We start from the raw sequence: 56,272 nt of genomic DNA, 5'->3' as shown, positions 1-56,272 counted from the left end.
AGCCGCAGCGCCTGCCATCACGGCTCCAGGACCACAGCGAACTGCTCGGCGCTGTGGCGTATCCGCTGATCGGTCTTGGGCTGGCATGGCTGGTCTTGCTGGTGTGGTTGCGCCGGGCCGATCTGTTCGTTCGACTCGCGGCCAGCAACCTGGCGGTCTGGCTGTTTGTCTCCCTGCTGGTCTGGCCATTGGCGGACCCGTACCGCACACCGCAACGCCAGATGGAGGAAGTTGAGCAGCGGTTGCCCGGCAGTGCCGAATTGGGCCTGCTCTATTTCAAGGAGCAGTTTCTGCTCTTTGCCCAAAGGCCACTGACCCATTTCAGCTATCTGGCACCATTGGCCGAGCAGGAGAAAAACGCCTGGATCTGGATGCGAGAGGCGCCCCGACGATTCCTGCTCGTGCCCACAGGCGCTGAGTTGAGCTGTTTCGACGTCTCCCGCGCCGTCTCGCTGGGCAGGGCACATCGCCGTGAATGGGTACTGCTGGGGTCCGAAACCCTCACGCCAGTGTGCGGCAGCCCCATCAAGGCCGAGCGTTTTGTTTACCGCCCGGTGACGCACGGGGTCCTGCCATGAACACTTTGATCTCCCAAGCCGCAGGACCTGTGCTCGTTACCGGCGCAGCCGGTTTCATCGGTTTTCACCTGAGCCAGCGCCTGCTGGGTCTGGGGCTGCAGGTGCACGGCCTGGACAATCTGAACGCCTACTACGAACCCAGCCTCAAGCAGGCCCGCCTGCGGCAGTTGCAGGCCCAGTCGGGCTTCGTGTTCCATGCGCTGGACATTGCCGACCGCGACGCCATTGCCCGACTGTTTGCCATGCACCGTTTCGAGCGCGTCGTGCATCTGGCGGGCCAGGCCGGTGTGCGTCACTCGGTGGACCACCCCATGGCCTACCTGGACAGCAACCTGGCTGGGATGCTCACCGTGCTCGAAGGCTGCCGTCACAGCGCCGTGCCGCATCTGGTCTACGCCTCGTCGAGCTCAATCTATGGCGCATCGAACCAGATGCCACTGCGCGAAGACCAGGTCACCGATCGCCCGATCTCCCTGTATGCCGCGAGCAAGAAGGCCAACGAGCTGATGGCCTACAGCTACAGCCACCTCTATCAGATCCCGGCCACGGCATTGCGGCTGTTCACGGTGTACGGCCCCTGGGGCCGACCCGACATGGCGATTTTCAAGTTCGTGCGTGCCATCCTGGCGCACCAGCCGATCGATGTCTACAACAACGGCCAGATGCGCCGCGACTTCACGTATGTGGACGACGTTGTTGACGCGGTGGTCAAGGTCATGGCCGTGCCGCTGGTGGCTGGCGCAGGCGAGGTGCCGCACCGCGTGCTGAATGTGGGCAACAGCGCGCCGGTGAGCCTGCTGGACTTCATCGGCTGTATTGAAAAAGCCACGGGCATTGAGGCCATCAAGCGCTTCATGCCCATGCAGCAAGGCGATGTGCCGGAAACCTGGGCCGATACCACGGCGCTGGAAAAGGGCTTTGGCATTCGCCCCAACACCGATTTGCAGCTTGGTGTGCAGCGCTTCGTGGATTGGTATCGCAGTTACTACGGTGCTGACTTTCAGGGTTGAACCCTGCTCGCTGTCAGCCGGGGTCTCGCCGCATACCAGCCCGCCAGGCTGACGCCACCGCAGATCAGCAGCGTCCACAACGTGTGGCTGGGGTGGTGCGCACCGCGCAGCGTTTGTGCGGCGCCCGCCACCAGGCCCATCAGCAAGACAGTGGCGAGCATGCCCCAGCCCAGCCGCACTGGCCTGGTCGAGGCGTCTGGCGGCGCCAGCCAGGGCAGGCAGAGCGCAAAGAAGGCGAAGGCGCTGGATGCGTGGCCGCCGGGGAAGCAGCGGCCACCGCCACCATCCCCGACCCAGAGGTTCCAGTGGGACACATAGCTGGCATTGCCGCCGAACATCTGCAGCTCCCAGGGGCAACTGGTGCGGCTGACGGACTTCACCATGTTCACGGCCAGCAGAGAAAGCACCACCAGCATGAGTACCACCACCCGCTCGCGTCGCCCCACTCGCCACTGCATTCCCTTGTCCTGGCGGGTAGGCCAGAGTGCCCAGAGCCCGATCAATGCGAAAAGACCGAACGCCACCTGGCGAAGCCCGTCGTGCAACACCGACTCCAGCAGCCACTGGTGGCGCCAGGGAAATCCGTCGGGTTGGCCAATGGCCTGCATGACGGTGAGGTCGGCACCTGTGGCGTCCCACCACAGGGTCAGCAAAAGAAGTGCAACCCAGGCGTGCAGCAGACGAGGTTTTGGCGAGAGAGCCGACGCGCAAGCAGGATTGTGGACAGGAACATGCATGATGCTCCATCATCGCTGGGCCGCTTTAAGGGATGCTTAAGCGCGCTTTGGATAATGATTTCCTTTTTACAGGGGCGTCGAGCCCTTCGCTGACATGCGCGCACTTGTGGTTGAAGACGATCCCGGCATCGGCAGCGGCCTGACCGCTTCGCTGCGCCAGGGCGGTTATGCGGTGGACGTGTGTCAGACGCTGGACGCTGCCTGGGCGATGCTATCGGTGGAGCCGTTCGATGTCATGCTGCTCGACCTGGGCCTGCCCGATGGCGACGGCCTGGACCTGCTCGCCCGACTGCGACACCGGCGCGAACCCTCTGGGGGGCGCGACGCACTGCCCCACAGAGACATGCCGGTGTTGATCATGACGGCGCGTGATGGTGTGAGTGACCGTATCAGCGGCCTTGACAGCGGGGCGGACGACTACATCGTCAAGCCGTTCGATGCCAACGAATTGCTCGCGCGTTTGCGCGCCATGCTGCGGCGGGCCAGTGGAAGAAGCAAACCGGTGATCGAGCATGGTGACCTTGTGCTCGATCCCGCCGCACACACGGTTCAACTCGCAGGTGAATACGTCACGCTGGGAGGCAAGGAATTTGCATTGCTGCTCACCTTGTTGCAGGCTCGCCCACAGGTGCTGTCCAGGTCACGGCTCGAGTCTGCCTTGTATGGCTTTGGTGAAACGGTGGAGAGCAACGCGATTGAAGTGCATGTGCACCACCTGCGTCGAAAGCTGGGTGAATCGCTGATCAAGACGGTAAGGGGTGTGGGCTATTTCGTGCCACGCGACGATGACGGGACGGGGGGTACTTCCACCCGCGCGCGCTGATGGATGTGCCAGGGTCCCGAGCCCGGTTGCTGCAGCCACCCCTTTGGCGCCATCTGTGGCTCTGGGCGCTCGGCGCATTGCTCGTGGTTTGGCTGACCCTGATTTCGGTGGCCTGGTACACCGGTCACCACGAAGCCGGCGAAATCACCGACGGGCAGTTGGTGGCCGCCACGCGCCTCTGGTTGCACACCGCACAGGGCGTGAGCCCGCCGGCGATGGTTCCCTTGAACCTGCCACCCACCCAGGCCTACGTGCTGGAGCTGGCGGTGTTGCAGTGGGAGGGTCAACGCCTGGTCACCGACACCCATGGGCTGTGGCCTGGACTGGGTCTGGGGCAGACGCCCGCGCCGGGTTTGTTCACCGTGACCCACCAGGGTCCGGCCGGGGCTGTCGATTGGCGCATGTACGTGGGTGAAACCGCCGACGGCGCGCGTCGCGTGGCGGTGCTGATGGACATGGCCCGGCGTTACGACCTGGGCCGGGACGTGGCCGAACACGTGGCTCGTCCCGCCTTGCTGGTGCTGCCTCTGGTGGCGCTGATGCTGTGGTGGGCGATACGGCGTGGCCTGCGTCCGCTGGACCGGCTTTCCAGCGAAGTGGCGGCGCTCGACGGCTTCGCTGGCCAGCGGCTCGACACGCAACACCGGTTTCGTGAGTTCTCCAGCACGGTGGCGGCCATCAACACCCTGGTCGACACCTTGCAGACGCGCGCACAACGCGAACGCGAGTTCGCTTCGGATGTGGCACACGAGATGCGCACGCCTCTGGCAGCGATTGCATTGCAGGCGCGTGCGGCCCGACGGGAAGCGACGCCCGAAAGGCTGGGTCAGCTGGAGCAGGAGGCTCTGCGTGCTGGCCGGATTCTGTCGCAGCTGCTCGATCTTGCGCGCGCCCATCGCCTGGCGACCGCAGAGCCTCTTCACGTTGTCGAGCCTGTGGATCTCGGTGTGCTTGCGGCGTCGCTCATTGCTGCACATGCCCAGCAGGCGCATGAAAGCAGGCAGGAGCTTTCCCTTGTACAGCCTGAAAATGCGGTGAAGATACATGCATCTGCCTTGCTGCTGGAGCTCGCGTTGCGCAACCTGATCGAGAATGCGCTCAGACACACCCCGCCCGGCACCCAGGTGGAAGTGGTGGTCTGGCAAGACGATGATGCGATGGGGGTTTCGGTCAGTGACGATGGCCAGCGCCCTGGTGCTGCGCCCCTTGTCGCGTCACCAGCCGCAGGTCTGGGGTTGGGGCTGAGGCTGGTCGAGCGCATCGCGGAGCAGATGGGCGCCGTGCTGGAACGCGATGGCGCAGTTTCGCCCATGACCACCCGATTCACATTGCGATGGGATGTGCGTGTCGATGCCCTTTGAGCGAACTGGCCGCCTGGAGGCGGTCCGCGAAAAGGTCTTCGCTTGAAATCGCTGTTGTCTCGATCGAGATAAGGCTCGTTTAACTTGAATTCTGGACACTGGCCCGGCCAGCAAGTGCTGGCTTGGAGGTGGGTGTCATGTCGTCGCTTCTTTCAGCCACCGCGCGCTGGTGGCCTGGTGTTCTCGCAACGCCGTTTCGTGCTCGCCGATCAGTCCCTGACCCTGGGCCTCGATCGGCGTGGACCATGGTCTGGTGGATGACCGGGTGGATGGCAGGTCCGGGCAACCTGCCGCTGTGGCAGCGGCTGTTTGCACTGGATCAGTCGCTGGGGCAACGGGTGGGCAGCATCCTGGGGCTGGCACTGCTGATCGCAGGCATCACGGCCACCCTGCTTTGCCTGTTGAACTGGCCACGGCTGTTGCGCCCGCTGGCCAGCGTGATGTTGATCATCACGGCGTTCAGTGCCCACTACATGTGGCAGTACGGTGTGGTGATCGACCCGACGATGCTGGCCAACGCCCTTCACACCGACGTGCGCGAAGTGCGCGACCTGCTCTCCCCCTCTCTGGCCATCAGCTTGGGTTTTCTGGCGGCGCCACCGTTGTGGTGGCTCTGGCGCAGGCCCCTGACCTACCGCCCTGCCGGGCCGCAGCTGGCGCGAAATGTGGGCGGGGCTGCGCTTGGCTTGCTGCTGGCGCTGGTTGTGGTGCTGGTCAGCTACCAGGGCCTGGCCACGCTGATGCGCAACGACAAGTCCCTTCGCTACATGGTGAGCCCGCTCAATGCGGTCTACGCCGCGGGCGTGGTGGCGGCTGAACAAGGCCCCAGGAAAATTCGCGCTTTGCAACCGGTGGGGGAGGACGCCCGCCTGGGTGCCAGCTACTTCCAGCAGACCCGTCCTCCATTGCTGGTGCTCGTCGTGGGCGAGACGGCGCGGGCTGACCGATTTGGCCTCAATGGCTATGGGCGTGACACCACGCCCTTGCTGACCCGTTGGCGCGATGCAGGGGACTTGTTGAATTTTGACCAGGTGTCTTCCTGCGGCACCAACACCCTGGTTTCGGTGCCCTGCCTGTTTTCGCCGCTCACGCGCGGAACGGGCGGCAACGCCGAACCGGACCGCGAAAATCTGCTCGATGTGTTGCAGCGCGCCGGTCTGGCGGTGTTGTGGCTGGACAACCAGTCCGGCTGCAAGGGGGTGTGTGACCGGGTGCCCCACGCCAGCACCCGCGATGCACCGATGCCAGTTCCAGGGGCCAGCCTGTGTGAAGGCAGCGATTGTTTCGACGAGGCCCTGCTCGCAGGGCTCGACGATCGCCTGGCCGCGCTGGACCCGCAGCGGCTGCAACGGGGCGCGGTGGTCGTGCTGCACCAGATGGGCAGTCACGGCCCCGCGTATTTCCGGCGAGCGCCGCAGGCCCGGAAACGCTTTCAGCCCGAATGCGCCAGCACCACCCTCAGCGACTGTACGTCCGAGCAGCTTGACAACGCCTACGACAACTCGATCGCCTACACCGACCAGTTTCTGGATCAGGTGCTGCACTGGGTGGAGAAAAAGAGCGTGCAGGGCACGCACGACAGCGGTCTGATCTACGTGTCGGACCATGGCGAGTCGCTGGGTGAGCGGGGTCTGTACCTGCATGGTGTTCCTTATGCGCTGGCCCCTGCCCAACAGACCCATGTGCCCATGGTGACCTGGCTCTCCCCAGGGCTGCAGCAGCGCACGGGTGTTGCCATGCCTTGCTTGCGTGCGCGTGTGCATACCCCGATCTCGCACGACCACTTTTTCCATTCGGTGCTGGGACTGATGGACGTGAACACCAATGCCTACCAACCCGGTCTGGACGCCATGGCGCCGTGCGCGACACAGCGCGTTCAGGCCGCTGGGTTCAAGCCGTCTTCGGCAGGGTGAGTGTCGCCCTCAGCCCGTCCAGTGAGGAGCTGCACAGCTGCAGCCGGCCACCGTAGAGTTGCGCGAGCTCGTTGACGATGGCCAGGCCCAGGCCGGAGCCGGGCACGGCTTCGTCCATGCGCACACCACGCGCGAGCACCGCGTCGCGCGCGGCTTCGTCGAGGCCCGGTCCATCGTCTTCCACTTCCACGCACAGCTCGTCTTCATTGACTTTGGCACTGACCCGCACCGTGGTGCGCGCCCACTTGCAGGCGTTGTCGAGCAGGTTGCCCAGCATTTCCTGCAGGTCCTGCTCTTCGCCCGCGAAGGCAAGTGCTTCCGGCACTCCCGTGACATCGATCTGCAGCGCGCGCGCGGCGTACACCCGTTGCATCACGCGAGCCAGACCGGCGGCCACCGGGGCCAACGGTGTGCGCAGACCGGGCAGGTTTTGTGCGGCCGCAGCGCGTGAGCGCGCGAGGTGCCAGTCGATGTGGCGGCGTGCGGTGGCCACCTGTTCCTGCACCAGCCGTGCCAGCGCCGGGTCGCCCAGGCTGGTCTGAAGCGACTGCGTGGCGGCTTGCCCCAGCACCGCCAGCGGGGTCTTGATGGCGTGCGCCAGATTGCCGGCCTGGGTGCGTGCGCGCGCCACCACTTCGGCGTTGCGCTCCAGCACACCATTGAAATCGTCGATCAGCGGCTGTACCTCGGCCGGAAACTGGCCCTGCAGCCGCGCCGCCTGTCCCTCGCGCACCCGGGCCAGCGCTCGCTGCAGGTTGCGCAGCGGCGACAGACCCACCGCCACCTGAGCCAACGCGGCCAGCACCAGCAGCAGCCCCAGCACCAGCAACGACATGGCGAGCACGCCGTTGAAGCGCGCCACGGCCAGCAGGCTGTCCTGGGTGTTGGCTGCGACCACCAGCCGCCAGCGCACCTCGGGCTGTTCGTCCGGGCGCACCGTGCGCTCCAGCATCAGCACCGCCGAGCCCTGCGGCCCCGTGCCTTCGTGCGCATGCAGTGCGCCGTCGGCCAGATCGTCGGGGTGCAGTTCCAGCCGGGTGTCCCACAGCGAGCGCGAGCGCAGCACGCTGCTGCGCGCCTGACCGTCGGCGCTTATCTGATCGATCTGCCAGTAAAGCCCCGAATACGGCTTCTGCCACCGAGGGTCCGACAAGCCCTGCGGGTCGATCAGCGGTTGCCCGGTGGCGTCAAATTCCAGCCGCGCGGTCAACTGGTCAAGCTGCTGGGTCAGGCTGGTTTCGAACTGACGCATCACGTGCTGGCGGAACAGGCCTGCCAGCGCCCAGCCGGCGAGCAACAGCGCCAGCGCCAGCGCCACCAGCGTGGCTGCAAGCAGGCGAAAACGCAGGGAGCGGGTCCAGCGCATGCGCGTCATTGTGGCGAGGTTGGGGGCGGGACCAGCCGGTAGCCCAGCCCGCGCACGGTCTCGATGCAGGCCTGGGGCAGCTTCTTGCGCAGCCGGCCCACGAACACCTCGATGGTGTTGGAGTCGCGATCGAAGTCCTGGGCGTAGATGTGTTCGATCAGTTCGGTGCGCGAGACCACCGAGCCTGGCCGGTGCATCAGGTAGGCCAGCACCTTGTACTCATGGCTGGTCAGGGTCACGGGCTGGCCGTCGTTCGTGACACGGCCGCTGCGCGTGTCCAGCGCCAGCTTTCCACACTGCAGCACCGGCGAGGCCTGCCCGCTGGCGCGACGGATCAGCGCGCGCAGGCGCGCCAGCAGTTCTTCCAGATGGAAGGGTTTCGTCAGGTAGTCGTCGGCGCCGGCGTCAATGCCGGCCACCTTCTCGTGCCAGCTGTCGCGCGCGGTGAGGATCAGCACCGGCATGGCGCGGCCTCCGTCGCGCCAGCGCTTGAGCACCGACAGGCCATCGAGCACCGGCAGCCCAAGGTCAAGCACCACCGCGTCAAACGCCTGCGTGTCGCCCATGAAATGCGCTTCGCGCCCGTTTTCGGCCTCGTCCACCACGTAGCCTGCCTCCACCAGGCCCGCGCGCAGTTGCGCGCGCAGGGTGGGCTCGTCTTCAACCAGCAGGATGCGCATGGAATGGAAGGGGAATGGATTCAGCGGGTCGATTTGCGGTCGCCACTGCGATTGTGATCGCGGCCCTTGCTGCGCAGCACGTCGGCGGTCCGGGCGTCGAGCTGGAGCTTGAGCAGCCGCCCACCCGGTTGCAGCAATTTGATTTCATAGAGCCAGTGCTCGCCTTCGCGCTCCAGATCAACCTCCAGCACCTGGCCCGGGTGTTCGCGCTCCAGCCGCTCCAGCACCGTGCGCAAGGGCAGCACCTGCCCGGCCTGCACCGCTTGCCGCGCGCGTTCGTGGTCGTCCCCGTCGCGCGCCCAGGCGCCCGGATGACTGGCCCACAGCGCAGCCACGGCCAGGCCGCAGGCCATGAAGCGGCGGGTGCGCAGAGCGGCGGGGTTCAAGTGCATGCCGACATTGTCGGGCCCGGATTCTGAATGGCAGATGAACACCGCCTTCAGGTGGTATTCAAGCGGCCCGCGCGACCATGCAGTCTATCGATACCCCCGATCCACCTGCCACTTCGGAAAGCCCCACACCATGAACCCGATCCGTCCCTGCCGCCTCCGCGCCGGCCTCACCGCCATCGCCCTGGCCAGCGCCCTGTTGTCCCCCGTCACCCAGGCCGCCGATACCTCGCCCGCCGATCAGCTGCAGCACTGGAGTGCGCAGGCCGGCGCCCCCGGCAACGCCGCCAAAGGTGAGGTCTTTTTCAATAAGCGCCAGGGCGGCGAGTGGTCCTGCGCTTCTTGTCACGGCACGCCCCCGACCACCCAGGGCAAACACGCCAACACCGGCAAGGTGATCGCGCCACTCGCGCCGGCCTTCAACCCCAAGGCCTTCACCGACACGGCCAAGGTGGACAAGTGGTTCCGCCGCAACTGCAACGACGTGCTCAGCCGCGAATGCAGCGCCAGTGAAAAGGCCGACGTGCTGGCCTACCTGAACAGCCTCAAATGATCGCCCGCCGGCACGAACTCTGGAGAACCCCATGACCAAGCATCGCTCCATACCATCCCTGCTCCTTGCCGCTGGCCTGTGCCTGGCTGCGCTGCCGTCCGTACACGCCGACGGTGGCCGCGTGATGCCGCTCAAGGTGCCTCAGGCCTACACACAGGAGTGCGCCGCCTGCCACACCGGCTACGCCCCCGGCATGTTGCCCGCCCGTTCATGGCAACGCATCATGACCGGGCTCGACAAGCACTTTGGCACCGACGCCTCACTCGATGCCGCCACCGTGCAGCAACTGACCACCTGGCTGGTGGCCAACGCTGGAACCTACAAGCGCGTGGCCGAAGCACCGCCCGAGGACCGCATCACCCGCTCGGCCTGGTTCGAACGCAAGCACGACGACATTGCGTCGTCCGTCTGGAAGCTGGCCAGCGTGAAGAGTGCTGCCAACTGCGTGGCTTGCCACCCTGGCGCGGACAAGGGTGACTACGACGACGACAACCTGAAGTTCCCGGCCGGGCTTGACGCCCGCTCGCGCCGGGCCTGGAACGACTGAACAACGAAGCAAACCATGTACCCCCACGTTCGACACGTCGTGTCATCACTTCCCCCCAAAGGGGCGCAAGCGGCCTCTGAGGCGGCTCGGCAGGAGGCCTGATCATGCAAGACAACCCCACCTTCAATACCGCTTCAGGCCAGCCTGGTGCGGTCGCGGCCGCCGCACCGGGCCGCCTAGTCACCGATGCGCCCACACGCATGTTCCACTGGCTGTTCGCCCTGAGTTTTCTGGGTGCCTATGTCACTGCCGATGGCGAGCACTGGCGGTTGCTGCACGTCACGCTGGGCTACACCATGGCGGGTCTGCTGGCGTTTCGGGTGCTCTATGGCCTGTTCGGCCCGCGCCAGGCGGGGCTGGGTCTGCTGTGGCGCAAGCTCGGCGCCGCACCAGTTTGGCTGCGCTCGGTGCGCGCGGCTGTGTCTTCGGGCTCGGTGGCGGGCATCAACTGGCGGCAGGGTCAAAACCTGCTGATGGCGCTGGCCGTGGTGGCCCTGCTGTTGCTGGTGGTGCCGCTCACCCTCAGCGGCTACGGCACCTACAACGACTGGGGCGACGTGCTGGGTGGCGACTGGCTCGAGGAACTGCACGAATTTTTCGGCGAAGCCTTCCTGTTCGTGGTACTGGCGCACCTGGCCCTGATCGCGGCCTTGAGCCTGTTGCGGCGCAAGAACCTGGCGCTGCCCATGCTGAATGGTCGGGTTGAAGGCCCGGGGCCGAACCTGGTGCAGCACAACCGAGGCTGGCTGGCGGCTTTGCTGCTGATCGCGGTGCTGGCCTACGGCGCCTGGGAGTGGCAGCAGTCGCCCAAGGGGCTGGTTTCAGCCCAGGCGCTGAGCAGCCTCGCGACGGGCGACAGCCGAGGAGGTGGTCAAGACGGGGACGACGATTGACCGAGAGATTCGACTGCTTCCGATTCTCCATCCCCACCTCCTTCCAAACCCGATACCAAAGGCATCCTTCATGAACTGCTATCTCTGCGTGGTCTGCGGCTTTTTCTACGACGAGGCCGTCGGCCGGCCCGAAGACGGCATCCCACCCGGCACGCGCTGGGCCGACGTGCCGGAAGACTGGCGCTGTCCCGAATGCTCGGTGGGCAAGACCGACTTCGTGATCAGTGTGGTCTGACCGGCGGGCGGGACAGGGACCGTGCTCGCATGTGCATTGCAAGGCCTGGTCGATGCGAGGAAGGGTGGTCGCTGGTCAGGGGTTTGGTCTGAACAGAGGGCAGCCTCTGCAGGCTGGATCTTGCGCGGCGTTTCCTGTTCAGGCGCGCCCATGCCTGAAGCATCGATTTGAGGCCTGAAGGGGCGGCAGGACCCTGTGGTGGAATTGCGCGCGTGGCATTGCCTACAATTTGCGTTGCGCGTTTCACGCCCGCACTCCCGCATTCCCGCAGCACCGCTGCCCGCTCAAGGCACCCCATGCAATTCATCCGATTCTCTGATCTCTGTTCCAGCGGCCGCGTCAGTGGCCAGCGCGTCTTCATCAGGGCCGACCTCAACGTGCCGCAGAACGATGCGGGCGAGATCACCGAAGACACGCGCATCCGCGCTTCCATTCCAGCCATCCAGATGGCGCTGGATGCGGGGGCAGCGGTCATGGTGACCAGCCACCTGGGCCGCCCCACCGAAGGCCAGTTCAAGCCCGAAGATTCGCTGGCGCCCATTGCCGCGCGCCTGGGCCAGCTCATGAACCGCTCGGTGCGGCTGGTCTCGAACTGGATTGATGGGGAGTTCTCGGTCGCTCCCGGCGAAGTGGTGCTGCTGGAAAACTGCCGTGTCAATGTGGGCGAGAAGAAGAACAGCCCCGAACTCGCCGCCAAGCTCGGCAAACTCTGCGACATCTTCGTGCACGACGCCTTCGGCACCGCGCACCGCGCAGAAGGCACCACCTACGGCATCGCCGAGACCGCCCCCATCGCCTGCGCCGGCCCACTGCTGGCGGCAGAGATGGACGCCATCGGCAAGGCGCTGGCCAATCCGAAGCGCCCGCTGCTGGCGATCGTCGCGGGCAGCAAGGTCAGCACCAAGCTCACCATCCTGCAGGCGCTGGCGAAGAATGTGGACGGACTGATTGTGGGTGGCGGTATTGCCAACACCTTCATGCTCGCGGCGGGCCTGAAGATCGGCAAGAGCCTGGCCGAGGCCGACCTGGTGGGTGAAGCCAAGGCCGTGATCGAAGCCATGAAGGCACGCGGCGCCGAGGTGCCGATCCCCACCGACGTGGTGACCGCCAAGGCCTTTGCGGCCGATGCACCGGCCACGGTCAAGAAGGCCACCGAAGTGGACGAGGACGACCTGATTCTGGACATCGGCCCCGAGACGGCAGCCAGACTGGCCGCGCAGCTCAAGCAGGCCGGCACCATCGTGTGGAACGGCCCGGTGGGGGTCTTTGAGTTTGAGGCGTTCGAGAACGGCACCAAGGTGATCGCACAAGCCATTGCCGACAGCAGCGCCTTCTCCATCGCCGGCGGTGGCGACACGCTGGCTGCCATTGCCAAGTACGGCATCGAGAAAGACGTGGGTTACATATCCACCGGGGGTGGTGCGTTCCTGGAAGTGCTGGAAGGCAAGACGTTGCCGGCGTTTGAGGTGCTGGCGCGGCGCGCTGGCTGAGACTTGGGCGGGGAGCGCCCCCATCCCAGCCTTCCCCCAGAGGGGGAGGGGCCAGCCCGGGAGCCCGCACATCGGCTCCCTCCCCGATTGACGCCTTCCCCCTCTGGGGGAAGTGGGGTGGGGTCCGGCGCCACCCACAGCTGGCTCTAGAAGCTCTTGGCTTTCTCCAACAACTGACGAGCCTCTTCACGGCGACCGGTGTCGGCCAGCGTGCGGCCTGGTCGGTCCGGTGCCTTCAGCGCACGTTCCAGGTAGACCACCGCTTCGCTGGGCCGCTTGGTCTCGATCAGGTACTCGGCATAGAAGAAGTTGGGATCGATGCCATTGGGGTTGATGGCCAGCGCCTGGTGCAGCAGTTCGTCTGCCTTGGCCTTGTTGCCGAAACCCACGGGCCAGCCTGGCACCTTGTAGTACAGCACCCCCAGGCTGTTGTAGGCAGAGCCGTCCAGCGCCTTGGGGTCGATGCTCAGTGCCGCTTCATACAGGCCCTTGGCTTGCTTCACCAGGGGCAGCGCACCCAGGCCGCCCTTTTCGCCGGCCAGGGAGCTGACGATGATGCCCTCCCAGATCAGCGGTTCGGCCCGGCCCTGATGCGTCGTGCTCAGTTCGTGGGCACGGGTGGCCAGTGCTTCGAAGCGCTTTTCGCGTTCGCTGGGTGGGGTCTGGTAGCGCACGGATTCCCAGCCTTGCTGGAGTTCCTGCACCGCGTCGTCCACCGGTGCAGCGTGCGACAAGGGCGCGAGCAGCATCAGGGTGGCGCCCATGAACGCGGCCATCCATTGACGGCGTGGAGCAATGGGCAAGGAAAGTGAATGCGATCGAATGGATGACATGGTGAAACTCCTTTGCGGTCAAGATGGGTCAATGACGCGCCACCGGGGTGGATGGCACGGCGGGGTTGGGGTTCTGGCTGTTGTGAAGATGGGCTGTGTGCTTTCGGAACACCCGGTCGAACCAGGCGGGCGCCAGCGCATTGAGGCGTACCGCCAGCTTTTCCGGAAAACCCAGGAAGCGCTCGGCGGCGCCGTCGGTGAGCAGTTGCACGATGGCACGGGCGACGGATTCGGGTGTGTCTTCGGCGGTGCCGGTGGCCCGGTTGTAGGCCGTGACAGCGGGCGCGTTGAAGCGGGTGCGGGTACTGCGCGGGCCGATGTACTGCACCCGCACGGTGGTGTCGGCGAGCTCGCGACGCAGGGCTTCGGCAAATCCGAGCAGGCCGAATTTGCTGGCGCTGTAGACACTGAAACCGGGCAGGCCCATGCGACCCAGCGCCGACCCCACACAGACAATCTGCGCTTGGGGCAGCGTCAGGAGACGGGGGAGCAGCGCCTGGGTGAGCAACACCGGCACCTCCAGATTGGTTTGCAGGACGCTGCGGATGTCGGCCGCGGGCAGCGTCTGCAAGGCACCAAACGCCGGCAGGCCGGCACCATGTATGACCGCGTTGCAGTCCAGCCGCGCCGCTTCGTTGACCAGCCGCTGCACGTCCTGAGCCAGCGTGAGGTCGGCTGCAATCCATCGGACGCGAGAGGCTGAGGCCCCGGCGGCCGTGAGTTGGCGCGACAACTCGTCCAGTGCGCCTTCAGACCGGCCCACCAGCAGCAGCGAGGCACCTTCCCGCAGCAACGCGCGTGCCGTGGCCTGGCCGATGCCGCCAGTGGCCCCGGTGAGCAGCACGCGGGCGTTGGCGGGCTTCATGCGGTGGCTCCAGCCAGCTGCTGCTGGGGCGACACGGCCGGCAGGGGCAGACCACGGAACACGTCTCCGTAGAGGCGGTAGAAGCTGCGCGCGCCGTGCACGATGTCGGCCTGGTCCTGCGGATCGTGGATCTGGTCCATCAGCAGCGCGAAGTGGGCCGTGTGTTCCTGGTCGAGCGTGCCGTGCGAGCGCAGGTAGCTGAAAGCCGCATCGGGCAATTGCAGCGCGTGCTGGATCTGGTCTGCGGCGAGCAGGGCGAGCGCCACGCTGGTGCCTTCGAGCACATGCACCATGCCGAAGAAACCCAGCGGATTGCGGCGCGCGATGGTGTCGTAGGCGCAGGCCACCATCACCTCGGTGGCGTGTGCAGGGCGACCATTGCGCACCGCCTCCGTGTCGCTGCCGCAGGCGCGGATGTCGTCAAGAATCCATTTGTCGTGCCCTTGCTCTTCTTCGATGTATTCGTCCATGGCGCCTTCAAGCCAGGCATGGTGCGCCGGCAGGGCGGCCTTGCAGGCCTTGAGCAGGGGCACCGTGTGGTGCACGTGGTGGTAGGCCTCGGTGAGGAAGGCGAGGTAGCTTGGCAGCGACACCGCGCCGTTCAGGCATCCCTGAATGATGGGGGCACCGAGCATGGCTCGGCGATCGGACTCGGTCTCGCGGATCAAACGTTGGTGGAAACTCATGGTCATTCCTTGGCGGGTTTTCAGGCGACGGCAGCGGTTGTGTCGACGGTTGTTTCAAAGAGGGCATCGGCGTGCAGGGTCTCGATGGCGCTGCGCTGCGGCCGCCCGTTGGCGGTGCTCAGGCCGGTGCCGGGCTGGAACGCGGCGCGTGCGCGGACCCAGCGGACCACGCGGGCGTAGTCCGGCAGAGCCTGGTTGGCTGCGTCGACTGCGGCCTGCAACTGTGCTTCGGTGACCTCGGACGTGAGGGGCCAAAGCACCGCGCTCAAGGCGGGTTGTGCGTCGCCGAACACCACGGCCTGGGCCACACCGGCCTGCGAGCACAGCGTGGTTTCAACCCATTCAGGCGACACGTTGCGGCCGAAGGACGTGATGAGTACGTGCTTGCTGCGCCCCATGACATGGACGAATCCGTCGCTGTCGATGTGGCCGAGGTCGCCGGTGGGCCACCACGCCGGGACGGCCTCGGGGGCGCCGAGGTAGCCCGTCATCAGACTGCCGGCGATCTCCAGTTCGCCCTGGGCGTTGACGCGCACGCGGCTGTGCGGCAACGGGCGCCCTGCACTGCCTGGCCGGTCGGCACCGGGCAGGTTGAGCGTTTGCACCGACGCACCTTCTGACAGCCCGTAGCCTTCAAACGCGGGAATGCCCACCGCTCGGGCGGCCAGCAGCGTCGCCGCGCCCACCGCCGCGCCGCCGACGGCCACCATGCGCAACGAGGCCGGTGCGCGCTGGTGCGTGTGCTGCAACCACAGCGTCCAGGCGCGCAGCATCTGGGGCAACAGGATCATGCTGTGCGGCTGATGAGCCAGTACGGCAGCCTGCAGCCGGGCCGGGTCGAATCGGGACGATCCGCTCAGGCCCACCTGTTCCAGCGGCAGCACGGTGCACGCTGCCCCTTGTGACAGCGGCGCCAGCACGCCCGCGATGTTCTCCAGCAAGACGGGCAGGGGCAGCGCGCACAGATGGCGCTCGATGGCCAGCGGTGCCAGCGCTTCGGCCAGCCCTGCTGCCACCTGCTGCATGGCCGTGTTCGAAAGACACACACCCTTGGGTGTACCTGTGGTCCCAGAGGTGAAGGTGATCTTCCCGGTGTGGAGCGGCAGACGCACTGGCTCCACGTCGCGGCGGTGCAACGTGAGTGCGGACCCCGCGAGCTGAATGGGCTGGACCGATGCGCCGGGCCATGGGATGGGCATGCCGTTGGCAGCCAGCAGTGTGTCCACACCCGCTGCCTGCAGGGCGTGACCGACCTGCGTCGGTGTGAAGAACACAGGCAGCGGCACGTGAACCAGCCCGCCGTTGGCCGCCGCCAGATCGGCGACGATCCAGGCCGGCCCGTTGTCGAGCCAGGTGGCCAGAACGCGAGTGCCTTCGGCCGCCAACTGGAGGGCCAGCGCCTGGACCATGGTGTCGAGTTCGACGCGGGTGATGACCCCGTCCGGGGTGCACAGTGCAGCGGATGACGGTGCGTGGTTCATGCTACCCCTGCACTGAGGCGTTGGCGGGATTCGCGACGCGCCAGGCGCTTCAATGCCTGCGGCAGCTGCCCGGCCAGCACGATCGGTTCGTGTTCGTAGTAGCTTCCCCACGCCGCAGCGGCAGCGGTGCCCAGCCGGTCGGGGTTGGCACGCCCCAGGGCCAGAGGCGTGATGCCGATGCGCGCGAAAAGCTGTCGCAGGGGCTCGGTGAGCGTGCTCACCACCCATTGCACACCTTCATCGGCCAGGTGCTGGCCCAGCAGAAGGATCAACCTGCGGCCTTCGCCTGCCTGCTCGGCGGCCAGGTGACCCACTTCCACGATGCCTGCCCGATCAATGCTGCGACCACAGATGCCTGAGAGCAGGCGCTCGACCGGGTCGCCGAGATACGTTTCCAGAAAAAGCGGCGCCTCACCCGCTGCGCGGTAGCCAGCGGCCGTCAGGATGCGTCCGCTCAGGGGGTCGCTCAGGCTCACCAGTACGGGCGCAAATTGCTGGACCTGGGCATCGAAGCGCGCGGAAAAAACACGCTGGATGAACGCTTCGACTTCAGGCCGACGGGGGTCATCAGCGGGGTGGACGTTCAGCCTTCTGGGCGGGGGCAATAGCCGCTGGGAGGTAGCAGAAAGAACGGAATTGAGCCACGGTGCTGTTTGCATGAAAGACGCTCCTGGGCGCATTCGCCGGGACAGATGGCGAGTGCATGAACGTCATCTTGGGCGGTGCACATTAAGCGCACCTTATGGTCATGCCAAAGGGCGCCTTCAGCCTTCACCGGATGGGGCAGGGCGTGTCGGAATGCGCGCCACCACCCAGACACCCACTGCGGCAGCCACCAGCACCACCGCCAGCAACAACGGGCGCTCGCGCAAGCCCCAGGCCGAGAGGCTCACCATCAGCACCATCGACACCTGTGCCACCGTCTTCGTGCGCCGCGTGAGGTTGTGGTGCTGCTCCCAGTCGCGCACCATGGGGCCCAGGAATCGGTGGTGGGTGAGCCAGTGGTACAGGCGGGGCGATGCCCTGGCGTAGCAGGCCGCGCTGAGCAGGATGAAGGGCGTGGTGGGCAGGCCAGGCAGTACCACGCCGATCAGTCCCAGTGCCAGCGACAGCGTGCCTGCAAGCCACAGCAGCCAGCGCACCGTGCGAGATGTGTGCAGCCGTGTCCCTTGTGCAGGAACGGGCGCCGGTTCTGGTGCGGCAGGTGGGCTCATGGGCTCAGCCACCCCACAGGATTGCGGGTTTGTGCAATGGCAACCATGTGTGCCACCACCGCAAGTGCGAGCAGACCGAACACCAGCTTGCCCACCCAGCGGCGCGCGCGTTTGAGGGCGAACGTGCCCAGCACGATGTACATCACCAGCAGCGCCAGCTTGGTTCCCAGCCAGGGCTGCTGCAAAGGGTGCAGCTGGAGCAACCACCAAAGCGTGACGCCGGCGCACAGCAGGGCGGTGTCGAACACCATGCTCACCACGCGCGTGCGGCGCTGCATGGGCCAGTGCCCGCCGGCCAGCACGCCCACCCAGCGCATTGCAAACAATCCCACGCTCAGCACCACCAGCGCGATATGCGCATGCAGCAGGGCGGGGTAAAGCGTGGCGATGGTTGTGGCCTGCATGAGAGATAAGGCATTGTGTCTTTGTCAAAGGGATTGTGCGACAAGGCTCAAGTGCGGGGCTTGGGAGCATGCTTCATCACGGAGGGGCCGGACCACCCCAACCCGCGTGCGGCTCAACCGTACCGGTACCTTCGTGTGCGGGAAACACTGGACCGACAGTCACCGACCGGTCAATCGCTTGCGCCCGGGAGGGCCAGTCCACCAGCGCCGGGTGCCGCGCAGGCTCCAAAGTTCAGGCCACGTACAGCAGCAGGGTGAAGAAGTGGCAAATGCTGCCGGCGAGCACGAACAGGTGCCAGATGCCGTGACCATGGCGCAGCTTGTGATCGGTGGCGTAGAAGGCGATGCCCAGGGTGTAGAGGACACCGCCGGCGGCCAGCCACGCAAAGCCATCCGGGCCCAACGCTTCCCACAACGGCACCACCGCCACCAGCGCCAGCCAGCCCATGAGCACATAGATCACGAGCGACAGCACCCGCGCACCGCGCGCGAGCCAGATCTCCTGCGCGATACCGAGTACGGCCAGCGACCAGACCGCCCCCAACAGCCACCAGCCCCAGGGGCCTTGCAGTGAAATCAGTGCAAACGGTGTGTAGCTGCCCGCGATCAGCAGGTAGATGCTGCAATGGTCCAGCTTCTGAAACACGATCTTGGCCCTGCCGCCCAGCGCGTGATACAGCGTGGACGCGATGTAGAGCGCCACCAGCATGGCACCGTAGACACTGAAACCCACGATGCGCCAGGGATCGCCGCGCAGCGACGCGCTGACGATGAGCACAGCGGAGCCAGCCACTGCCAGCACCGCTCCCACGAGGTGGCTGATGCTGTTGAAACGCTCTCCGACGACCATGGCTTCAGACCGCGGCCTGTGCTGCGTGTACGGCGTGGTGCCGCAAAGGGGCGACGGAAGGGGTCAAACCAGTCGTGTTGAGGGCAATGGGGAGGGAAGCGGGTTTTCGGTCGCGCCATCACCCATTGGTCACGCGGGCACGAAGACAGCAGCGGGCTGGCCCCCCAACGTTGACCCAGGTCAATTTGCGCATGACTGGATTGCGCGCCACCGGCCTGCTATCAGGGGCAGCAGGCTGCAGCCCGGGGTTCAAACTGCGGAAACAGCAGGTTGTTCTCCAGGTGAATGTGGTTGATCAAGTCGTCAGAAAGTTGGGCAATGCCGGCGTACAGCGCGCGCCAGGTGTTGCAGGCACCTGAAGGCGGTTGGGTGTTGTGGGCCAGCGCCATCAGGCGCTCCAGTTGTTCCCCATGGCTGATGTGTTCGTGGCGCATGACCGCGATGGGGTTGTGAGCCATGCCAAGGCCCCCTGCTCGCAGCAGCGGGAACAGGATGTTCTCTTCCTTGTCCATGTGGTCGAGCAATTCAGCCTCCATGGCCTCCAGGTGCGCGGCCAGGCCGGCGGGAACGTCGGGACTGTCGCGGTGGACGGCTTCCACGCGTCGCGCCATGCGGATGAGTTCGGGCAGTTGTTCGCGATGCACCGCGTGGTAGCGCTGCAAGATGTGGTCAATCACCTCAGGCGCAGGCTGCTGCGCCACGTCGACGTCGACCCGTTGCAGGCCCTCCAGCTCGGCCAGCACCGTGTCGACAGACAGCTGCTTGGCTTCGCAGGCCTCCTGGAGCGGGATCTGACCGCCGCAGCAGAAGTCGAGCTTGTGGCGGCGGAACACGGCGGTTGCGCCCGGCAGTTCGACGGCGATCTGGCCAATGGCCTGTCGAGCGCGGTTCGGAGCGAGGGTTTCAAGCACAGCATTCATGAAAGATCCTTATAGATTCATATGGAATGAATATATTAGCCTATAAAATCCACGCAAGATGAATATTTTCACCATCCAGACGGCCATCGTTCTGTTGGAGGATGTGTTTTGCGCCTGACCCACTGGACCGACTACAGCCTGCGGGTCCTGATGTTCTGCGCGGTGCACGTCCGGCGCGAGCAGCCGGTGACCATCACCGAGATCGCGGAAGCGCACGGTATCTCCCGCAGCCACCTGACCAAGATCGTGGTGGCGCTGTCAGACCAGGGTTGGCTGGAAACCACCCGGGGGCGTGGCGGTGGTTTGCGCCTGCTGCGGCCGGCGGCCGAGATCCGGCTCGGTGACGTGGTGCGCCAGTCCGAAACCGACTTCACGCTGGTGGAGTGCTTCGATGCGGAAAGCAACACCTGCCGCATCGATGGGCGTTGCCACCTCAAAGGCGTGTTGCACACGGCGCTGGCGAGCTACCTGGCGGTGCTGGACGGCGTGACCCTTGCCGATCTGGTCGAGCCCCAGCAGGTGCGCAGTGGAAAGGGGCAACGGGTGTTGATGACGATCGGGCTGCCATCGTGACAAAGCGGAAAGGGCATGATGATGCAGCTGAGGAAAAACCACCTTGCCCGAACGAACGGTCACAACTTTCGACCCGCAAACGCGGGATCCTGATGCTGATTGCAATGGGCGACAGCAACCATTGCATTGCTTCGTGGCCCCTCCACAGGCGTTCTTGATGAATCGGCGCCCAGGCACTTGATCATCTGAACTTTGAAGCTACCCTGTCACAAGACCCACTCGCCAGTCATTCAGAACAAGGAAAACACCATGGCACTGAACCACCTGCAATCGGGTGAGATCGCCAACCTGCACGCCACCGGAGGCGACGCGGTCAGCAGCCAGTCGGTCGCGCTGTTCAAGTCCGAACAGCTCGAAGTGATCCGCCTCGTGTTGCCCGTAGGGCGAACCATGCCCATGCACGCAGTGCCCGGCGAAATCACCGTGCAGTGCCTGGAAGGTTCGATCGACTTTGAAACCCCCACAGGCACGCAGCGTCTGCAAGCGGGGCAATTGCTGTTTCTGCACGGAGGCGAGCCCCACGCTCTCATGGGCGTCGAAGACGCGAGCGTGCTCGTGACGATCGTGTTGCGGCCGTGAGAGCGACTCGCCTCATTTCTGACATTGGCCCGTCGCGCCTTGTGCGGGTTGCGCTGTATGGCCAGAAGACGTACTGGTCACAGGGCGGCTCTCACCCGTTTGACCGATAGGCGGGATTTCTGATCACCGTTACCCTATGTTGATGTCATCCACACCGTCGCTCTCGACCAAGCTGATGCGCATTGGTGCGGGCCTGCTCGTGGTGGCGCTGGCTTCCATTGGCCTCACGCTGTGGCTGACATGGCAGCTGGAAGGCGGCGCGGCCGCCGTGAACGAAGCCGGCCGACTGCGCATGCAGACCTGGCGCCTGCACAGCGCCGTGCAGGCGCCGTTGCCCCCTGCCGAGGTGGCGGCCCTGGTGGGCCAGTTCGATGAAAGCCTGGCGTTGCTGCGCAAGGGGGACCCGAGTCGGCCGCTGTCTGTGCCCTGGGACGTCAACATCAGCCGCGATTTTGCAGTGGTGGAATCGCTGTGGCAGGTTCAGCGCAGTCGCTGGCTGCAAAGCGGCGCCACGCACGAGACCTCTCAGCAGGAAGTGGGCGTTTTCGTGGAAGCCATCGAACGCTTCGTGCGCACCATAGAAAAGGAAATTTCCGGGCTGACCGCCGTCCTCAATCTGTTTCAGTACCTCATGATGGCATTGGCCATTGGTGGCGCGTTGGTCATGCTCTACAGCGGCTACCGCTTTGTGATCAACCCGCTGGCCAATATGCGACAGGGCCAGCGACAGCTGGAAGCGGGTGAGTTTTCGGTGCGGGTGGCGGTGAACACCCATGACGAATTTGGTCAGGTGGCAGCCGGGTTCAACCGAATGGCCGCCACCCTGCAATCCATGTACGAAGGTCTGGAAAGTCAGGTGGAACGCAAGACGCGGCGCATTGAAGCCCAGCGGGCGCGGCTGGAGGCCCTGTACGAAGTGAGTGCATTCCTGGCCAGCGCCAACAATATCGAAGAGCTTTCACGCGGCTTCTCGCAGCGCGTGCGAAAGGTCATGAAGGCCGATGCAGTGGCGGTACGATGGTCCGACGAAGCCAATCAACGCTACCTGATGCTGGCGTCCGACTGTTTCCCTCTGGAGATGCAGGAGGAGGAACGCAGCCTGCTCGCTGGGGCCTGTGCCTGCGGCAACCTGCAATCTGATGCGCGCACGCGTGTGATCCCCATCCACAGTCACGATGCCGCTCCCATGCGCCACTGCGCCAAGGTGGGCTACCAGAATGTGGTGAGCGTACCGGTGCGCCTGCAGCAGCGGCTGATTGGCGAGATTGATCTCTTCTTTCGCGGCGAAATTGCCCTCAACGCCGACGAGACCGAGTTGCTGGACGCCCTGGCCAGCCACCTGGCCAGTGCCCTGGAGGGCCTGCGCGCGGCAGCGCTGGAACGCGAGGCTGCGGTGGGCGAAGAGCGTGCCCTGATTGCCCGCGAGCTGCACGACTCCATTGCCCAGTCGCTGGCCTTTCTCAAGATTCAGGTGCAGCTGCTTCGCTCGGCGGTCCAGAAAGACCAGCCAGCGCTGGTGCAGACCACGCTCGACGAGCTGGACGTGGGCCTGCGCGAGAGCATCAATGACGTGCGCGAGTTGCTGATGAACTTTCGCACCCGCACCAACACCGACGACATCGAGGCCGCACTGCAGGAGACACTGCAGAAATTCCAGCATCAGACAGGCCTGCCCACGCGCCTTGAGGTGGACGGACAGGGCCTGCCCTTGCCACCCGACGTGCAGGTACAGGTGCTTCATGTGCTGCAGGAAGCCCTGTCCAATGTGCGCAAACACGCCGGAGCCACCCACGTCAGCCTGGAGGTGGTGAAGAGTGCGCGCTGGCGCTTCACCGTGCGCGACAATGGCACGGGCTTCGACGTGTCGCATGCGCACGGACCGACCCATGTGGGCATGAAGATCATGCGAGAACGTGCCGAGCGCATTGGCGCTCACGTCAAGGTGGTGTCCGCCCCTGGCCAGGGCACTGCCGTGACCCTGACCCTTCCCCCCTACCCGGTGACCGCCAATGGTGTGGGCACAGTGGGCCTTGACCTGCCGGCCGCCGCGCCTGCTTTTGCCGATAACCGAGCGCAGACCTCCCTATGACGCAGTCCAACCCGGCCCGCATTCAGCTGTTGCTGGTCGACGATCACACCCTGTTCCGGCGCGGTTTGCGCGCCCTCCTGTTGCAGGACGATCGTTTTGAAGTGGTGGCAGAAGCCGCAGATGCCGGCGAGGCTCTGCGCAGTGTGGAGCAACACCGCCCCGACGTGACCCTGCTCGACAACCACCTCCCTGGCGTGCGTGGTGTGGACGCGATCCGCGGGCTGAAGGAAGCCGTGCCCAGCATGCGCATCCTCATGCTCACCGTGAGTGAAAACGAGGACGACCTCGCTGCCGCCCTGCAAGCGGGCGCCGACGGCTACCTGCTCAAGACCGTGGAGTCCGATCAGCTCGGTGATGCCATCGTCAAAGTGCTCGATGGCGAGTCGGTGATCAGTCCCGAGATGATGGCCAAGCTGTTCAAGGCATTTCGCACCCACTCGGCGCCGGCCGCTGCGGGTGAGGTGCCCAACACGGCACCGGCCCCTCTTGAGGAACCAGGCCTGGGCAAGGCGGACGGAATGGCGCAGTTGTCGGCCCGTGAACGCGAGATCCTCGCGCTGATTGCGCGTGGCGACAGCAACAAGCTGATCGCGCGCGAACTCGATATTGCCGAGACCACGGTCAAGATCCACGTGCAGCACATCCTGCGCAAGCTCAACCTCACCTCGCGCGTGCAGGCGGCGGTGTTCGCCGTACGGCAGGACCTGCGCGCCTGACGCCAGCAGACGCAGTGCACGCTGCCACACGCGGGCTGTGAGCGTCCGGGTCAGCACAGCCCACCTCCGCCTCAATAGTTCCTTCGGCGCACAGCCGCCAGACCGCCATCGTCCATCTGGATTGTGGCCGCGTGCCAAAGAAGGATGTTCATTCAGCGCTGAACCTCGCACAGTTGCCGGGTCACCCTGGTCCGTATAGGGCCATTGTTCGCAGACCCTGTGTCGTCTGCCGGCAGGCCTCGCCCTCGTGGGTGTGGTCGGGTTTCGACACAGGCTTGTCGACCGGATCAACTGGAGAAAAAAAATGGAAGTCATGCTGGCTTACGACCATTCCCGCAATGCGCGAATCGCCCTGGACACCGTGAAGCGGATCTTTGCCCACGAACTGCCCACCGTCACCCTCATCTCCGTCATCGAGGAGCCCGGCAGCACCACCAGCGCGGGCGACGAAATGTTCGAAGCGCAGTACCGGGAGCAGAAAGCCGGGGCCGAAGCGGCCGCTGCCGAACTGTCTGCGGCCGGATTCCCGGCCAAGGTGTTGTTCGCCGAAGGCGACGCCCGCAAGATGATCCTGCGCGCAACCGAAGAGCGTCGGCCCGATGTGCTGGTGCTGGCGCGCCATTCCTACAAGCCTGACGGCAACTTCATCACCCGCAGGCTCGATGCCCTCGTGGAGGAGTTTGACCACATGACATTCGGCTCGGTCAGTGCCTTTCTGGCGCGCCGCGTCATGTGTCCGCTGCTCATCGTCCCCACCCATGGCGAGTGAGCGGTCAAGCTCTGGAATAACGAGGTTTCATCATGCAAGTCAGTGACATCTTCCGGTTCAGGAACCGGGAAATCAAGGCGCTCCACCTCACCTGGATCGCGTTCTTCATCTGCTTCTACGTCTGGTTCAACATGGCGCCGCTGGCGTCGTCCATTCTCAAGTCGGCCAACTGGCTGACCCGGGACGACCTGCGGCTCTTTGCCATTGCCAACGTGGCGCTCACCATCCCGGCCCGCATCCTGGTGGGCATGGCGCTGGACCGTTTTGGTCCCCGCCGCGTGTTCTCGGTGCTGATGGTCACCATGGCGGTGCCCACGCTGTTCTTTGCCTTTGGTACCTCCAAGGAACAGCTGTTCATTTCGCGCCTGGTGCTGAGTTCGGTGGGCGCGAGTTTTGTTGTCGGTATCCACATGACGGCGCTGTGGTTCAAGCCGCGCGACATCGGCTTCGCGGAAGGCTTCTACGCTGGGTGGGGCAACTTCGGTTCGGCTGCCGCGGCCATGACCTTGCCCACCATCGCGCTCACCATGTTCGGCGGCGACGACGGCTGGCGCTGGGCTGTGGCCACCTCAGGTGTGTTCATGGGTCTCTACGGCGTCTTCTACTGGTTCGCCATCACCGACGGACCCACCAAGGACACCCACAAAAAGCCCCGCAAGGCGGCTGCGCTGGAGGTGTCAAGCTACCGCGACCTGATCCTGCTGCTGCTCTTCACCCTGCCCATGATCGGCATCCTGGCCATCCTGGTGTGGCGCGTGCAGAACACCGGCTTCATCGACGACATCACCGCCTGGATCTGCTACGCGTCCATCGGGTTTGTCATCGTGTATCAGCTGGTGCAGGTGTTGCGGGTCAATCTGCCCATCCTGAAAAAGGGCGTACCCAAGGACGACCGCTATCCGTTCAAGTCGGTCGCGGCCCTCAACACCACCTACTTCGCCAACTTCGGTGCCGAACTGGCGGTGGTGTCGATGCTGCCCATGTTCTTTGAAGAGACCTGGGGCCTGTCGGCGGCCATGGCTGGCCTGATCGCAGCTTCCTTTGCTTTTGTGAACCTGTTTGCGCGGCCCATGGGCGGCCTGGTGTCGGACCGCTTCGGTAACCGGCGCTTTGTGATGCTGTCCTACATGCTGGGCATTGCCATCGGCTTTGCGCTCATGGGCATGCTCAACAGCAACTGGCCGCTGATCATCGCCGTGGCCATCACCATCGGGTGCTCGTTCTTTGTGCAAGGCGCCGAAGGCGCCACCTTCGGCATCATCCCGTCCATCAAGCGCCGCCTCACCGGCCAGATTTCGGGCATGGCCGGAGCCTACGGCAACGTGGGTGCGGTGTTCTACCTGTTCCTGTTCATGTACGTCACGCCGTCGCAGTTCTTCTTCGTGATTGCCGGCGGCGCCTTCCTGAGCTGGGTGGTCTGCGTGGCCTGGCTGAAGGAGCCAGAGGGCGGATTCGGCGACGAATACATCATCTCGTCGGTGGACCACGCGATTGCCCAGGAGGTCCAGCAGAAGCGCGATACGGAAGCGGAGATCGCTCGCCTGTTCGCCGGCAGCGGCCGGGTGGAGCTGGCTGAAAAGGGCGAAGGCTTGACGCTCACCGCGCGCTTCAAAGACCTGGATGACCTGCGTGCCATCCTGGCGCGTGCGCGGCAGGATGGTCTGGCACCCAAGCAAGTCTGATCGCCTTGTCAACGCTCTCAAAAGGCCGTGATCATCACGGCCTTTTTCTTTGCACGTTGAACAGCGGCCATTCCTGCTGCAAAGGCGCGTAGTCCTTTTGAACGATGACCAGGTGTGGGGCCATCGGTCTTTCAGATGTGCCATTGCGTCCCTCAGAGGGATGTTCGCCCGGGCTGGGCCGACGCACAGTCATGGTCACACCACGTCAGGCGCCGCACACGCTGGTTGCAGCACAAAAACCCATTGCTGCACAACCAGTGACCATCGTCTGGCGAAGGCACTTTTTCCCCCACAGGAGTCCCTGTCATGAGCACCACGAACACGCGCCCCACACCAGCTGGTGCGGCCAGCGCGCAAATCCAGACCTATTCGGGCGCCGATATCGTCGACTGGCGACCTGAAGATGCCACCTTCTGGGCTGCCAAGGGCAAAGCCATTGCCACCCGCAACCTCTGGATCTCCATTCCCAACCTGCTGGTCGGCTTCGCCGTCTGGTTGATGTGGGGCATCATCACCGTGCAGATGCTCAACCTGGGCTTCCCGTTTGCACCGGCCGAGCTCTTCACGCTCACCGCCATCGCCGGTCTCATGGGGGCGACATTCCGCATCCCGGCCTCGTTCTTCATCCGGCTCTCTGGCGGGCGCAACACCATCTTCCTGACCAGTGCGCTGCTGATCATTCCGGCGGTGATCACCGGCTTCGCACTGCAAGACAAGTCCACCCCGCTGTGGGTGTTCCAGCTCTGCGCATTTCTCTCGGGCATTGGCGGCGGCAACTTCGCCTGCTCCATGTCCAACATCACCGGCTTCTACCCCAAGAACCAGCAAGGCATGGCGCTGGGCATGAACGCCGGCCTGGGCAACTTCGGCGTGACCACCATGCAGGTGCTGATTCCCCTGGCCATGACGGCCGCGGTGTTCGGTACCTTCGCGGGTGAGTCGATGACGCTGATCAAGGACTCGGGCTGGATTCTGGGCAAGATCACCGCCGGCACCGAAACCTGGATCCAGAACGCCGGCTTCATCTGGGCGGCCATTCTGGTGCCGCTGGTCATCGCCGCGTGGTTCGGCATGAACAACCTGATGCCCCTGTCGCCCAACTACGGCGGCACCCTGGCCGCTTTCGGCAAGATCATTTACCTGTGGGTGCTCACCAGCGTCATCGGCTTGATTGGCCTGTACCTCTATCTGCCTGCGCCCACCGGCCTGGGCCTGCTCAACATGTGGGTGGCATTGCCGCTGATCGTGGTGGTGACCGTGGTGGTGATGAAGCTGGCGGCCTTCGGTGAGATGAAGGCCAACATCGGCAAGCAGTACGCCATCTTCAGCAACAAGCACACCTGGTCGATGACCGCGCTGTACGTGGTGACCTTCGGCTCCTTCATCGGCTTCTCGATGGCGCTGCCGTTGTCCATCACCGTGATCTTCGGTTTTCAGCACGTGATCGATCCGGCCACGGGCCTGATGACCCACACGCTGAAGAACCCGAACGCACCCTCAGCACTGACCTACGCCTGGATCGGCCCTCTGGTGGGCGCACTGATCCGTCCCCTGGGCGGCTGGATCTCCGACAAGCTCGGCGGCTCCATCGTGACCCAGGTGATCTCGGCCGTGATGGTGTTCGCTTCTGCTGCGGTGGGCTACGTGATGCTGCTGGCCTACAAGTCGGCCACGCCGGAAGACTATTTCCTGATCTTCATGGTGTTGTTCATCGTGCTGTTTGCCGCCAGCGGCATTGGCAACGGGTCCACCTTCCGCACCATCGGCGTCATCTTTGACCGCCAGCAAGCCGGCCCCGTGCTGGGCTGGACTTCGGCCATTGGCGCCTACGGCTCCTTCATCGCACCGGTGGTGATCGGACAGCAGATCAAGGCCGGCACACCCGAATACGCCATGTATGGCTTCGCCATCTTCTACGCGGTGTGCCTGGTGCTGAACTGGTGGTTCTACCTGCGCGCTGGTTCCGAAATCAAGAACCCATAGGTGGATGACTACCCCCCGCGTCGCCTTCGGCGCCACCCCCCTGGGAGTGGGGCGACACCAGAGGCCCGTCCTGAGCTTGTCGAAGGGCGGCTCCTCGGTGTCCCTGGACCCACATCCCTTCCATCGATGCCGACCTGATCCTTCGCCACGCCTCACTGACATGAAACGTCGCCCAATCTCCGGAGACCCCACATGAGCCATTTCCTCGACCGACTCACCCACTTCAGCCTGCCCAAGGAAGCCTTCTCGGGCAACCACGGTCTCACCACCAACGAAGACCGCACCTGGGAAGACGGCTACCGCAACCGCTGGGCGCACGACAAGATCGTGCGCAGCACGCACGGCGTGAACTGCACCGGCAGCTGCAGCTGGAAGATCTACGTGAAGGGCGGCATCGTCACCTGGGAAACCCAGCAGACCGACTACCCCCGCACCCGCTGGGACATGCCCAACCACGAGCCGCGTGGCTGCGCGCGGGGCGCTTCCTACAGCTGGTACCTGTATTCCGCCAACCGCGTGAAGTACCCCATGGTGCGCGGGCGCCTGCTGGAGCGCTGGCGTGCCGCACTGAAGGTGAGCAAGAGCCCGGTGGACGCCTGGGCCCTCATTCAGCAAGACGCCGACGCCCGCCGCGATTACCAGCAGGTGCGTGGCATGGGGGGCTTTGTGCGCAGTTCCTGGGACGAGGTCAACCAGCTGATCGCTGCAGCCAACGTCTACACCATCAAGCAGCATGGGCCCGACCGCATCATCGGCTTCTCGCCCATTCCCGCCATGAGCATGGTGAGTTATGCCGCTGGCTCGCGCTACCTTTCCCTGATTGGCGGCGTGTGCATGAGCTTCTACGACTGGTACTGCGACCTGCCCCCGGCCAGCCCGCAGGTGTGGGGCGAGCAGACCGATGTGCCCGAGTCCGCCGACTGGTACAACAGCAGCTTCATCATCGCCTGGGGTTCCAACGTGCCCCAGACCCGCACGCCAGACGCCCACTTCTTCACCGAGGTGCGCTACAAGGGTTGCAAGACCGTGGCGGTCACGCCCGACTATTCGGAAGTGGCCAAGCTGTCCGACATCTGGATGCACCCCAAGCAGGGTACCGATGCTGCACTGGCCATGGCCATGGGACACGTGGCGCTGAAGGAGTTTTACTTCCCCGATGGCGGCAAAGCGCGGTCCAGCTACTTTGACGACTACGCGCGTCGCTACACCGACCTGCCGCTGCTGGTGATGTTGAAGGAACACACCCTGCCCGACGGCACGGTGAGCATGGTGCCCGACCGCTACCTGCGCGCCAGCGACTTCAACGGTCAGCTGGGCCAGAAGAGCAACCCCGAATGGAAGACGGTGGCGTTCGATACCGAGGGCAAGGCGGTGCTGCCCAATGGTTCCATCGGGTTCCGCTGGGGCGAAGCAGGCCGCGAAGACGAAGGCAAGTGGAACCTCGAAGCCAAGGAGGCACGCGGCAACACCGACGTGAAACTCAAGCTCTCGGTCATCGAAGACGGTGAGCAGGACCACCAGGTGGTGGACGTGGGCTTCCCCTACTTCGGTGGCAACGCCACGCCGCACTTCACCGCCAACGCGCAGAACGGCGCCATCAACCACGCCAGGGTGCCGGCGGTGCGTCTGCGCCTGGGCAAGGCCGGCGACGAGCGCTACGCCATGGTCGCCACCGTGTTCGACCTGCAGGTGGCGCAGTACGGCATCGACCGGGGGCTGGGCTCAGGCGCCAAGGACTTCAACGACAACGCCGCTTACACCCCCGCCTGGCAGGAGAGCATCACCGGCGTGCCGCGCGAGCAGGTCATCACCGTGGCGCGCCAGTTTGCCGACAACGCCGACAAGACGCATGGCAAATCGATGGTGATCATCGGCGCGGCCATGAACCACTGGTACCACGCCGACATGAACTACCGCGGCGTCATCAACCTGCTGATGATGTGCGGCTGCATTGGCCAGAGCGGTGGTGGCTGGGCGCATTACGTGGGTCAGGAAAAGCTGCGCCCGCAAACCGGCTGGGTGCCGCTGGCCTTTGCCACCGACTGGGTGCGTCCGCCGCGCCAGCAGAACAGCACCAGCTTCTTCTACGCCCACACCGACCAGTGGCGCTACGAAAAGCTCGGCATGGAAGAGATCGTCTCGCCCACCCTCAGCGAAGCCGACAAGGCCGCCTTCAGCGGCAGCATGATCGACTTCAACGTGCGCGCCGAACGCATGGGCTGGTTGCCCAGCGCGCCACAGCTCAAGACCAACCCGATGCAGGTGGTGCGCGATGCCACCGCCGCCGGCATGGACCCCAGGGACTATGCGGTCAAGGCCCTCAAGGACGGCACGCTGGAGATGAGCTGCGAAGACCCGGACGCGCCGCAGAACTGGCCACGCAACATGTTCGTGTGGCGCTCCAACCTGCTGGGCTCCAGTGGCAAGGGCCACGAGTATTTCTGCAAGCACTTGTTGGGCACCGAAAACGGCGTGCAGGGCAAAGACCTGGGCAAGGACGACGCCAAGCCGGCCGAAGTCAAGTGGCACGCCAATGCCCCCCAGGGCAAGCTGGACCTGCTGGTCACGCTCGACTTCCGCATGAGCACCACCTGTCTGTATTCAGACATCGTGCTGCCCACCGCCAGCTGGTACGAGAAGAACGATCTCAACACCAGCGACATGCACCCCTTCATCCACCCGCTGAGCGCAGCGGTGGACCCGGTGTGGGAATCCAGATCTGACTGGGAGATCTACAAGGGTTTCGCCAAGACCTTCAGCGAGGTCTGCGTGGGCCACCTGGGTGTGGAAAAAGAGGTGGTGCTCACGCCCATCATGCACGACACCCCCGGTGAAATGGCGCAGGCGTTTGAAGTGAAGGAATGGAAGAAGGGCCACTGCGAACTGATCCCTGGCAAGACCGCGCCGCAGATCACCGTGGTGGAACGCGATTATCCCAACACCTTCAAACGCTTCACCGCCCTGGGCCCACTGCTCGACAAGCTGGGCAACGGCGGCAAGGGTATCGGCTGGAAGACCGGCACCGAGGTGGAACAGCTGGGTCAGCTCAACGGCAAGACGCTGGACGAGGGCGTGTCGCAAGGCATGCCGCGCATCGTCACCGACATCGACGCCTGCGAAGTGATCCTGCAGCTGGCACCCGAGACGAATGGCCACGTGGCCGTGAAGGCCTGGGAAGCGCTGGGCAAGCAGACCGGTCGCGACCACACCCACCTGGCCCTGTACCGCGAGGACGAAAAGATCCGCTTCCGCGACATTCAGGCGCAACCGCGCAAGATCATCAGCTCGCCCACCTGGAGCGGCATCGAGTCTGAGACGGTGAGCTACAACGCCGGCTACACCAACGTGCACGAATACATCCCGTGGCGCACGCTCACCGGCCGCCAGCAGTTCTACCAGGACCACCCCTGGATGATCGCTTTCGGCGAGGGCTTTGGCAGCTACCGCCCGCCGGTGGACCTCAAGACCACCGAGGGCATCCACAACATCAAGCCCAATGGCAACAAAGAGATCCAGCTGAACTTCATCACGCCGCACCAGAAGTGGGGCATCCACTCCACCTACAGCGACAACCTGATGATGCTCACGCTCAACCGCGGTGGCACCGTGGTGTGGCTGAGCGAGGAAGACGCCAAGGCAGCGGACATTGAAGACAACGACTGGGTCGAGCTGTTCAACATCAACGGCGCCGTATCGGCCCGCGCAGTGGTGAGCCAGCGCGTGAACCCCGGCATGGTGATGATGTACCACTCGCAGGAAAAGATCATCAACACCCCCGGCAGCGAGATCACCGGCGTGCGCGGCGGCATCCACAACTCGGTGACCCGCATCGTGCTCAAGCCCACCCACATGATCGGCGGCTACGCGCAGCTCAGCTACGGCTTCAACTACTACGGAACCATCGGCACCAACCGCGACGAATTCGTGGTGGTGCGCAAGATGGACAAGGTCGACTGGCTCGACACCCCGGCGGACGATCACCTCATCCGCGCCTACCAGTCCGAAGGCGAGAACCCATGAGCTTGTTGCCCACCCCTGCGCTGCGCTTGCAGCGCGTCACCCCCTCAAGGGGGCAACACCAGTGGCCCGTCCTGAGCTTGTCGAAGGGCGGTTCCACGGTGTTCACTGGATCAAACCCTTCGCACCGGACCGTCGGCTGAACAAGGACAACACATCATGAAAATACGCGCACAAATCGGCATGGTGCTCAACCTGGACAAGTGCATCGGCTGCCACACCTGTTCGGTCACCTGCAAGAACGTCTGGACCAGCCGTCCCGGTGTCGAATATGCCTGGTTCAACAACGTGGAAACCAAGCCCGGCATCGGCTACCCCAAGGAGTGGGAAAACCAGGACAAGTGGAACGGTGGCTGGATCCGCAAGGCCGATGGTTCCATCGTGCCCAAGCAGGGTGGCAAGTGGTCGCTGCTGATGAAGATCTTCAGCAACCCCAACCTGCCGCAGATCGACGACTACTACGAGCCCTTCACTTTCGACTACGACCACCTCCAGTCAGCGCCCGAGATGAAACACGCGCCCACCGCGCGTCCGCGTTCGCTCATCACCGGCAAGCGCATGGAAAAAATCGAGTGGGGGCCGAACTGGGAAGAGATCCTGGGAGGTGAATTTGCCAAACGCAGCAAGGACGCGAACCTCGACGGTTTCGAGCAGACCCAGAAAGACATGATGGGTCAGTTCGAAAACACCTTCATGATGTACCTGCCGCGCCTGTGCGAGCACTGCCTGAACCCGGCGTGTGTGGCCTCGTGTCCATCGGGCTCGATCTACAAGCGCGAGGAAGACGGCATCGTGCTGATCGACCAGGACAAGTGCCGCGGCTGGCGCATGTGCGTGAGCGGCTGCCCCTACAAGAAGATCTACTACAACTGGAAAAGCGGCAAGGCCGAGAAGTGCATCTTCTGCTATCCGCGCATTGAAGCCGGGCAGCCCACGGTGTGCTCGGAGACCTGCGTGGGTCGTATCCGCTACCTCGGTGTTCTGCTGTACGACGCCGACCGCATCCTGGAAGCCGCCAGCACACCCAATGAGATCGACTTGTACCAGGCCCAGCTCGACCTGTTCCTGGACCCGAACGACCCCAAGGTGATCGAGCAGGCGCGCATCGACGGCATCCCTGACGCCTGGATGGCCGCGGCCCGTCAGAGCCCGGTCTACAAGATGGCAGTGGAATGGAAAGTGGCGCTGCCGCTGCACCCCGAATACCGCACCCTGCCCATGGTCTGGTACGTGCCGCCTCTGTCGCCCATCACCGCAGTGGCCAACGCCGGCATGCTGGGCAGCAACGGCGAGATTCCCGACGTGTCGCAGCTGCGCATTCCGGTGAAGTACCTGGCCAACCTGCTCACTGCGGGCGACACCGGGCCCGTGGTGCGCGCACTGGAACGCATGCTGGCCATGCGTGCTTACCAGCGCACCAAACACGTGGACGGATTGATCAATCAGGACGTGCTTGACCAGGTGGGCATGAGTTCCCGCGAGGTGGAGGAGATGTACCGCTACATGGCGATCGCCAACTACGAAGACCGCTTCGTGATTCCCACCACGCATCGCGAGTACGCCGAGAACACGTTCAACGTCAAGGGTGGTTGTGGCTTCACGTTCGGCAACGGTTGTTCTGAAGGCGAGACCGAAACCAGCCTGTTCGGCAGCGAGAAGAAGCGAACCATCCCCATCAAGCTGGGGGCATGAGATGGCCCACCCCCGCCGCGCTTCGCGCGACCCCCAAGGGGGCAACGCTGGCGGCCCGGGAAAGCCGGTTCCGCGGCGTTTCTGGACAGGAACCCAGGCGAGCCAGCGCCCCGTTGATCGATTGAAGGATTTGATGTCATGAATCTGTTTTCTGCTTCACCCCCACAGGCTCGCCTCACGCTGCGCGTGCTGGCGCACCTGCTGCGGTACCCCGATTCCGAATTCCGTGCCCACACCGGCGAGATGCAGCAGGCCTTGCAGGCCGAAGCGGCGTTGCCTGCTGCGCGGCTGACCGAGCTGGATGCGTTGCTCAAACAACTGGGCACGCGGCCAGCGCTGGACGTGGAGTCCGACTACGTCGAGCTGTTCGACCGCGGCCGGCGCACCGCGCTGCATTTGTTCGAGCATGTGCACGGCGACTCGCGCGACCGCGGCCCGGCGATGATCGACCTGATCCAGACCTACGAAAAAGGTGGGCTGTACCTCGGCCCTGCCGAACTGCCGGACCACCTCTCGGTGGTGCTGGAATTCGCTTCCACCCAGCCGCCTCCCCAGGCGCGAGAGTTTCTGGGCGAGATCGCACACATCGTGCGCGTGATCTTCAGCGCGCTGCTCGGTCGGCAAAGCCCTTATGCCAGCGTGCTCGCCGCCGTGCTGGAACTGGCTGGTGAAAAAGCCGAAGCGGTGGCCGTGGCCCCGGAGCCCGAAATCGACGAAAGCTGGGCCGAGCCGGCGGTGTTCGGTGGTTGTTCCACCGAAGGCCAGGCCAAACCCGGCGCGCCGCAACCCATCCGGTTCGTCCGCCCCTCATCCCACGCATCTTCCACCCCCACCTCCACAGGAGCGCAGGCATGAACACGCTGCACAACTTCTTCTTCAACGTCTACCCGTATGTGTGCCTGTCTGTGTTCCTGATGGGCAGCCTGGCGCGGTTCGACCGCGATCAGTACACGTGGAAAAGCGACTCGTCGCAGCTGCTGCGAAAGGGGCAGCTTCGCTGGGGCAGCAACCTGTTCCACATCGGCATCCTGTTCCTGTTCTTCGGCCACGCGGTGGGCTTGCTCACGCCACACTTTTTCTACGAAGGGTTCATGAGTGCGTCGGTCAAGCAGCGGCTGGCCATCTATGCGGGCGGCACCGCTGGTCTGATCTGTTTCGTGGGGCTGTCGCTGTTGCTGCACCGACGCATCTTTGATCCGCGCATCCGCCTCACCAGCCACCGCACCGACTTGTTCATCCTGGTCATTCTGTGGGTGCAACTGGTGCTGGGGCTGATCACGCTGCCATATTCGTACGCACATACCGATGGCAGTGCCATGCTGGTGCTGGCCGACTGGGCGCAGCGCATCGTCACTTTCCGTCCCGACGCGGCTGGTCTGGTGATGCTGGAGTGGCCGTACAAAGTGCACCTGGTGCTGGGCATGACCATCTTCCTGCTGTTCCCGTTCTCGAGACTGGTGCATGTGTGGAGCGGCTTCGGCACGCTGGCCTACTTCTTCCGGCCTTACCAGGTGGTGCGCAGCCGCAAGCTTGGCTTGCCAGCCACCCGGTCAGACCCCAAGTCCCACGCACCACGATGAACCCAAGGAAAGCCACATGAACGCAGCAACCACCGTCGGCTGTGGCAGCGGCAACTGCGCCTGCGCAGGCGCCGCCCAGCCCCAGGTCGCCACCATCAACGGCATTGCCCTGCACGAACCCGGTGAACCGCTCGATGCCGGCACCCTGCTGGAGCGGGCCCACACCGAACTGCTGCGCCAGCAGGCGGTGAAGGCCGGCCTGTTCCCGCGCCACACCGGCTTGGTGGCGCCCGAACTGGATGAAACACAACGGGCCGTCATTGAAAGTATGCTGGACGAGGCGGTGGTGTCGCCTGAGCCAGACGAAGCGGAATGCCGCAGGCACTTTGATGCCCACAAGAGCCGCTGGATCGTCGGACAGGCGCTGCATGTGCGCCACATCCTGTTCGCAGTGACACCGGGTGTGAACGTGCACGCACTTTCGCAGCGTGCAGAGACTGCCCTGCTCGAACTCTCGCGCAAGGATGTACCAGTCGGACGTTTCGAGCAGCTGGCCACGGAGCTCTCCAATTGTCCGTCCAGCCAGGATGGCGGCGATCTGGGCTGGCTCACGCCTGAAGACTGCGCGCCCGAACTGGCCAACGAGCTGTTCTACCAGACCGATTCCAGATGGGGCATGGGTGTACATCCCCGACTCGTCCACACGCGCCATGGCTTGCACATCATCGAGGTGCTGGGTCGGCGCAAGGGCACGCTGCCATCGTTCGAAGAACTTCAGGACCGCATCCGTGCGCAGCTGGCGCTGCAGTCGCGCAGCACGGCCTTGCGCCAGTACATGCAGTTGCTGGTGGGGGAGGCAGTTGTTGAAGGCGTGGACATTGAAGGGGCGAGCACGCCGTTGGTGCAGTAGTGGAGCACTCCCCCCCGGCGCTGGGTGCGACCTCCGTCGGAGAGCGTGCCTTCACTCCCTCGCCCCTTTGGGGAGAGGGTTTGGGTGAGGGGTCTCTCCGCGCATTGGTCGACCGCAGCGCAGGGTCGCCCAAAGCAAGGTCAGCCCCCTCGGGGAGCTGCGACCCGCGCCAGCTGTGGAGCGTGGGGGCATGCCACTCCGGAAGCTGGTGTGGCCGGGTCTCGGCCCGGCGGCCGACCTACCTTTCTTTGCTTCGCCAAAGAAACGTAGGCCAAAGAAAGGCGACCCTGCTGCCGGTGACCCCTACGCTGCGCTCCGGGGCAACCTGTGGTGCTCACAGCGGGCGAGGTCCGTGCAAACTCGCCTTCAGCTCAGACATGCACGGCCCTTTTTCCGCCCGCTGCTGCGCTCCTCGGCACCGGCAGAAGGGGCCCGAACACGGGATCGGGATCGGACTTCCCCTCAGGCGAACGTGTCTTCTCTCCCTCCCAGGCTGGAGGAGGGCTGGGGTGGGGGTCCACGCCAACCAACTGCCGGAGCCTGGGCGCTGTCGATTTCGGCAACTGAGATACCCACCCCATTGCTTGGCATACATGGCGCGCTCGAGCACCGTGAAGCCCATGTGTTTGACACAGAACAAGGCGCGTTCGCGCCCGCTTCGTTAGCCTCCCACAGCTACCAACCTTATGTGGAACATGATGGACAACTCTTCCCAGACGGACCTGCTGATGCCCCAGGCGCCTGATCAAGACACCCCGATTGCCGAGCTGCACCGGCTGGCCAGCGCATCGGGCCTCAGAACCTGGCGACTGGGCGGGCGCGAGCTGTTGCCGGTGGTCCAGGGTGGCATGGGCGTGGGCGTATCCGCTGGTGGCCTGGCCGGCGCGGTGGCCTCGCTGGGCGGTCTGGGGACCGTCTCGGCAGTGGATCTGCGCCGCCTGCACCCCGATCTCTGGGCCAGCACCGCCGACCTGGAAAAAGAGCCCGACGCGCGCGAGCGCATCGATGCGGCCAACCTCACCGCGCTCGACCGCGAGATCCGTCGCGCCAAGGCCATCGCGCAGGGGCGGGGCGCCGTTGCCGTGAACGTCATGAAGGCGCTCAGCGCCTACGAACAATACGTACGACAGGCACTGGAAAGCGGCGCCGACGCGGTGGTGGTGGGCGCCGGCCTGCCACTGGATCTGCCCGATATCGCCCGTGACCATCCCAATACCGCGCTCATTCCCATCCTGTCAGACGCGCGCGGCGTGCAACTGGTGGTGCGCAAATGGGAAAAGAAGGGTCGCCTGCCCGATGCCATCGTGATCGAGCATCCCCGCCTGGCGGGCGGGCATCTGGGGGCCGCCAAGGTGGCCGATCTGCAGGACCCGCGATTCGACTTCGAAAACGTGATTCCGCAGGTTCAAGCCTTTTTCCAGACCGCCGGCATCGAGCGCGAAATTCCGCTGATCGCCGCCGGTGGCATCAGCTGCCGGGAAGACATCCTGCGCCTGCAGGCCTTGGGTGCTTCGGCTGTGCAGTTGGGCACCGCGTTTGCCGTGACCCTTGAGTCCGACGCCGACGCGGCCTTCAAGCGCGTGCTGGCCGAAGCCACGCCCGAAGACATGGTGGAGTTCATCAGCGTGGCCGGCTTGCCCGCGCGCGCCGTGCGCACGCCCTGGCTGGACAAATACCTGCGTATCGAACCCAAGCTCAAGGCCGTGGCTCATGTGAAGAAACGTTGCAACATGGCATTTGACTGCCTGGCGCATTGCGGGCTCCGTGACGGACAGGCCGAAATGGGCCAGTTCTGTATCGACCAGCAACTGGGCCATGCCCTTGATGGCGACGTGGGCAAAGGCCTTTACTTCCGGGGCGCTGGTCGGTTGCCGTTTGGCAATCAGATCCGATCGGTTCATGATCTGATGATGCGCTTGTTGGCCCCCCCCGCGTCGCCTTCGGCGCCACCCCCCTGAGGGGGGGTCGACATCCTGGACCGGCGAAGCTGGATCATCGATGTCCCTGGACCCAGGCACTTCGCGCGACTTTGCATGGCCATTGAACCAAGGATTTGAGCCACATGAAAAGAGACAACACCTTGCGCCCGCAGGACCTCACCCAGACACAGCCGATCAGCCAGGACGTGCTGGCAGAAAAATACCTCAAACCCGGTGAATCTGGCGTCGAAGACCTGTACCGCCGTGTGGCGCGGGCGCTCGCCTCGGTGGAAAAAGAAGCCGACCGCGCCGAATGGGAACAGCGCTTCCTGGACAACCTGCACGCTGGCGCCATCGGGGCCGGTCGCATCATGAGCGCCGCGGGCACTGCCATTCAGGCCACGCTCATCAACTGCTTCGTGCAGCCGGTGGGCGACGCCATCCAGGGTGTGGACGAAGAAGGTTTTCCGGGCATCTACGAGGCCCTGCGCGAAGCGGCCGAAACCATGCGGCGCGGCGGCGGTGTGGGCTACGACTTCTCGCGCATCCGCCCCCGCGGTGCCGAGGTCAAGGGCACGCATTCCATGGCCTCCGGCCCATGCAGCTACATCAACGTGTTCGACCAGAGCTGCTCCACCGTGGAGAGCGCCGGCGCGCGCCGCGGTGCCCAGATGGGCGTGCTGCGCATCGACCACCCCGACGTGATGGACTTCATCACCGCCAAGCGCACGCCCGGGCGCTGGAACAACTTCAATGTCTCGGTGGGCGTGCCCGATGCCTTCATGGAATCCCTGGGCAGCGACCAGCCCTGGGAACTGGTGCACAAGGCCCGCCCCGGCAAGCCCTTGATTGAAAAAGGGGCCTACCAGCGCGCCGACGGCATGTGGGTCTACCAGACGGTGGCCGCGCGTGAACTCTGGAACACAGTGATGCAGTCGGCCTACGACTTCGCCGAACCCGGCATCCTGTTCCTCGACCACATCCAGCAGGACAACAACCTGCGCTACTGCGAGTCCATTTCGGCGACCAACCCATGCGGTGAGCAGCCACTTCCGCCCTACGGCTGCTGCGACCTCGGTCCCATCATCCTGACGCGCTTCATCCGCAACCCGTTCGGTTTTGGTGGCGTGCCTTCGTTCGACTTTGATGCGTTCGAGAACGCCGTGGCTTTGCAGGTGCGTGCGCTGGACAACGTGCTCGACGTGACCTTCTGGCCGCTGGAACAGCAACGCGCTGAATCAGCGGCCAAGCGACGCATTGGCGTGGGCTTCACCGGCATGGGCAATGCGCTGGCCATGCTGTGCCTGCGTTACGACCGCGAGGACGGTCGTGGCATGGCGGCGAAGATCGCCGAGCGCATGCGCGACGCGGCCTACGAGGCTTCGGTGGCGCTGGGTCAGGAAAAAGGTGTGTTTCCCAAGTTCGAGGCCGAGGGCTACCTGGCCCCCGGCACTTTCGCCAGCCGCCTGCCCGCGCCGCTGCAGGCAAAGATTCGCCAGCACGGTCTGCGCAACAGCCACCTGCTCTCCATTGCGCCCACGGGCACGGTCAGCCTGGCCTTTGCGGACAACGCGTCCAACGGCATCGAGCCGCCGTTCTCGTGGATGTACCGGCGCAAGAAACGCGAGGCCGACGGCAGCACCAGCGAATACGCGGTGGAAGACCACGCCTGGCGCCTGTACCGCGAGCTCGGCGGAGATGTGGAGCAACTGCCCGACTACTTCGTGAACGCGCTGGCCATGACCGCCAGCGAACACATCGCCATGATGGAAGCGGTGCAGCCCTTCGTGGACACCGCCATTTCCAAGACGGTGAACGTGGCCGCCGATTACCTGTTCGATGATTTCAAGGACCTGTACCAGAAGGCCTGGCGCGCGCACCTGAAGGGCATGGCCACTTACCGGCCCAACAGCATCCTGGGGTCGGTGCTCGACACCGGCAGTACCGCCGGCGACGCGGTCGCAGCGTCTGCCATCGCGGCAGCCGCCAGTGCGCCGGTGGACCCGATGCGCACCGTGATCGAGAGCCGGCCCAAAGGCGCGCTGCCCGCCGTGGCCGACAAGATCGAATACTGGACGCAGGAAGGCCACAAGACGCTGTACATCGTGGTGTCGTTCCTGCCGGTGCCTGCTGCCGAGGGCGGCGGCATGGTGGATCGGGCCATCGAATTCTTCATGCCCGTGGGCCAGAGCGGCGAATCGCAGCAGTGGATCACCTCCACCATGCGCATGCTTTCGCTGGCTGCGCGCGGCGGTTTTCTGGAGCGCGCCTTGGGTGACATGCGCAAGGTCGCCTGGGACCGGGGCCCGGTGCGCCTGGGCACCTACCAGAAGGCTGACGGCACGCATGTGCCCATGTGGCACGACTCCGAAGTGGCGGCCATCGCGTTCGCGCTGCAGAACATCCTGGCGCGACGCGCCTCTGCCGCCGTGGCGGCCATGACCACCGAGCCGGTGATCGCCAGTGCCGCCAACCAGATGCCCGTGATGGCCGGCAAGAAGTGCCCCGAATGCGGCGCACACGCCATGATCCGCAAGGACGGCTGTGACATGTGCACGCAGTGCGGCCACATGGGGAGCTGTGGGTGAACACCGCCCCGCCAGCACCTCATCGGGCGCCGCCGCAACGCGGTGTGCCCGATGCGGGCTGGCGGGTGCAGCACCTGTTGCTGGCGCCACACCGGCTCGGGTTTTCACTGGCCGTGCTGCTGCTGTGCACCGCCGCGCTCTGGTGGGTGGTGGTGCTGCTGGACCGTGCCACCGGGGTGCTGGCACTGCCACTGGCCGTGTCGCCCTCGCTCGGGCACGCGGCCGTGATGACCTGGGGTTTCCTGCCGCTGTTCTTTGCCGGCTTCCTGTTCACCGCCGGCCCCAAGTGGCTCGGCGTGGCCGCACCGCATGCCCGCAGCCTGGTGGCGCCGCTGCTCTGGCAGGCCGCAGGCTGGCTGGTGTGGCTCGCGGGCATTCACCTGAGCGAACACATCGCGGTGGCCGGTGCCGGCCTGGCTCTGATGGGTCTGGCCTGGGTGGTGGCCCGGTTCTGGGCGCTGGTGCAGGCCAGCACGCTCAGCGACCGCGTGCACGCGCGCCTGGTGGCGCTGGCGGGAGCGCTGGGCGTGGCCAGCCTCACGCTCGTGGCGGGCGCGCTGACATGGGGGGCCATCGATCTGGCGCGGGTGGCCGTGCTCACGGCGCTGTGGGGATTCATCGTGCCCACCTTTGTGGCGGTGGCCCACCGCATGATTCCGTTTTTCACATCCAGCGCGGTGCCCATGGTGCACGCGTGGCGCCCGTTCTGGGTGTTGTGGGTGCTGTTGGCCGCTGCGGGCATGGAGGTGGTGGCCGTGTGGTGGCAGTGGCTGGGCTGGCCCGACGGCACCTGGGGCCAGGCGCTGCGATTGACCCTGGGCACGCTGGAACTGGTTGCGGGTGCGGTGGTGCTGTGGCTGGGCGTGGTGTGGGGGCTGGTGCAAAGCCTGAAGGTTCGGCTGCTGGCCATGCTGCACCTGGGTTTTGTGTGGCTGGGCCTGGCGTTTGTGCTGGCCGGGGTCACGCAATGGATTTCATTTTTGCAGGGTACGCCGGTGCTGGGCCTGGGTGCCCTGCACGCGCTCACCATGGGTTGTCTGGGCTCGCTCCTGCTGGCCATGGTCACCCGGGTGTCGTGCGGGCACAGCGGGCGCACGCTGGTGGCCGACAACCTGGTGTGGGCGCTGTTCTGGGGCCTGCAACTGGCCACGGTGTTGCGCATTGCCGGTTCGGTCCAGGCAGCGCCGCCAGCACTGATGTGGCTGGCGGCCTTGCTGTGGGCGACCGTGGTCACCGTGTGGGGCCTGCGCATGGCGGGCTGGTATGGCCGCCCACGCAGCGACGGTCGGCCTGGATAGGGAGTTGTGGCCATGTTGAAAACCTCCTTTCTGCGTTCGCCACGTGAGGGCGAAGCATCTTTGGACATTGCTACAGACGCCGGTATTGCGACCCTCGCCGCCGAGTTGATTGGCTCGCGCCGCACCGTGCTGCCCAAACGGCTGGGGACACCGGGGCCCGATGCGGCCCAGCAACAGATCATTCTGGAAGCCGCGGCCAGCGCACCCGATCACGGTCAGCTGCTGCCCTGGCGCTTCGTGGTGGTGCCCATGTCGGCCCGTGCTGCGCTCGGTGAGGTGTTTGCCGAAGCACTGATCGAGCGCGACCCTGACGCCACCACCGACCAGTGCGAACAGGCGCGAGAGAAGGCGCAGCGCGCACCCTGGTTGCTGCTGCTGGTGGTGGACGGCGCCTGTGGCGACCCGGCGGTGGACCTGCTGGAGCGCGTGGTCTCGGCTGGTTGCGCGGTGCAGAACCTGTTGCTGATGGCCACGGCCCTGGGGTTCGGCTCGGCGCTCACCAGCGGCAAGGCCTTGTCGTCCCGTTGTTTGAAGCGCCTGTTCGGTCTGCGCGAGCGCGAACGCGCTCTCTGTTTTGTCAGCATCGGCACGGTGCTGTCCGTCAAGCCCGGACGCGTGCGACCCGATGTGGCCGACTTTGTCAGCACACTGGGCGATGCGCCCACCTCTCAATTCTGATCCTTACAAGGAAATCCATGAACATCACCACCCTGGACGACCTGCTGCAGGCCGCCCGCACCCAACCCACGCCGCAGCGCCTGCTGTTTGTTTTCGCTGCTGCCGAGCTGCCCGACGACGCCACCGCCGAAGAACGCGAACGCTTCGAGCGCGGAGAAGGCGGCGCACTGGTGCCACAGATGTGTGTGGACAAGTCGCCCGACGAACTCGCGTCGTTCGCCCAGTTGAAAAAAGAAGCCGAAGGCATGGGCCCAGCGTGGCACATGGTGTTTGCCGCCGCCCTGTCGGGCACATCTGAGCAGCCGCCCGGCGCCCAGGAAACCGGCGAAGCCCTGACCGCCATGGTCGAAGCGATCCGCCAGGGCTACCTGAACAACTGCATTCCGTTCGACGCGCAAGGCCACGCGGTGGAACTGCACTGAGACCTGACCAGAACCGAGACACGCCGCCATGGCCACCTCCATCCCACTGACGCAAATCAGCATGCCCGGCCACCGCGCCCCGGGCGCTGGCTTTGAAGCGCCGTTCGAGATGCTCGACGCCTGCCACGAGCGCGTCGAGCGCATGCTCAAGCTGCTGGCGCGGTTGCAGCAGCGGCTGCTGGTGCACGGCTGGGACGAGAGCGTGGCACAGGCGGCGCGCGACGTGATGCGCTACTTCGATCAGGCCGCACCCCAGCACCACGAAGACGAGGAGCGTCACGTGTTTCCACCGTTGCTGGCCCAGGGCGACGCCGTGCTGGTGGCCATGGTGCAGAAGCTGCAGGCCGATCATCGGGAGATGGAACGCTCCTGGCTCGCGGTGCGCGAAGTGCTTGCTTCACTCACCGAAGCACCCCCCGCAGGCTGGACCGGCATCACCCCGGCACAGGCCGAAGTGCTGGGGCACTTCACCGGCCTGTACCGCCACCACCTGGACGATGAAGACGGCCTGATCTACCCGGCCGCCCAGGCCCGGTTGTCGGCAGAGGCCTTGCGCGCCATGAGCGCCGACATGATGCAGCGTCGTGGGCTGGAGCCGCCGGCCAGTTGAAGGCACGGCGTGTATCGACCGGTTCACTCCGAAGCGGTCGATGGATTCAGTGAACGCCTGTGGCCCCTGCCTGAACGGGTTCGCGATCTTTCGGCAGGAGCCCGGTCAGGGGTGCAGCGCCCGTCCGTTCCACCGGGACATTTCAGGTTCAATGTCAGCCGATCCATCTATGGGCGCATGCAGGGCTTGAACATGCTGAGAACGGGCGGCCTGCGCCAGGTGCGCCGCTGCGTCTTGTTCCAGGGCAGGGGCAATCGGCATTTCACTCAGGTAGTGGTTCTCGTGCATCACGCCCACCACCTCACCGTCACCGCTGACCAGAAACGCCTCAGGCCGGCCGTGGCGGGCGTGTTGTGTGCAGTGTGCCACCGCAGCGGCACATACCTGGCCCACCTGCACCGGGCTCAGACCCTGGCGGGCCAGTGCGTCGCTGGTTTCGCGCAGGGCCTTGTCCAGCAGGGCGTTTTGCGCCGGGTCGTTGTGCCGGGGCGTCTGCAATGCCAGCAACTCCTCCCGCACCGGCCGGCCCTGTGCGTCGAACCCGCTGACCCGAGCCGGCTGGCCGCGCCGCGCGTTGAGCTCCACCCGCGTGTGGCTGCCGTCCTGGTCGTAGTGGTCGATCTCCACGTCGCCACGACCTTGGTGTACCGCGATGTGCTGCTGGCTGCCGTCTTCGCGCGTGATCACGAAGCGTTCATGGGGTGAAACGTCGTCCGGGCGGGCGGTCTGGATCGCCTTCACCACGGGCGAATGGCTCAGTTCGGCAAACAGCTTGCGAACCTGGGGCGGCACGCTGGCAAAGTCCCCATGGCCTTCGGGAATGCGGAAAGCGCCCTGCGAATTCAATGACAGGCCGTGCTGGGCATTCACCAGCGCACCCATGGTGTGGTCGCGCCCCATGAGCGCGGTGGCGGGCAGCGTGCCGACCTTGCTGGCCATCAACACGGTCTTGAGCAGGTCCGGAACAGACGCGCCAGGCAGCAGGGCGGGGCCGGCGCCGGTGTGGCGGCTCAGGTACTGGTTCTGCATCACGCCCTCATAGGCGTAGGTGGCGATGTCGTTGGGCGTGCGCACGTCGTGCACCTGCCTCCCCGAAGCCTGGTAGCGGGCCAGCGCCGCGTCGGCGCCGCCCACGCTTTGGAAGTAGCCGCCCCGCAACGTATCGCGAGCAATGGGCAGGCTGTTGTAGACGTAGGCGTCGAGGTTGTTGCGCAGCGCAAAGCTCTGCGCCATGCCGCCGCCCAGGCTGTGCCCGGTGGTGGCGAAGCGGTAGTTTTTGTAGCGCTCGTCGTTTTGCAAGGCTTCCAATGCCACTTGCGCCTGGCCTTCGATCTTGGCGAACTCGCTGGCACCGGCGTTGCCCAGGTCGGACTTCCAGTTGCTCCAGGCGTCGGAGCCTTTGAAGTCGAAGGTGATTTCGTGGGTTCGATCGTTGATCGAGATCTTGAACTGGTTTTCCAGTCTACCGCTGGCGTTGTGCTGGGTATTCCAGCCTTCGGGACTTCCGGCTTTGAGACGGCCGTTGGCGTCGATGTCTGCGAGGGGCCAGTAGGCTGGAAGGTGCTTGCCGGGCTGGGCGTGTTCCCATGGGTCCGGGTAGCGCACGACTTTCTCAGCCTTTTCTGTGTTTGTGTGTGGGTAAGCCCAGTAGGCCAGAGCCATGCCAACGCGGGCATCAAGGCGATTTGGCGGATTGGGTGTTGAACTACCAAGCTGAAATATGGTGTCCATGCTTCACCCCTTATTGGCGACTATGTCCAGCCATTGATCACGGGGCCTTTGGCATTGATCGTCTATGTTCTCCCATAGCTTCTGGCGCTCGGCATCTTTGACTAGCGTTCGTGTGCCATCTGCATTGTGATGGTAGTAGCCATTTCTGAACCGGGGCCATACCTTGTAAGCGATGGTGTAGCTAGCCACCTGAGGTCTACCCTCCTGCACCACCAGCCTTCGCGCATAGCACTGCTGCTGCACCAAGGGCAACAACCGCGCCAGACCACGCTCCCACTGTGCCAAATCCTCCCCTGGCCCTTGCCCATAGTCCAGCTTGCCCGGCACCGGCTCGTCCATGGCTTCCTGCAAGGCCAGCAGAATCTTCGCGTCCATCGAGCCTTTGGCCGCCGCGCGCTCGAACAGTTCGGTGATGGCCTTCGGCTCGGTCACGTCCCTGATCCAGCCATCCGAATTGGCCAGCGCATAAAAGTAATCGCCCAGCGGGTCGCCCTGGGCTTGCAGGGTTGTGATGTGCTGGCGCAGCACGGCGATGCTTTGGTTGAGCTGGCGTGTGTTCGAGGCCTTTTCCACCTCCATGGCCACGTGGGCCGCGGTCATGCAGCCTGTGCCCAACGCGGCCACGAGCAAAGCCGCGCCCACCCGGACCCTGCAGGCGTGTGTTGTTGTCATGCAGATACCCCCTGAGAATTTTTCAGGAATGTAGCGCAGAAAAAGCAGGGGTCTGCTTCAGGGGCTGCTGGCGGGCGCAGCGACAGGTGATTGCGCCGGCAGTGAGCAGCGCGGGAAGACCATTGGCCGCCCGGAAGCCTGGCGCGGCGTGCCGTGCTGCTTCCTCAGATAGAGGCATACCAGGCAGCGAGTCAGGGCACCGAGTTGAAAAGAAAGGCCATCCGTTGCCAGCCCGTGGACGCCGACTCAGGTGGCATTCACTCCGCCGGGCCCACTTGCAACGCCACCTCGGCCACGCCTTCGACGCGGCCAGTGATCCTGTCGCCCGGCAGCACCGCGCCCACACCTTCGGGCGTGCCGGTGTAGATCAGGTCACCGGGCTGCAGGTGGTAGTAGGTGGACAGGTCGGCGATGATTTCGCGGATGTTCCAGATCAGCTTGTTCACGTCGGACGACTGCTTGGTGGCACCGTTGACTTCCAGCGCGATGGCGCCATGGTCCACCACCACGCTTTCCATCGGCACGATCTCGGAGCACACCGAACCTTCTTCAATGTCCTTGCCGGTGTCCCACGGACGGCCCTTGTCGCGCGCCACCAGTTGCAGGTCGCGCCGGGTCATGTCCAGGCCGGCTGCATAGCCATAGATCAGCTCGTGGGCGCTGGCTTCGCTCACGCGAAAGCCGGATTTTCCAATGGCCAGCACCAGTTCCATCTCGAAGTGGTAGTTGCTGGTGCGCGGCGGGTAGGCCACGGTCGCGCCGCTTTCCACCAGGGTCTGGGGCGACTTGGTGAAATAGAACGCCTGTTCGACGCTCTTGTCGACCGGACGGCCCATTTCCACTGCGTGCGCGTGGTAGTTGCGGCCTACGCAGAAGATGCGGTTGATGGGAAAGCGCTCTGTCTTGCCCCGGATGGGCAACGACTGGACGGCGGGAGGGGTGAAGAGGTATTGGGTCATATTGAATATTCGAAAAATGTGCTCGGAGCGCGTGTCTCAATCCAGGAATACCGCGGAACCGGCTTTGCCGGGCCGCTGGTATTGCCCCATTGAGGGGGTGACGCGCGGAACGCGCGGCGCGGGGGTGGTCAACGGACCTCGTAAACCCCCAGCTTGCGGTGCAGCGGCGACTCGTCGGCCATGAAGATGAAGGCCGGCTGGTCGGCCGATCGGTTCTTCAGCGTCACGAGCGAATAGCCCGGTGCGCAGCAGGTGTCGGCCTCGGCCAGCGTGAAGGTCTGGTCGGCGCCTTCCACCGTCACATCGGCGCGGCCTTCGATGGCGTGAAACACGCACGAGGGTGAGCGCGCGGGCAGCTTCAGCGTCTGGCCGGGCTTGAGCATCAAGGCGTAGAAGCCCAGGATGTTCTCGGCGTCATCGCCGGTTTCGGGGTTCACGTAGGTCACCTGCACGCATTCCAGATCGGGCTGGTCGGCGGCCATGCCCAGCAGCGCGGCGCGCGTGTCGACCCAGGGATAGCGCAGCATGGGGTAGCGCTTGTCGCTGCGGGTGAACACGGTGGTGGGCGCCACGCCGGCACGGGTCCACGCGCGGTCGCCGCTGCCCTGCTTGACCTGCTGGCGCTCACCGTTGATGTGGTAGCTGGCCTCCATGTAATAGACCAGCGGCAGGTCCAGCACGTCAAGCCAGACCACCGGGTCGGTGCCGTCGTGGCCGTGTTCGTGCCACAGGCCGGTCGGCGTGAGGATCAGGTCGCCACGGCTCATCGGGCATTTCTCGCCGTCCACCGTGGTGTAGGCGCCTTCGCCTTCCACGATCATGCGCACCGCATTGGGGGTGTGGCGGTGGCTGGGTGCCCACTCGCCGGGCAGCAGCAACTGCATTCCGAGGTACATGGCCGGGCTGGCTTTCATGTTTTCCAGGCCGTGGCCGGGGTTGGCCAGCACCAGCACGCGACGCTCGGCCTTCTCGATCGGAGTGAGCTCGCCGGCTTTGAGCAGCAACGGCTTGAGCGAGGCGTAGGGCCAATGCGTGGCCCTGGTTGCGCGCGTGGGCACCTTGGGGGGCAACACCGCACGCAGGCTGGGCCACAGCGGCACCAGGTTGAGCGCGCGCAGATCGGCCACATAGTCGGCCGGCAGGTCTTCGAGTTTTCCGAGATCGTTCATGGTGTCTCCAGAATGAGGCGTGGTTCGAGCGAGATGACTTTTCAAGCGAACCCCGCGGAACCGGCTTTGCCGGGCCGCTGGGGTTGCCCCTTGAGGGGCGGAGCGAAGCGACGGGGGTGGGTCATTGACTCAGACAGTTGTTGACGTTCCAGCCATACAACCACTCCATGGCATCGTAGAACCGTTCCTGGCTGCGGCCTTTCCACAGGCTGTTGCGCACCAGCCGTTCCACACCCACGGCGTGGTACAGGCGGCCCATTTCGCGGCCACTGAGCACGATGCGTGCGGTGCGGGTGACGCGGCTTTTCTGGTACAGCGGCAGGGCAGTGTTCCAGTCGTTGCCACTCACACGCAATGCCTCGCCCAGCGTGACCGCATCTTCCATCGCCATGCAGGCACCTTGTGCCATGTACTGCGTGGTCGGGTGCGCGGCGTCGCCCAGGATGGTGGCGCGGCCGAACACCCAGGTGTCGATCGGCTCCCGGTCGGCCGTTGCCCAGCGCTTCCACGTCTTGGGCAGTTCAATCAATTGGCGGGCTTTGGGGCAGATGCCCTGGAAGTAGCTCTCCACTTCCTCCTTGCTGCCGTCCGTCACACCCCATTGCTCTGCCTGGCGGCTGTGGAAGGTCACGACCACGTTGTATTGTTCACCACCACGCAGCGGGTAGTGCACCAGGTGGCATTTGGGGCCGGCCCAGAGACTGGCGGCGTTCCAGCGCAAGTCTTCAGGGAAGTCGGCCTTTTCGACCACCGCGCGGTAGACCACATGGCCGGTCACGCGCGGCGGGTCGTTCACGTACTGCGCGCGCACCGCCGACTTGCCACCGTCGGCGCCGATCAGCGCCTGCCCGGTCCAGCGCTTACCGTTCTGGTCGATGGCGGTCACGGTCTTGTTCGCCTCGTCCTGCTCGACCTTGTCGATGCGGGTGTTGGTGAAGAACTCGACACGGCCGGTCTCCACCGCGCCTTCGAGCAGCGAGCCGTGGATGTCGGCCCGGTGGATCACTGCGTAGGGGTTGCCAAAACGCTGGCGGAAGACCTCACCGGTTTCGATCCTGCCCACCAGGGTCTCGTCGAGCGCGTCGTGCATGACCATGTGGTCGGTGTAGACCGCGCGGCCCCGCGCCTTGTCGCCAATCCCCAGTGCATCGAAGGCATGAAAGGCGTTGGGACCGAGCTGGATGCCGGCACCGATCTCGCCGATCTCGGGTGCCTGTTCAAAGACCTGGACATGGAAGCCCTGGCGCACCAGGGCCAGCGCGGCTGCCAGGCCGCCAATGCCACCGCCTGCCACCAGCACGGGAAGTTCAGAAGGGCTTGCGTTCATGGGTTGTCTCCTCTGCGCGGATGTGAGTGATCGGCATCTGACAAGGTAAATCGTCAGCATACTCATTATAAGTGTAGTGCTAATATCCGGAAACGCCAAATCCGGTCGAAATCCAGGCCCTTTCTCGCCATGAAAAAATCCACCGCTTCGCCTGTTGATATCGACCTGCAGCCCGGTCACGCGATCCGGCGGCTGCACCAGATTTCGGTCGGCATCTTTCTGCAGTCGGTAGGCGACAGCGGCATCACCCCCGTGCAGTACGCGGCACTGCAGGTGGTGAGCAACCAGCCCGGCATCGACCAGCGCACGCTGGCGCGCAACATCGCGCTGGACACGTCCACCACGGGCGGCGTGGTCGACCGGCTGGAGGCCAGGGGCTGGCTGGAACGCCGAACCTCGCCCGAAGATCGGCGTGCCCGTCAGCTGTTCCTCACCCGCGCAGGCGATCAGGCCCTGGCCGGAACCATTCCTGCCATGCTGCGCGCGCAGGAGCAGATCCTGGCACCCCTGACCGAACGCCAGCGCGGAGAGTTCATGCGCATGCTGCAGGTGCTGGTCACGCAGAACAACGAACTGAGCCGGGCGCCGAGCGAAACGATGAAGTGACGGAGCGGCGCTGCGACGGCCCAGTCATTTGAAGTCACCGTCAGGGTACGTACATGTAGCCCGCGTTGCGCACGGTGCGGATGCTGCGAGGCTCGGCATCGGGGTCTGCTTCCACCTTGCGCCGCAGGCGGCCGATGCGGATGTCGATCGACCGGTCGAAGGGTTCCCACTCGCGGTTGCGGGTGTGCATCAGCAACTGGTCGCGTGAGAGCACGCGGTTGGGGTTGGCCAGAAACACCCTGATCAGGTCGTATTCCATGGCGGTGATGGCCACTTCCTGTCCCTCGGTCGCCAGGTCGAACATGCGCCGCGCGGCCATGTCGATCTCGCAGCGGCCAAAGCGCTGACGGCCATTGGCCGCGGCGGTCTGGGGCTCCGGGGTGGCCGCAGCCGGGGCCGACTCGCGGGCCTGCATGCGGCGCATCACGCTCTTGATGCGCGCCAGCAGTTCGCGCGGATCAAAGGGCTTGGCGATGTAGTCGTCGGCGCCCATTTCCAGGCCTACCACGCGGTCCACGATGTCGCTGGACGCGGTGACCATGATGATGCCCACGTCGTAGCGTTCGCGCAGAAAACGCGCCAGCGTCAGGCCGTCTTCACCGGGCAGGCGCAGGTCGAGCAGGATCAGGTCGGGCAGTGCGTCGTCGATCGCCTGCCGCATGCTGTTGCCGTCACCGGCCTGGCGCACCGCGTAGCCGTGGCCGCCGAGGTATTCGGTGAGCATGCTGCGCACGGAAGCATCGTCGTCCACGATCAGCAGGTTGGCCTGGGCGTTCATGCGGCGCATTTTGACATCGTCGCCAGGGACTGGGAATGGCCGAATACAAAACGGCAACAGGGCCGTTACCTGGCGCGCCTTGTCAGCACAAATGAAGAATGGCGATACACGACGGCAACCATTCGGGCGACAACAGCCACATGGCCAATACCTCGGGCCGACACAGTGAAGGCCTGCCTTGCGGCGCGGTGCTGCAGGCATCAACCCCCGAGGAAATCACCATGTCTACCCAAGTTTCTGCCTCCAGCGATCGCTACGCCAAGGTCATCGAAGTCTCCAAGCGCGTGCGCTGGGAAATTGAACGCGACCTGATCCGTGGCCGCCGCTTCGACTACACGAAAAACTTCCTGCCCAGCGGCCTGTCGCTGGTCAACGAACTGCCCTTCCTGAGCCCTGCGGACAAGCGCCTGCTCAGCCAGGTACAGGGGCGCACCTACGCCTACATCTTTGGCCTGGTGGAGCGCTTCATCGGCGCCAAGGTGCTGGAGATCAGCCGCGAACACTGGCTGGGCGATCAGGTGGCACTGGAGGCCCTGGTGCGCATGACCGACGAGGAGATCAAGCACCAGGAACTGTTCCGTCGGCTTGAAACCATGATGGCTGCCGACATGCCGCCCGGCTACGTGCAGACCGCCGAAGCCAATGCCGTGGCTCAGGCCGTGCTGTCCAAGAGCACCTGGGCGGTGCTGGCCCTCACGCTCGACATCGAGCTGTTCACCCAGGCCCACTACCGCGCCAGCATCGAGCCCCAGGACAACCTGTCCGAGCTGTGGAAGGACGTTTTCCTCTTCCACTGGAAGGAAGAGTCGCAGCACGCCATCCTGGACGAGATCGAACTCGTCAAGGAAAACGCCAAGCTCAGCGAGGCCGAGCGCGACGCTGCGGTGGAGGACCTGATCGCGCTGGTCGGCGCGGTCGACGGCATCCTGCAGGCCCAGGCAAAGGCCGATGCGAACTACTTCTGTCGCATCGCCGGCATGGCGTCGGACGCCGGGCGCGCCGCGCAGATCGAAGCCACCGTGCTCAAGGCCTATCGCTGGCAATACATCGTCTCCGGCGTCATGGAGCCGCGATTCCAGAAGGTCCTGTTTTCGATGCTCAACGAGGCACAGGCCGCGCGCATTCACAACGCCCTGGCGCCATTGACTTACGCGGTGCCGCAACAGCCCGAGCTGCCCTTGCCACTGGCGGCCTGACCGAGCAGCGGGTGGGCGCCTGCCCCACCCGCTGAAGGCCTCTGCGCGGCACAGCGTGCCATTCCCGCTGCACCGCGCCATCACCCTCTTCGGAGTTTTTCGCCATGAACCCGCACAACCACTTCCTCACCCGCGCGTGGCCTTGTCCGCGCGAAGGGGCCTCCCGCATGCCGGACCGCCTGGTCGCTGGCCCATGCTTTCAAGAATGGCGCTCAGCCCTGCAGTGCGCAGTACGGAGGGTAGCCCCGTGAGCGCGCCAGACGTCTTGCGGCTGTTGATGCTGGCCGCCATTTGGGGCGCCTCGTTCGTCTGGATGCGCTCAGCCGTCCCCGAGTTCGGCCCCGTGGTGCTCACGGCGATTCGGGCGGCGGGGGGTGCACTGGTGCTGGTGCCGCTGGTGGGCTGGCGCCCGCTCTGGCGTGCGCTGCAGGTACACCCCGTGGCCATGCTGGCGGTGGGCTTGACAGGTATCGCGCTGCCCTACGCCTGTCTGAGCTTCGCCAGCCAGCAGGTGCCGGCCGCCATCACCAGCCTGATCAATGCCACCACACCGATCTTTGCCGCCCTGGTGGCCATGGTCTGGCTGGGGCAGGCGACCAGTGGCGGGCGCTGGCTCGGCTTTCTGATTGCCTTTGCGGGCGTGGCGCTGGTGGTCACGGGCCAAGGGGGCGCCGACGGCAGCACCGGTTTCGGCTTCTGGAGCCTGGCGGCCTGCCTGCTGGCAGCTGCCTCGTACGGCACGGCTGCCAACCTCATGCGCCGCTACCTGACCGATGTGAATCCCGTGGTCCTGGCCGCAGGCAGCCAGATGGTGGCGACGGTGCTGCTCGCGGGCCCGGCGGCGGCCACCTGGCCTGGGGTCTTCCCCAGCGCTTCTGGCTGGATCGCGGCCGGCATGCTGGCCGTGTTGTGCACCGGCTTCGCCAAGGCGATCTTCTTCCGGCTGGTGCAGCGCGCCGGGGCCAGCAGTGCGACCACCGTGACCTTCCTGATCCCCGCGTTTGCTGCCACCTGGGCACACCTCTTCCTGGGTGAGCCGGTCACGGCCGAGCTGGTTCTGGGTGGCGCAACGATTCTGCTCGGCTGTGCGCTGGCCACCGGTCTGCTGCCCATCCGCCCTGCGTTCGGTCTGGCGCTGCGAGTGATGGGTGTGCGGCGCAGCACCGGTCTGTAGACCGGGCAGCCAGGCGACCACCCGGCCACCCCGCTTCCGTTCCATGCCCTGCTGCACGGTGCAGCAGGGCCTCCCACCCCAAGTAAACACCATGAACACCCACACCCCACCTTCGATCACCAACCGTCTTTCCGCCCAACGCGCTCCTCTCCCCCACGGTATTGGGCACCTGCTGGGTCGTGTCACCCAAGGGTGGCAGGCCTGGCAGCGGACCCGGCGCCTGCAGCGCGACGCGGCGGACTTTCAAAGGCTTGATGCCATCACCCTGCGCGACCTGGGCATGTCGGCCAGCGAACACGCGTCGCACTGGGCCGAGGCCGAAGGCCTTGCACCCATGACGCGCGAGCGCGTGCGGCGCGCTCGCCGCCAGGGCGGTCGGTGATGGACGCCCGTGCCTGGCGCATGGTCTTCGCCGCGGCCCTGCTCATGGGGTTGGTGATGGGCACGCGCTCGTCGTTCGGCCTGTTCGTCTCGCCTTTGAATACCGCATCGGGCATTGGCCTGACCGGCCTGAGCCTGGCCCTGGCGCTCGGTCAGCTGGCCATCGGTTTTTCCCAACCGGTGGTGGGCCTGCTGGCCGACCGCTTCGGCGCTGCTCGCGTGATCGTGGCCGGTGCCTGGCTGCTCATGCTGACCACGGCAGTGCCCGCGCTATGGCCGGTGCCTGCGGCGGTCGCGCTGTCGATGGTGGCCGCCGCCACGGCCGGCAGTGCCGTGGGCAGCAATGGTCTGCTGGTGGGCGAAGTGGGGCGTGCCGTGCCCGCGGCCCGCATGGGCCTGGCGGTGGGCATCGTTGGCGCGGGCGCATCGCTGGGTCAGCTGTTGCTGGGCCCGGCCACGCAGGCCTTGCTGGACAGCGCCGGCTGGGTCCATGCGCTGCTCGCCACGGCCTTGATCAGTCTGGTGGCCTTGCCGCTGGCCAGACCGTTTCGCCGGCCAGCGAATCAACCTGCGGCGCGGCCGTCGCAACCGGTGGGCGATGTGATGCGCGACCTGCGCTTCTGGCGCGTGAGCTTCACGTTTGGCGTGTGTGGCTTTCACGTCGGCTTTCTGGCGGTGCACATGCCCGGCGTGATCGAGCGCTGTGGCCTGCCCGCTTCCCTGGCCGGCACCTGGATCGCGGTGGCGGGTGCCGCCAACATCGTGGGCAGCGTGGCGGTGGGGCTGGCCATGAAGCGCCACGACTCGGCGCACTTGCTGGTGGCGTTGTACCTGATGCGCGCGCTGGGCGTGGGCGCGCTGTTGCTGCTGCCCAGCACACCCCTGGTGCTGACCGCCTTTGCCGTGGTCATGGGGGCCACGCATATGGCCACCTTGCCACCCACCACGCAACTGGTCGCGCGCCAGCACGGGGTGGAGCGCCTGGGCACATTGTTTGGTGTGGTCATGCTGGTGCACCAGCTCGGTTCGTTTGCCGGCATCTGGCTGGGCGGCTGGGCCGCCGAGCGCACCGGCAGCGACACCACCCTGTGGCTGGTGGACATCGCGCTGGCCTTGCTGGCGGCCTTGCTGGTCTGGCCCAGCCGATTGTCACGAAGCGAATCAGCAACGCCGAATGGCAGCCTGGCGGTCAAGGCGTGAGCTGATCGCTGTGCCACAGAGGCGGCGAGGGCAAACGCAAACAACATCGGGGCCGAAGCCACGATGTTGTTTGAGCACAGGTTCATCCTGATTGCTACACCGCGCAGCGCGAGACCTATCACGCCTGAAACGGTCCCATCCAGGGGCACCGCCGGGCCGGCTTTGGGTTTTTCATCCCAGGAGGACGCCGGCGGCATTCAACACCTGCGCTGTCTCGTGCGCAGGTAACCCCATGATGCCTGAATAGCTGCCACTGATGTGGCTCGTCCACAGCGCGGCCAGCCCCTGGATGGCGTACGCCCCCGCCTTCCCCATGGGCTCGCCGCTTTCAACATAACGACGGATCTGACCCTGGGTCAAGGGCGCAAACGCCACCCATGATGTCGACAAGGCCGACCACACCTTGTCGCCCCGCTGGGACGGTCGGCCCACAGCCACCGCCGTCAGCACCCGATGACGCCGCCCAGACAGATCGGCCAGCATGCGCATGGCATCCGCCTTGTCCTCAGGCTTGCCAAGAATGCGGGTACCCAGCGCCACCGTGGTGTCAGCACACAGCACTGGCGAAGGCGGCCATCCGCGCTGCTTGAGGCGAGCCAGCGCCGCCTGGAGCTTCAGGCCAGTGACGCGCTGTACGTAAGCTGCGGGCTTTTCACCAGGCTTCACTGCTTCCAGCGCCTCAACATCCTCGTCTGCATCGGGCAGCAAGAGCTTGCACGGCACACCCCATTGCTCCAACAGCTGCAAGCGCCGCGGACTCTGGGAAGCCAGGTAGATGAAATCAGTCATAGGGTCGCGTTGATACGCGCTTCACCGCCGGGCAGCGACCCGCGCGGCGCTGGAGCATAGGGGTCAAAAAGTTCACTCTCGGTGGTACGGATGATTGGCATTGACCGACCAGGCCCGGTAGAGCTGTTCGATCAGGAGCACGCGGACCATGGCATGGGGAAGCGTCAGGTCCGACAAGCGAATGCGCTGATGCGCACTGGCCCGGAAGTCTGGATCCAGCCCGTCGGGACCGCCAATGATCAGCGCCACGTCGTCACTGTCGAGCTGCCATTGCTTCAGTTGTTGCGCCAGCGCCAGTGTTGACAATGCGGTGCCCCGCTCGTCGAGCACCACCACCCGGCTGCCCCTGGGCAAGGCGGCCTGAATGCGATCCCGCTCTGCCGCGAGCACTGTCTCTAGCGTCTTGGAGCCTCGCGG

The 56,272-nt window shown here is 65.1% G+C and carries 54 protein-coding genes (1 of these 54 cut by a window edge); 33 read left to right on the top strand and 21 right to left on the bottom strand.

What is annotated here, in order from left to right:
• Positions 1–578, top strand: the end of a protein-coding gene (locus Q7V46_RS16735; protein WP_304914699.1) for a glycosyltransferase family 39 protein. 1,204 nt of this gene lie to the left of the window's left edge; the window shows 578 of its 1,782 coding nt (coding positions 1,205–1,782); the start codon falls outside the window, past its left edge; its stop codon occupies positions 576–578.
• The gene (locus Q7V46_RS16730) at positions 575–1,588 is read left to right on the top strand and encodes an NAD-dependent epimerase/dehydratase family protein (protein ID WP_304914698.1); all 1,014 of its coding nucleotides are present in this window, start codon (positions 575–577) and stop codon (positions 1,586–1,588) included. The genes Q7V46_RS16735 and Q7V46_RS16730 overlap by 4 nt, the downstream gene beginning before the upstream one ends.
• On the opposite strand, the gene Q7V46_RS16725 is transcribed toward Q7V46_RS16730, so the two are convergent.
• Positions 1,579–2,325, bottom strand: coding sequence for a phosphatase PAP2 family protein (locus Q7V46_RS16725; RefSeq protein ID WP_304914697.1), 747 nt, complete (start codon positions 2,323–2,325; stop codon positions 1,579–1,581). The genes Q7V46_RS16730 and Q7V46_RS16725 overlap by 10 nt on opposite strands.
• Positions 2,326–2,419: 94 nt before the next feature.
• Between Q7V46_RS16725 and Q7V46_RS16720 the strand changes: the two genes are divergently transcribed.
• The 3 genes from Q7V46_RS16720 (at position 2,420) to Q7V46_RS16710 (ending at position 6,422) form a co-directional block, all read left to right on the top strand.
• Positions 2,420–3,148: a response regulator transcription factor gene (locus Q7V46_RS16720; protein ID WP_304914696.1), complete on the top strand. Its 729-nt coding sequence runs from the start codon at positions 2,420–2,422 to the stop codon at positions 3,146–3,148.
• 26 nt (positions 3,149–3,174) lie between these two features.
• Entirely contained in the window at positions 3,175–4,509 is a 1,335-nt protein-coding gene (locus tag Q7V46_RS16715) for a histidine kinase dimerization/phospho-acceptor domain-containing protein (protein WP_304914695.1), read from the top strand.
• Between the two features lie 245 nt (positions 4,510–4,754).
• Positions 4,755–6,422: a phosphoethanolamine transferase gene (locus Q7V46_RS16710; RefSeq protein ID WP_304914694.1), complete on the top strand. Its 1,668-nt coding sequence runs from the start codon at positions 4,755–4,757 to the stop codon at positions 6,420–6,422.
• Here Q7V46_RS16710 and Q7V46_RS16705 read toward each other — a convergent pair.
• From Q7V46_RS16705 to Q7V46_RS16695, 3 genes are read right to left on the bottom strand one after another with little or no spacing between them, the layout of a single operon-like run.
• Positions 6,400–7,797: a sensor histidine kinase gene (locus Q7V46_RS16705; RefSeq protein WP_304914693.1), complete on the bottom strand. Its 1,398-nt coding sequence runs from the start codon at positions 7,795–7,797 to the stop codon at positions 6,400–6,402. The two genes, Q7V46_RS16710 and Q7V46_RS16705, sit on opposite strands and share 23 nt — an antisense overlap.
• The gene (locus Q7V46_RS16700) at positions 7,794–8,468 is read right to left on the bottom strand and encodes a response regulator transcription factor (RefSeq protein ID WP_304914692.1); all 675 of its coding nucleotides are present in this window, start codon (positions 8,466–8,468) and stop codon (positions 7,794–7,796) included. The genes Q7V46_RS16705 and Q7V46_RS16700 overlap by 4 nt, the downstream gene beginning before the upstream one ends.
• A gap of 20 nt (positions 8,469–8,488) precedes the next feature.
• Positions 8,489–8,860 carry a PepSY domain-containing protein gene (locus Q7V46_RS16695; protein WP_304914691.1) on the bottom strand — a complete coding sequence of 124 codons (372 nt, stop codon included), beginning with the start codon at positions 8,858–8,860 and terminating at the stop codon, positions 8,489–8,491.
• A gap of 130 nt (positions 8,861–8,990) precedes the next feature.
• On the opposite strand from Q7V46_RS16695, the gene Q7V46_RS16690 reads away from it, so the two are divergent.
• The 5 genes from Q7V46_RS16690 to Q7V46_RS16670 all read left to right on the top strand — a co-directional run bounded on the left by Q7V46_RS16690 (position 8,991) and on the right by Q7V46_RS16670 (position 12,575).
• Positions 8,991–9,410 (top strand): DUF1924 domain-containing protein, encoded by a 420-nt coding sequence (locus tag Q7V46_RS16690; protein WP_304914690.1) that lies wholly within the window; start codon positions 8,991–8,993, stop codon positions 9,408–9,410.
• A gap of 31 nt (positions 9,411–9,441) precedes the next feature.
• Positions 9,442–9,957, top strand: a complete 516-nt coding sequence (locus Q7V46_RS16685) for a diheme cytochrome c (RefSeq protein ID WP_304914689.1) — start codon at positions 9,442–9,444, stop codon at positions 9,955–9,957.
• Between the two features lie 104 nt (positions 9,958–10,061).
• On the top strand, positions 10,062–10,850 hold the full coding sequence (locus Q7V46_RS16680; RefSeq protein WP_304914688.1) for a cytochrome b/b6 domain-containing protein: 789 nt from the start codon (positions 10,062–10,064) through the stop codon (positions 10,848–10,850).
• 70 nt (positions 10,851–10,920) lie between these two features.
• Positions 10,921–11,085, top strand: coding sequence for a rubredoxin (locus Q7V46_RS16675; protein ID WP_304914687.1), 165 nt, complete (start codon positions 10,921–10,923; stop codon positions 11,083–11,085).
• 296 nt (positions 11,086–11,381) lie between these two features.
• The gene (locus Q7V46_RS16670) at positions 11,382–12,575 is read left to right on the top strand and encodes a phosphoglycerate kinase (protein WP_304914686.1); all 1,194 of its coding nucleotides are present in this window, start codon (positions 11,382–11,384) and stop codon (positions 12,573–12,575) included.
• A 146-nt stretch (positions 12,576–12,721) separates the two neighbouring features.
• Here Q7V46_RS16670 and Q7V46_RS16665 read toward each other — a convergent pair whose 3' ends face one another.
• The 9 genes from Q7V46_RS16665 to ytfE form a co-directional block, all read right to left on the bottom strand.
• Positions 12,722–13,351, bottom strand: coding sequence for a hypothetical protein (locus Q7V46_RS16665; protein ID WP_304914708.1), 630 nt, complete (start codon positions 13,349–13,351; stop codon positions 12,722–12,724).
• 85 nt (positions 13,352–13,436) lie between these two features.
• Entirely contained in the window at positions 13,437–14,273 is an 837-nt protein-coding gene (locus Q7V46_RS16660; RefSeq protein WP_304914685.1) for an SDR family oxidoreductase, read from the bottom strand.
• Positions 14,270–14,959: a TenA family transcriptional regulator gene (locus tag Q7V46_RS16655; RefSeq protein WP_304914684.1), complete on the bottom strand. Its 690-nt coding sequence runs from the start codon at positions 14,957–14,959 to the stop codon at positions 14,270–14,272. Before Q7V46_RS16655 ends, Q7V46_RS16660 begins: the two co-directional genes overlap by 4 nt.
• Before the next feature lie 20 nt (positions 14,960–14,979).
• Complete coding sequence (locus Q7V46_RS16650) at positions 14,980–16,440, bottom strand: AMP-binding protein (protein WP_304914683.1); 1,461 nt, start codon at positions 16,438–16,440, stop codon at positions 14,980–14,982.
• Positions 16,437–17,099, bottom strand: a complete 663-nt coding sequence (locus tag Q7V46_RS16645) for a thermostable hemolysin (RefSeq protein ID WP_304914682.1) — start codon at positions 17,097–17,099, stop codon at positions 16,437–16,439. Before Q7V46_RS16645 ends, Q7V46_RS16650 begins: the two co-directional genes overlap by 4 nt.
• A 105-nt stretch (positions 17,100–17,204) precedes the next feature.
• On the bottom strand, positions 17,205–17,654 hold the full coding sequence (locus tag Q7V46_RS16640) for a YbaN family protein (RefSeq protein ID WP_304914681.1): 450 nt from the start codon (positions 17,652–17,654) through the stop codon (positions 17,205–17,207).
• The gene (locus tag Q7V46_RS16635) at positions 17,651–18,058 is read right to left on the bottom strand and encodes a SirB2 family protein (protein WP_304914680.1); all 408 of its coding nucleotides are present in this window, start codon (positions 18,056–18,058) and stop codon (positions 17,651–17,653) included. The genes Q7V46_RS16640 and Q7V46_RS16635 overlap by 4 nt, the downstream gene beginning before the upstream one ends.
• Positions 18,059–18,290: 232 nt before the next feature.
• Complete coding sequence (locus Q7V46_RS16630; protein WP_304914679.1) at positions 18,291–18,908, bottom strand: hemolysin III family protein; 618 nt, start codon at positions 18,906–18,908, stop codon at positions 18,291–18,293.
• A gap of 221 nt (positions 18,909–19,129) precedes the next feature.
• Positions 19,130–19,828, bottom strand: a complete 699-nt coding sequence (gene ytfE / locus Q7V46_RS16625) for an iron-sulfur cluster repair protein YtfE (protein ID WP_304914678.1) — start codon at positions 19,826–19,828, stop codon at positions 19,130–19,132.
• Between the two features lie 108 nt (positions 19,829–19,936).
• Between ytfE and Q7V46_RS16620 the strand changes: the two genes are divergently transcribed.
• From Q7V46_RS16620 to Q7V46_RS16535, 18 genes are all read left to right on the top strand, one after another.
• A complete protein-coding gene (locus tag Q7V46_RS16620) occupies positions 19,937–20,401 on the top strand; it encodes an Rrf2 family transcriptional regulator (RefSeq protein ID WP_304914677.1) in 465 nt (154 codons plus the stop codon).
• A 249-nt stretch (positions 20,402–20,650) separates the two neighbouring features.
• Complete coding sequence (locus Q7V46_RS16615) at positions 20,651–20,980, top strand: cupin domain-containing protein (RefSeq protein WP_304914676.1); 330 nt, start codon at positions 20,651–20,653, stop codon at positions 20,978–20,980.
• A 142-nt stretch (positions 20,981–21,122) separates the two neighbouring features.
• Positions 21,123–23,069, top strand: a complete 1,947-nt coding sequence (locus Q7V46_RS16610) for a type IV pili methyl-accepting chemotaxis transducer N-terminal domain-containing protein (RefSeq protein ID WP_304914675.1) — start codon at positions 21,123–21,125, stop codon at positions 23,067–23,069.
• On the top strand, positions 23,066–23,785 hold the full coding sequence (locus tag Q7V46_RS16605; RefSeq protein WP_304914674.1) for a response regulator: 720 nt from the start codon (positions 23,066–23,068) through the stop codon (positions 23,783–23,785). The genes Q7V46_RS16610 and Q7V46_RS16605 overlap by 4 nt, the downstream gene beginning before the upstream one ends.
• A 304-nt stretch (positions 23,786–24,089) precedes the next feature.
• A complete protein-coding gene (locus Q7V46_RS16600; protein WP_304914673.1) occupies positions 24,090–24,554 on the top strand; it encodes a universal stress protein in 465 nt (154 codons plus the stop codon).
• 32 nt (positions 24,555–24,586) lie between these two features.
• The gene (locus Q7V46_RS16595; RefSeq protein WP_304914672.1) at positions 24,587–26,236 is read left to right on the top strand and encodes an MFS transporter; all 1,650 of its coding nucleotides are present in this window, start codon (positions 24,587–24,589) and stop codon (positions 26,234–26,236) included.
• 306 nt (positions 26,237–26,542) lie between these two features.
• Complete coding sequence (locus tag Q7V46_RS16590) at positions 26,543–28,219, top strand: antiporter (RefSeq protein WP_304914671.1); 1,677 nt, start codon at positions 26,543–26,545, stop codon at positions 28,217–28,219.
• A 192-nt stretch (positions 28,220–28,411) separates the two neighbouring features.
• Positions 28,412–32,239 carry a nitrate reductase subunit alpha gene (locus Q7V46_RS16585; protein ID WP_304914670.1) on the top strand — a complete coding sequence of 1,276 codons (3,828 nt, stop codon included), beginning with the start codon at positions 28,412–28,414 and terminating at the stop codon, positions 32,237–32,239.
• A 156-nt stretch (positions 32,240–32,395) separates the two neighbouring features.
• A complete protein-coding gene (gene narH, locus Q7V46_RS16580) occupies positions 32,396–33,928 on the top strand; it encodes a nitrate reductase subunit beta (RefSeq protein WP_304914669.1) in 1,533 nt (510 codons plus the stop codon).
• Positions 33,929–34,066: 138 nt separating this feature from the next.
• Positions 34,067–34,783 (top strand): nitrate reductase molybdenum cofactor assembly chaperone, encoded by a 717-nt coding sequence (narJ, locus tag Q7V46_RS16575; protein WP_304914668.1) that lies wholly within the window; start codon positions 34,067–34,069, stop codon positions 34,781–34,783.
• Positions 34,780–35,508, top strand: coding sequence for a respiratory nitrate reductase subunit gamma (gene narI / locus Q7V46_RS16570; protein ID WP_304914667.1), 729 nt, complete (start codon positions 34,780–34,782; stop codon positions 35,506–35,508). Before narJ ends, narI begins: the two co-directional genes overlap by 4 nt.
• Before the next feature lie 16 nt (positions 35,509–35,524).
• Positions 35,525–36,358, top strand: a complete 834-nt coding sequence (locus Q7V46_RS16565; RefSeq protein ID WP_304914666.1) for a peptidylprolyl isomerase — start codon at positions 35,525–35,527, stop codon at positions 36,356–36,358.
• A gap of 728 nt (positions 36,359–37,086) precedes the next feature.
• On the top strand, positions 37,087–38,316 hold the full coding sequence (locus Q7V46_RS16560) for a nitronate monooxygenase family protein (protein WP_304914707.1): 1,230 nt from the start codon (positions 37,087–37,089) through the stop codon (positions 38,314–38,316).
• Positions 38,317–38,420: 104 nt separating this feature from the next.
• Positions 38,421–40,865, top strand: coding sequence for an adenosylcobalamin-dependent ribonucleoside-diphosphate reductase (locus Q7V46_RS16555; protein WP_304914665.1), 2,445 nt, complete (start codon positions 38,421–38,423; stop codon positions 40,863–40,865).
• Entirely contained in the window at positions 40,862–42,163 is a 1,302-nt protein-coding gene (locus tag Q7V46_RS16550) for an NnrS family protein (RefSeq protein ID WP_304914664.1), read from the top strand. The genes Q7V46_RS16555 and Q7V46_RS16550 overlap by 4 nt, the downstream gene beginning before the upstream one ends.
• A 12-nt stretch (positions 42,164–42,175) precedes the next feature.
• Entirely contained in the window at positions 42,176–42,841 is a 666-nt protein-coding gene (locus Q7V46_RS16545; RefSeq protein ID WP_304914663.1) for a nitroreductase, read from the top strand.
• A gap of 17 nt (positions 42,842–42,858) precedes the next feature.
• Positions 42,859–43,263 carry a ribonucleotide reductase subunit alpha gene (locus tag Q7V46_RS16540; protein WP_304914662.1) on the top strand — a complete coding sequence of 135 codons (405 nt, stop codon included), beginning with the start codon at positions 42,859–42,861 and terminating at the stop codon, positions 43,261–43,263.
• Positions 43,264–43,291: 28 nt separating this feature from the next.
• Entirely contained in the window at positions 43,292–43,873 is a 582-nt protein-coding gene (locus Q7V46_RS16535; RefSeq protein ID WP_304914661.1) for a hemerythrin domain-containing protein, read from the top strand.
• 105 nt (positions 43,874–43,978) lie between these two features.
• Here the strand turns inward: Q7V46_RS16535 and Q7V46_RS16530 are convergent, their stop codons facing one another.
• The 5 genes from Q7V46_RS16530 to Q7V46_RS16510 all read right to left on the bottom strand — a co-directional run bounded on the left by Q7V46_RS16530 (position 43,979) and on the right by Q7V46_RS16510 (position 49,731).
• The gene (locus Q7V46_RS16530; protein ID WP_304914660.1) at positions 43,979–45,478 is read right to left on the bottom strand and encodes a hypothetical protein; all 1,500 of its coding nucleotides are present in this window, start codon (positions 45,476–45,478) and stop codon (positions 43,979–43,981) included.
• A 129-nt stretch (positions 45,479–45,607) separates the two neighbouring features.
• Positions 45,608–46,276, bottom strand: coding sequence for a hypothetical protein (locus Q7V46_RS16525; RefSeq protein ID WP_304914659.1), 669 nt, complete (start codon positions 46,274–46,276; stop codon positions 45,608–45,610).
• Between the two features lie 257 nt (positions 46,277–46,533).
• Positions 46,534–47,235: a fumarylacetoacetate hydrolase family protein gene (locus Q7V46_RS16520; RefSeq protein WP_304914658.1), complete on the bottom strand. Its 702-nt coding sequence runs from the start codon at positions 47,233–47,235 to the stop codon at positions 46,534–46,536.
• Positions 47,236–47,363: 128 nt separating this feature from the next.
• Positions 47,364–48,404, bottom strand: a complete 1,041-nt coding sequence (locus tag Q7V46_RS16515) for a cupin domain-containing protein (protein WP_304914657.1) — start codon at positions 48,402–48,404, stop codon at positions 47,364–47,366.
• A 121-nt stretch (positions 48,405–48,525) separates the two neighbouring features.
• Entirely contained in the window at positions 48,526–49,731 is a 1,206-nt protein-coding gene (locus tag Q7V46_RS16510; protein WP_304914656.1) for a 3-hydroxybenzoate 6-monooxygenase, read from the bottom strand.
• A gap of 129 nt (positions 49,732–49,860) precedes the next feature.
• On the opposite strand from Q7V46_RS16510, the gene Q7V46_RS16505 reads away from it, so the two are divergent.
• A complete protein-coding gene (locus Q7V46_RS16505; RefSeq protein WP_304914655.1) occupies positions 49,861–50,337 on the top strand; it encodes a MarR family winged helix-turn-helix transcriptional regulator in 477 nt (158 codons plus the stop codon).
• A 40-nt stretch (positions 50,338–50,377) separates the two neighbouring features.
• On the opposite strand, the gene Q7V46_RS16500 is transcribed toward Q7V46_RS16505, so the two are convergent.
• On the bottom strand, positions 50,378–51,115 hold the full coding sequence (locus tag Q7V46_RS16500) for a response regulator (protein ID WP_304914654.1): 738 nt from the start codon (positions 51,113–51,115) through the stop codon (positions 50,378–50,380).
• Positions 51,116–51,336: 221 nt separating this feature from the next.
• On the opposite strand from Q7V46_RS16500, the gene Q7V46_RS16495 reads away from it, so the two are divergent.
• The 4 genes from Q7V46_RS16495 (at position 51,337) to Q7V46_RS16480 (ending at position 55,066) form a co-directional block, all read left to right on the top strand.
• Positions 51,337–52,311, top strand: a complete 975-nt coding sequence (locus Q7V46_RS16495; RefSeq protein ID WP_304914653.1) for a hypothetical protein — start codon at positions 51,337–51,339, stop codon at positions 52,309–52,311.
• Between the two features lie 247 nt (positions 52,312–52,558).
• Positions 52,559–53,485 carry a DMT family transporter gene (locus Q7V46_RS16490; RefSeq protein ID WP_304914652.1) on the top strand — a complete coding sequence of 309 codons (927 nt, stop codon included), beginning with the start codon at positions 52,559–52,561 and terminating at the stop codon, positions 53,483–53,485.
• A 91-nt stretch (positions 53,486–53,576) separates the two neighbouring features.
• A complete protein-coding gene (locus Q7V46_RS16485) occupies positions 53,577–53,867 on the top strand; it encodes a hypothetical protein (protein ID WP_304914651.1) in 291 nt (96 codons plus the stop codon).
• Positions 53,867–55,066, top strand: a complete 1,200-nt coding sequence (locus Q7V46_RS16480; protein WP_304914650.1) for an MFS transporter — start codon at positions 53,867–53,869, stop codon at positions 55,064–55,066. Before Q7V46_RS16485 ends, Q7V46_RS16480 begins: the two co-directional genes overlap by 1 nt.
• A gap of 171 nt (positions 55,067–55,237) precedes the next feature.
• On the opposite strand, the gene Q7V46_RS16475 is transcribed toward Q7V46_RS16480, so the two are convergent.
• Positions 55,238–55,855 carry a nucleoside triphosphate pyrophosphatase gene (locus tag Q7V46_RS16475; RefSeq protein WP_304914649.1) on the bottom strand — a complete coding sequence of 206 codons (618 nt, stop codon included), beginning with the start codon at positions 55,853–55,855 and terminating at the stop codon, positions 55,238–55,240.
• A gap of 72 nt (positions 55,856–55,927) precedes the next feature.
• The coding region (rlmH, locus tag Q7V46_RS16470; protein WP_304914648.1) for a 23S rRNA (pseudouridine(1915)-N(3))-methyltransferase RlmH at positions 55,928–56,272 on the bottom strand (345 nt) is incomplete at its 5' end.

The organism is Hydrogenophaga sp. (assembly GCF_030651625.1).
Lineage (GTDB): Bacteria > Pseudomonadota > Gammaproteobacteria > Burkholderiales > Burkholderiaceae_C > Hydrogenophaga.
This window is presented reverse-complemented; position numbering and strand designations above follow the sequence as displayed.

Excerpts from the sequence above, each read along its gene's own strand:
- Q7V46_RS16485 (WP_304914651.1), top strand. The coding sequence starts at position 53,577 with ATGAACACCCACACCCCACCTTCGATCACCAACCGTCTTTCCGCCCAA.
- Q7V46_RS16700 (WP_304914692.1), bottom strand. The coding sequence starts at position 8,468 with ATGCGCATCCTGCTGGTTGAAGACGAGCCCACCCTGCGCGCGCAACTG.
- Q7V46_RS16710 (WP_304914694.1), top strand. The coding sequence starts at position 4,755 with ATGGTCTGGTGGATGACCGGGTGGATGGCAGGTCCGGGCAACCTGCCG.
- Q7V46_RS16475 (WP_304914649.1), bottom strand. The coding sequence starts at position 55,855 with ATGACTGATTTCATCTACCTGGCTTCCCAGAGTCCGCGGCGCTTGCAG.
- Q7V46_RS16610 (WP_304914675.1), top strand. The coding sequence starts at position 21,123 with ATGTCATCCACACCGTCGCTCTCGACCAAGCTGATGCGCATTGGTGCG.
- Q7V46_RS16730 (WP_304914698.1), top strand. The coding sequence starts at position 575 with ATGAACACTTTGATCTCCCAAGCCGCAGGACCTGTGCTCGTTACCGGC.
- Q7V46_RS16500 (WP_304914654.1), bottom strand. The coding sequence starts at position 51,115 with ATGAACGCCCAGGCCAACCTGCTGATCGTGGACGACGATGCTTCCGTG.
- Q7V46_RS16670 (WP_304914686.1), top strand. The coding sequence starts at position 11,382 with ATGCAATTCATCCGATTCTCTGATCTCTGTTCCAGCGGCCGCGTCAGT.
- Q7V46_RS16680 (WP_304914688.1), top strand. The coding sequence starts at position 10,062 with ATGCAAGACAACCCCACCTTCAATACCGCTTCAGGCCAGCCTGGTGCG.
- Q7V46_RS16545 (WP_304914663.1), top strand. The coding sequence starts at position 42,176 with ATGTTGAAAACCTCCTTTCTGCGTTCGCCACGTGAGGGCGAAGCATCT.
- Q7V46_RS16540 (WP_304914662.1), top strand. The coding sequence starts at position 42,859 with ATGAACATCACCACCCTGGACGACCTGCTGCAGGCCGCCCGCACCCAA.
- narH (WP_304914669.1), top strand. The coding sequence starts at position 32,396 with ATGAAAATACGCGCACAAATCGGCATGGTGCTCAACCTGGACAAGTGC.
- Q7V46_RS16685 (WP_304914689.1), top strand. The coding sequence starts at position 9,442 with ATGACCAAGCATCGCTCCATACCATCCCTGCTCCTTGCCGCTGGCCTG.
- Q7V46_RS16600 (WP_304914673.1), top strand. The coding sequence starts at position 24,090 with ATGGAAGTCATGCTGGCTTACGACCATTCCCGCAATGCGCGAATCGCC.
- Q7V46_RS16505 (WP_304914655.1), top strand. The coding sequence starts at position 49,861 with ATGAAAAAATCCACCGCTTCGCCTGTTGATATCGACCTGCAGCCCGGT.
- ytfE (WP_304914678.1), bottom strand. The coding sequence starts at position 19,828 with ATGAATGCTGTGCTTGAAACCCTCGCTCCGAACCGCGCTCGACAGGCC.
- Q7V46_RS16515 (WP_304914657.1), bottom strand. The coding sequence starts at position 48,404 with ATGAACGATCTCGGAAAACTCGAAGACCTGCCGGCCGACTATGTGGCC.
- Q7V46_RS16495 (WP_304914653.1), top strand. The coding sequence starts at position 51,337 with ATGTCTACCCAAGTTTCTGCCTCCAGCGATCGCTACGCCAAGGTCATC.
- Q7V46_RS16520 (WP_304914658.1), bottom strand. The coding sequence starts at position 47,235 with ATGACCCAATACCTCTTCACCCCTCCCGCCGTCCAGTCGTTGCCCATC.
- Q7V46_RS16595 (WP_304914672.1), top strand. The coding sequence starts at position 24,587 with ATGCAAGTCAGTGACATCTTCCGGTTCAGGAACCGGGAAATCAAGGCG.
- Q7V46_RS16690 (WP_304914690.1), top strand. The coding sequence starts at position 8,991 with ATGAACCCGATCCGTCCCTGCCGCCTCCGCGCCGGCCTCACCGCCATC.
- Q7V46_RS16665 (WP_304914708.1), bottom strand. The coding sequence starts at position 13,351 with ATGGCCGCGTTCATGGGCGCCACCCTGATGCTGCTCGCGCCCTTGTCG.
- Q7V46_RS16650 (WP_304914683.1), bottom strand. The coding sequence starts at position 16,440 with ATGAACCACGCACCGTCATCCGCTGCACTGTGCACCCCGGACGGGGTC.
- Q7V46_RS16560 (WP_304914707.1), top strand. The coding sequence starts at position 37,087 with ATGCCCCAGGCGCCTGATCAAGACACCCCGATTGCCGAGCTGCACCGG.
- Q7V46_RS16705 (WP_304914693.1), bottom strand. The coding sequence starts at position 7,797 with ATGACGCGCATGCGCTGGACCCGCTCCCTGCGTTTTCGCCTGCTTGCA.
- Q7V46_RS16535 (WP_304914661.1), top strand. The coding sequence starts at position 43,292 with ATGGCCACCTCCATCCCACTGACGCAAATCAGCATGCCCGGCCACCGC.
- Q7V46_RS16640 (WP_304914681.1), bottom strand. The coding sequence starts at position 17,654 with ATGAGCCCACCTGCCGCACCAGAACCGGCGCCCGTTCCTGCACAAGGG.
- Q7V46_RS16635 (WP_304914680.1), bottom strand. The coding sequence starts at position 18,058 with ATGCAGGCCACAACCATCGCCACGCTTTACCCCGCCCTGCTGCATGCG.
- Q7V46_RS16525 (WP_304914659.1), bottom strand. The coding sequence starts at position 46,276 with ATGACAACAACACACGCCTGCAGGGTCCGGGTGGGCGCGGCTTTGCTC.
- Q7V46_RS16695 (WP_304914691.1), bottom strand. The coding sequence starts at position 8,860 with ATGCACTTGAACCCCGCCGCTCTGCGCACCCGCCGCTTCATGGCCTGC.
- Q7V46_RS16605 (WP_304914674.1), top strand. The coding sequence starts at position 23,066 with ATGACGCAGTCCAACCCGGCCCGCATTCAGCTGTTGCTGGTCGACGAT.
- Q7V46_RS16725 (WP_304914697.1), bottom strand. The coding sequence starts at position 2,325 with ATGCATGTTCCTGTCCACAATCCTGCTTGCGCGTCGGCTCTCTCGCCA.
- Q7V46_RS16585 (WP_304914670.1), top strand. The coding sequence starts at position 28,412 with ATGAGCCATTTCCTCGACCGACTCACCCACTTCAGCCTGCCCAAGGAA.
- Q7V46_RS16565 (WP_304914666.1), top strand. The coding sequence starts at position 35,525 with ATGAACGCAGCAACCACCGTCGGCTGTGGCAGCGGCAACTGCGCCTGC.
- Q7V46_RS16720 (WP_304914696.1), top strand. The coding sequence starts at position 2,420 with ATGCGCGCACTTGTGGTTGAAGACGATCCCGGCATCGGCAGCGGCCTG.
- Q7V46_RS16555 (WP_304914665.1), top strand. The coding sequence starts at position 38,421 with ATGAAAAGAGACAACACCTTGCGCCCGCAGGACCTCACCCAGACACAG.
- narI (WP_304914667.1), top strand. The coding sequence starts at position 34,780 with ATGAACACGCTGCACAACTTCTTCTTCAACGTCTACCCGTATGTGTGC.
- Q7V46_RS16615 (WP_304914676.1), top strand. The coding sequence starts at position 20,651 with ATGGCACTGAACCACCTGCAATCGGGTGAGATCGCCAACCTGCACGCC.
- Q7V46_RS16645 (WP_304914682.1), bottom strand. The coding sequence starts at position 17,099 with ATGCAAACAGCACCGTGGCTCAATTCCGTTCTTTCTGCTACCTCCCAG.
- narJ (WP_304914668.1), top strand. The coding sequence starts at position 34,067 with ATGAATCTGTTTTCTGCTTCACCCCCACAGGCTCGCCTCACGCTGCGC.
- Q7V46_RS16675 (WP_304914687.1), top strand. The coding sequence starts at position 10,921 with ATGAACTGCTATCTCTGCGTGGTCTGCGGCTTTTTCTACGACGAGGCC.
- Q7V46_RS16480 (WP_304914650.1), top strand. The coding sequence starts at position 53,867 with ATGGACGCCCGTGCCTGGCGCATGGTCTTCGCCGCGGCCCTGCTCATG.
- Q7V46_RS16655 (WP_304914684.1), bottom strand. The coding sequence starts at position 14,959 with ATGAGTTTCCACCAACGTTTGATCCGCGAGACCGAGTCCGATCGCCGA.
- Q7V46_RS16510 (WP_304914656.1), bottom strand. The coding sequence starts at position 49,731 with ATGAACGCAAGCCCTTCTGAACTTCCCGTGCTGGTGGCAGGCGGTGGC.
- Q7V46_RS16630 (WP_304914679.1), bottom strand. The coding sequence starts at position 18,908 with ATGGTCGTCGGAGAGCGTTTCAACAGCATCAGCCACCTCGTGGGAGCG.
- Q7V46_RS16590 (WP_304914671.1), top strand. The coding sequence starts at position 26,543 with ATGAGCACCACGAACACGCGCCCCACACCAGCTGGTGCGGCCAGCGCG.
- Q7V46_RS16660 (WP_304914685.1), bottom strand. The coding sequence starts at position 14,273 with ATGAAGCCCGCCAACGCCCGCGTGCTGCTCACCGGGGCCACTGGCGGC.